47 protein-coding genes and 1 pseudogene (2 of these 48 only partly in view) are annotated in these 57,671 nt (G+C 50.9%); 11 read left to right on the top strand and 37 right to left on the bottom strand.

Features of this window, described 5'->3' with window-relative positions:
* The 5 genes from RB297_RS03110 to RB297_RS03090 all read right to left on the bottom strand — a co-directional run.
* On the bottom strand, positions 1–300 hold the 5' end (the start) of the coding sequence (locus RB297_RS03110; protein WP_375119703.1) for a BNR repeat-containing protein. The gene continues 1,071 nt to the left of window position 1, outside the view; 300 of the gene's 1,371 nt are visible here — the first part of the coding sequence; it begins with the start codon at positions 298–300; its stop codon lies beyond the left edge, outside the window.
* A 53-nt stretch (positions 301–353) separates the two neighbouring features.
* Complete coding sequence (locus tag RB297_RS03105) at positions 354–521, bottom strand: DUF3502 domain-containing protein (RefSeq protein ID WP_369682782.1); 168 nt, start codon at positions 519–521, stop codon at positions 354–356.
* 129 nt (positions 522–650) lie between these two features.
* On the bottom strand, positions 651–977 hold the full coding sequence (locus tag RB297_RS03100; RefSeq protein WP_096773541.1) for a hypothetical protein: 327 nt from the start codon (positions 975–977) through the stop codon (positions 651–653).
* Complete coding sequence (locus RB297_RS03095) at positions 934–1,221, bottom strand: hypothetical protein (RefSeq protein ID WP_375119702.1); 288 nt, start codon at positions 1,219–1,221, stop codon at positions 934–936. Before RB297_RS03095 ends, RB297_RS03100 begins: the two co-directional genes overlap by 44 nt.
* Before the next feature lie 734 nt (positions 1,222–1,955).
* Positions 1,956–3,611, bottom strand: coding sequence for a DUF6138 family protein (locus RB297_RS03090; RefSeq protein WP_375119701.1), 1,656 nt, complete (start codon positions 3,609–3,611; stop codon positions 1,956–1,958).
* A gap of 216 nt (positions 3,612–3,827) precedes the next feature.
* On the opposite strand from RB297_RS03090, the gene RB297_RS03085 reads away from it, so the two are divergent.
* Positions 3,828–4,328: a pentapeptide repeat-containing protein gene (locus tag RB297_RS03085; protein WP_375119700.1), complete on the top strand. Its 501-nt coding sequence runs from the start codon at positions 3,828–3,830 to the stop codon at positions 4,326–4,328.
* A 295-nt stretch (positions 4,329–4,623) separates the two neighbouring features.
* Here the strand turns inward: RB297_RS03085 and RB297_RS03080 are convergent, their stop codons facing one another.
* Entirely contained in the window at positions 4,624–5,133 is a 510-nt protein-coding gene (locus RB297_RS03080) for a helix-turn-helix transcriptional regulator (protein ID WP_375119699.1), read from the bottom strand.
* A gap of 201 nt (positions 5,134–5,334) precedes the next feature.
* Between RB297_RS03080 and RB297_RS03075 the strand changes: the two genes are divergently transcribed.
* Positions 5,335–6,564, top strand: coding sequence for a cytochrome P450 (locus RB297_RS03075; RefSeq protein WP_375119698.1), 1,230 nt, complete (start codon positions 5,335–5,337; stop codon positions 6,562–6,564).
* Between the two features lie 146 nt (positions 6,565–6,710).
* Here RB297_RS03075 and RB297_RS03070 read toward each other — a convergent pair whose 3' ends face one another.
* The 9 genes from RB297_RS03070 to RB297_RS03030 form a co-directional block, all read right to left on the bottom strand.
* A complete protein-coding gene (locus RB297_RS03070; RefSeq protein ID WP_375119697.1) occupies positions 6,711–7,847 on the bottom strand; it encodes a glycoside hydrolase family 88 protein in 1,137 nt (378 codons plus the stop codon).
* Positions 7,848–7,917: 70 nt separating this feature from the next.
* On the bottom strand, positions 7,918–12,138 hold the full coding sequence (locus RB297_RS03065; protein ID WP_375119696.1) for a glycoside hydrolase family 2 protein: 4,221 nt from the start codon (positions 12,136–12,138) through the stop codon (positions 7,918–7,920).
* A complete protein-coding gene (locus RB297_RS03060; RefSeq protein WP_375119695.1) occupies positions 12,131–12,817 on the bottom strand; it encodes a hypothetical protein in 687 nt (228 codons plus the stop codon). The genes RB297_RS03065 and RB297_RS03060 overlap by 8 nt, the downstream gene beginning before the upstream one ends.
* Positions 12,818–12,937: 120 nt before the next feature.
* On the bottom strand, positions 12,938–16,711 hold the full coding sequence (locus tag RB297_RS03055; RefSeq protein ID WP_375119694.1) for an Ig-like domain-containing protein: 3,774 nt from the start codon (positions 16,709–16,711) through the stop codon (positions 12,938–12,940).
* Between the two features lie 132 nt (positions 16,712–16,843).
* The gene (locus RB297_RS03050) at positions 16,844–18,370 is read right to left on the bottom strand and encodes an ABC transporter substrate-binding protein (RefSeq protein WP_375119693.1); all 1,527 of its coding nucleotides are present in this window, start codon (positions 18,368–18,370) and stop codon (positions 16,844–16,846) included.
* A 36-nt stretch (positions 18,371–18,406) separates the two neighbouring features.
* Positions 18,407–19,291 (bottom strand): carbohydrate ABC transporter permease, encoded by an 885-nt coding sequence (locus RB297_RS03045; protein WP_375119692.1) that lies wholly within the window; start codon positions 19,289–19,291, stop codon positions 18,407–18,409.
* 15 nt (positions 19,292–19,306) lie between these two features.
* Complete coding sequence (locus tag RB297_RS03040; RefSeq protein WP_192572081.1) at positions 19,307–20,332, bottom strand: ABC transporter permease; 1,026 nt, start codon at positions 20,330–20,332, stop codon at positions 19,307–19,309.
* A 432-nt stretch (positions 20,333–20,764) separates the two neighbouring features.
* Positions 20,765–23,074 carry a helix-turn-helix domain-containing protein gene (locus tag RB297_RS03035; protein ID WP_375119691.1) on the bottom strand — a complete coding sequence of 770 codons (2,310 nt, stop codon included), beginning with the start codon at positions 23,072–23,074 and terminating at the stop codon, positions 20,765–20,767.
* Positions 23,075–23,214: 140 nt separating this feature from the next.
* Positions 23,215–24,117, bottom strand: coding sequence for a helix-turn-helix domain-containing protein (locus RB297_RS03030; protein WP_375119690.1), 903 nt, complete (start codon positions 24,115–24,117; stop codon positions 23,215–23,217).
* Positions 24,118–24,246: 129 nt separating this feature from the next.
* Between RB297_RS03030 and RB297_RS03025 the strand changes: the two genes are divergently transcribed.
* A complete protein-coding gene (locus tag RB297_RS03025) occupies positions 24,247–26,232 on the top strand; it encodes a beta-galactosidase (protein WP_375119689.1) in 1,986 nt (661 codons plus the stop codon).
* A gap of 293 nt (positions 26,233–26,525) precedes the next feature.
* Here the strand turns inward: RB297_RS03025 and RB297_RS03020 are convergent, their stop codons facing one another.
* The 3 genes from RB297_RS03020 to RB297_RS03010 all read right to left on the bottom strand — a co-directional run bounded on the left by RB297_RS03020 (position 26,526) and on the right by RB297_RS03010 (position 29,291).
* Positions 26,526–27,548: a serine hydrolase domain-containing protein gene (locus RB297_RS03020; protein ID WP_375119688.1), complete on the bottom strand. Its 1,023-nt coding sequence runs from the start codon at positions 27,546–27,548 to the stop codon at positions 26,526–26,528.
* Positions 27,548–28,396, bottom strand: a complete 849-nt coding sequence (locus RB297_RS03015; RefSeq protein ID WP_375119687.1) for a MerR family transcriptional regulator — start codon at positions 28,394–28,396, stop codon at positions 27,548–27,550. The genes RB297_RS03020 and RB297_RS03015 overlap by 1 nt, the downstream gene beginning before the upstream one ends.
* 115 nt (positions 28,397–28,511) lie before the next feature.
* Complete coding sequence (locus RB297_RS03010; RefSeq protein WP_192572087.1) at positions 28,512–29,291, bottom strand: alpha/beta fold hydrolase; 780 nt, start codon at positions 29,289–29,291, stop codon at positions 28,512–28,514.
* 278 nt (positions 29,292–29,569) lie between these two features.
* On the opposite strand from RB297_RS03010, the gene RB297_RS03005 reads away from it, so the two are divergent.
* On the top strand, positions 29,570–31,615 hold the full coding sequence (locus RB297_RS03005; RefSeq protein WP_375119686.1) for a serine hydrolase domain-containing protein: 2,046 nt from the start codon (positions 29,570–29,572) through the stop codon (positions 31,613–31,615).
* A gap of 134 nt (positions 31,616–31,749) precedes the next feature.
* Here the strand turns inward: RB297_RS03005 and RB297_RS03000 are convergent, their stop codons facing one another.
* From RB297_RS03000 to RB297_RS02985, 4 genes are all read right to left on the bottom strand, one after another.
* Positions 31,750–31,962, bottom strand: coding sequence for a phosphotransferase family protein (locus tag RB297_RS03000; RefSeq protein ID WP_347177543.1), 213 nt, complete (start codon positions 31,960–31,962; stop codon positions 31,750–31,752).
* A gap of 19 nt (positions 31,963–31,981) precedes the next feature.
* Positions 31,982–32,284, bottom strand: coding sequence for a hypothetical protein (locus RB297_RS02995; protein ID WP_375119685.1), 303 nt, complete (start codon positions 32,282–32,284; stop codon positions 31,982–31,984).
* A 169-nt stretch (positions 32,285–32,453) separates the two neighbouring features.
* Positions 32,454–33,419 carry a DUF4097 family beta strand repeat-containing protein gene (locus RB297_RS02990; RefSeq protein ID WP_375119684.1) on the bottom strand — a complete coding sequence of 322 codons (966 nt, stop codon included), beginning with the start codon at positions 33,417–33,419 and terminating at the stop codon, positions 32,454–32,456.
* Positions 33,420–33,642: 223 nt separating this feature from the next.
* Entirely contained in the window at positions 33,643–34,458 is an 816-nt protein-coding gene (locus tag RB297_RS02985) for a ZIP family metal transporter (RefSeq protein WP_015735029.1), read from the bottom strand.
* 329 nt (positions 34,459–34,787) lie between these two features.
* Between RB297_RS02985 and RB297_RS02980 the strand changes: the two genes are divergently transcribed.
* The gene (locus RB297_RS02980) at positions 34,788–35,351 is read left to right on the top strand and encodes an NAD(P)H-dependent oxidoreductase (RefSeq protein WP_375119683.1); all 564 of its coding nucleotides are present in this window, start codon (positions 34,788–34,790) and stop codon (positions 35,349–35,351) included.
* 74 nt (positions 35,352–35,425) lie between these two features.
* On the opposite strand, the gene RB297_RS02975 is transcribed toward RB297_RS02980, so the two are convergent.
* The 4 genes from RB297_RS02975 to RB297_RS02960 form a co-directional block, all read right to left on the bottom strand.
* Positions 35,426–35,797, bottom strand: a complete 372-nt coding sequence (locus RB297_RS02975; protein WP_096775632.1) for a winged helix-turn-helix transcriptional regulator — start codon at positions 35,795–35,797, stop codon at positions 35,426–35,428.
* A gap of 103 nt (positions 35,798–35,900) precedes the next feature.
* Complete coding sequence (locus RB297_RS02970; protein WP_375119682.1) at positions 35,901–39,086, bottom strand: bifunctional cytochrome P450/NADPH--P450 reductase; 3,186 nt, start codon at positions 39,084–39,086, stop codon at positions 35,901–35,903.
* A 361-nt stretch (positions 39,087–39,447) separates the two neighbouring features.
* Entirely contained in the window at positions 39,448–40,041 is a 594-nt protein-coding gene (locus tag RB297_RS02965; RefSeq protein ID WP_375119681.1) for a GNAT family N-acetyltransferase, read from the bottom strand.
* Positions 40,042–40,043: 2 nt separating this feature from the next.
* Positions 40,044–40,652 carry a TetR/AcrR family transcriptional regulator gene (locus RB297_RS02960; protein ID WP_375119680.1) on the bottom strand — a complete coding sequence of 203 codons (609 nt, stop codon included), beginning with the start codon at positions 40,650–40,652 and terminating at the stop codon, positions 40,044–40,046.
* Between the two features lie 285 nt (positions 40,653–40,937).
* Here RB297_RS02960 and RB297_RS02955 point away from each other — a divergent pair, with 285 nt between their 5' ends.
* On the top strand, positions 40,938–41,429 hold the full coding sequence (locus RB297_RS02955; RefSeq protein ID WP_096775644.1) for a DUF2798 domain-containing protein: 492 nt from the start codon (positions 40,938–40,940) through the stop codon (positions 41,427–41,429).
* A 126-nt stretch (positions 41,430–41,555) separates the two neighbouring features.
* On the opposite strand, the gene RB297_RS02950 is transcribed toward RB297_RS02955, so the two are convergent.
* The 6 genes from RB297_RS02950 to RB297_RS02925 form a co-directional block, all read right to left on the bottom strand.
* A complete protein-coding gene (locus RB297_RS02950) occupies positions 41,556–42,689 on the bottom strand; it encodes an NAD(P)/FAD-dependent oxidoreductase (protein ID WP_375119679.1) in 1,134 nt (377 codons plus the stop codon).
* 199 nt (positions 42,690–42,888) lie between these two features.
* A complete protein-coding gene (locus RB297_RS02945; RefSeq protein ID WP_375119678.1) occupies positions 42,889–43,263 on the bottom strand; it encodes a VOC family protein in 375 nt (124 codons plus the stop codon).
* A gap of 230 nt (positions 43,264–43,493) precedes the next feature.
* Positions 43,494–44,453, bottom strand: a complete 960-nt coding sequence (locus RB297_RS02940; RefSeq protein WP_375119677.1) for a DUF5643 domain-containing protein — start codon at positions 44,451–44,453, stop codon at positions 43,494–43,496.
* A 43-nt stretch (positions 44,454–44,496) separates the two neighbouring features.
* Positions 44,497–45,444, bottom strand: coding sequence for a DUF5643 domain-containing protein (locus tag RB297_RS02935; protein WP_375119676.1), 948 nt, complete (start codon positions 45,442–45,444; stop codon positions 44,497–44,499).
* A gap of 30 nt (positions 45,445–45,474) precedes the next feature.
* Positions 45,475–46,686 carry a DUF4179 domain-containing protein gene (locus tag RB297_RS02930; protein WP_375119675.1) on the bottom strand — a complete coding sequence of 404 codons (1,212 nt, stop codon included), beginning with the start codon at positions 46,684–46,686 and terminating at the stop codon, positions 45,475–45,477.
* Positions 46,673–47,218 carry a sigma-70 family RNA polymerase sigma factor gene (locus RB297_RS02925; RefSeq protein ID WP_375119674.1) on the bottom strand — a complete coding sequence of 182 codons (546 nt, stop codon included), beginning with the start codon at positions 47,216–47,218 and terminating at the stop codon, positions 46,673–46,675. Before RB297_RS02925 ends, RB297_RS02930 begins: the two co-directional genes overlap by 14 nt.
* A 202-nt stretch (positions 47,219–47,420) precedes the next feature.
* Between RB297_RS02925 and RB297_RS02920 the strand changes: the two genes are divergently transcribed.
* From RB297_RS02920 to RB297_RS02910, 3 genes are all read left to right on the top strand, one after another.
* On the top strand, positions 47,421–48,881 hold the full coding sequence (locus RB297_RS02920) for an MDR family MFS transporter (protein ID WP_375119673.1): 1,461 nt from the start codon (positions 47,421–47,423) through the stop codon (positions 48,879–48,881).
* Positions 48,882–48,931: 50 nt separating this feature from the next.
* The gene (locus tag RB297_RS02915) at positions 48,932–50,383 is read left to right on the top strand and encodes an alpha/beta hydrolase family protein (protein ID WP_375119672.1); all 1,452 of its coding nucleotides are present in this window, start codon (positions 48,932–48,934) and stop codon (positions 50,381–50,383) included.
* Positions 50,384–50,477: 94 nt separating this feature from the next.
* Positions 50,478–51,365, top strand: a complete 888-nt coding sequence (locus tag RB297_RS02910) for a TetR/AcrR family transcriptional regulator (RefSeq protein WP_096775619.1) — start codon at positions 50,478–50,480, stop codon at positions 51,363–51,365.
* Positions 51,366–51,551: 186 nt separating this feature from the next.
* Here RB297_RS02910 and RB297_RS02905 read toward each other — a convergent pair whose 3' ends face one another.
* Entirely contained in the window at positions 51,552–53,048 is a 1,497-nt protein-coding gene (locus RB297_RS02905; protein ID WP_375119671.1) for an Lsa family ABC-F type ribosomal protection protein, read from the bottom strand.
* 491 nt (positions 53,049–53,539) lie between these two features.
* Here RB297_RS02905 and mscL point away from each other — a divergent pair, with 491 nt between their 5' ends.
* On the top strand, positions 53,540–53,938 hold the full coding sequence (gene mscL, locus RB297_RS02900) for a large conductance mechanosensitive channel protein MscL (protein ID WP_015735016.1): 399 nt from the start codon (positions 53,540–53,542) through the stop codon (positions 53,936–53,938).
* A 211-nt stretch (positions 53,939–54,149) separates the two neighbouring features.
* The gene (locus tag RB297_RS02895) at positions 54,150–54,596 is read left to right on the top strand and encodes an OsmC family protein (RefSeq protein WP_375119670.1); all 447 of its coding nucleotides are present in this window, start codon (positions 54,150–54,152) and stop codon (positions 54,594–54,596) included.
* A gap of 105 nt (positions 54,597–54,701) precedes the next feature.
* Here RB297_RS02895 and RB297_RS02890 read toward each other — a convergent pair whose 3' ends face one another.
* The 4 genes and pseudogenes from RB297_RS02890 to RB297_RS02875 all read right to left on the bottom strand — a co-directional run.
* Positions 54,702–55,499, bottom strand: coding sequence for a polysaccharide deacetylase family protein (locus RB297_RS02890; protein WP_277748801.1), 798 nt, complete (start codon positions 55,497–55,499; stop codon positions 54,702–54,704).
* A gap of 85 nt (positions 55,500–55,584) precedes the next feature.
* Positions 55,585–56,130 (bottom strand): DinB family protein, encoded by a 546-nt coding sequence (locus tag RB297_RS02885; protein ID WP_375119669.1) that lies wholly within the window; start codon positions 56,128–56,130, stop codon positions 55,585–55,587.
* 140 nt (positions 56,131–56,270) lie between these two features.
* Positions 56,271–57,440, bottom strand: a pseudogene (locus RB297_RS02880) (NAD(P)/FAD-dependent oxidoreductase); the annotation flags it as partial.
* Positions 57,441–57,481: 41 nt separating this feature from the next.
* Positions 57,482–57,671 carry the 3' end of a methyltransferase domain-containing protein gene (locus RB297_RS02875; protein ID WP_375119668.1) on the bottom strand. Its footprint extends 533 nt past the window's final position, so only the last 190 of its 723 coding nucleotides appear in the window; the start codon falls outside the window, past its right edge; its stop codon occupies positions 57,482–57,484.

Genomic DNA, 57,671 nt, shown 5'->3' with positions numbered 1-57,671 from the left:
CATCAACCGGCCGTCGGGCAGTGCCAAAAACGTCGGATTGTTATGGTCATCCTGCTGGAAACCCGCCCGCACCCGCACTTGCTTGCGTTCTTGGGTCACATGATCATATTGAACCGCCTGGATGCTGCCCTCAACATCGATGTACCCGATGTATGTCTTGTCGCTGCCCGTTGCGGCATTGACATGTCGCAGCGCCCTCGGATCGGCAAACCAGCACCAGGCACCATCACCGGTAAGGGTGGTAGGGATGCGTTCGATGCGTTCAGGTTCAGCATAAAGGTTTATATTGGAATTTGTCATTTGAGACCTCCTCGCTTCCTTGTCGGATCACTTGATTGCTTCATGATTATCCTCTATCGTTTCATGGCAGCGAATGCATCCAGCTGATTCTGCAGCTCCTCCATGAAGCTCGGGAATCCTGCTTCGCTCATCTGCTGCCTCGCAAATGCAAGATCAGCATCGATACCTTCGGACATGCCGACGGACAGCGGTACGATGTAATGCGATCTGACTGCCTCCATGGCTGCGAGCTCCGCCGTTATCGGTACCGTATCGAAGCGGAATCCCGCCAGCGGGCTCTCTCCGTTCTCTACGGCCCGTTTCGCGCCTTCCGAATGCTAATGCTCAACGATGGCCTGCCATTCTCCCGGTTATTTTTCCAATTGGCTCATGCTGCCTTCATACAATCCCGTCCAGCCCGGCTTATTGTTCTCCGACTTGATGCCCGCATAGCTGATGTAATCCCCCTCCAGATTGTAGTTCTCCCCTTCCACGCCATACAGCAGGAGATTGTGGTATGTACGATCCGTGTGGGCCTTCTCGATCAGCTTAAGCGCAATTTCCTTATGTTTGGAGTGCGCGCCGACCGAAATCATCGTAATGTTGTCCGTCGTCATATAAGGCATGTAGTTCGGCACATGGTCGAGATAATAATCAAACCATCCGTACTCGAACCCGGGAAACAACTCCTTGAGCACTCCGATGCAGCCTGCTGCTGACTGCGTCGAAATGGTTGTTGAATTCCAGCGTCTTCTTATCCGTTTTCATCCATTCCAGCGTTTCGCCGGAGGCGTTTCCTTGGGCAGCCAGAATCTCGCGGCTTGATAGAAACGATCCATTCGCTCGCTGGCTCGCGCCCATCGTGATGCCCTTCAATTGTACGACGGGCTGCCCGTTTGGACCGCGAATGATGCCTGGGGTCCCTTCCTCGCGAGGATTCATCGTGGAGTCATTTGCAATTATGGTGCAATAACGGAGCATGTGTCCGCAAGGTCACCATAATAAGCTCATTTCGGTTAAATAGCGTATCCTCTGTCCTCGTGATCTCAATATTCTTCCGATATTACCAAAATAACACCAGGGATTTGCGTCGTATGACCATTTCCCTCATTAGGACCACGGAAATCGATCCAGCTTCGTTTAACTTCATGGATTTGCGATAATAGAGGACCCTGGTTCCGCTATTTCTTTGATTTACCTGTTTTCACAGCCATATGCGGACAAGAGATCCGCTATTGCAGGATTTAGCGTGGAATCATTTGCGATTATGGTGCAATAACGGATCCTGGGTCCGCAAGGTCACCATAATGAGCCCATTTCGGCAAAATAGCGAATCCTCTGTCCTCATGGTCTCAATATAAAGCAACTCCAGCTCGAAGCTCAGCCTCTTCTATTCGCAATGCCCATAACGTGCGGATTCCAAGGCCCCTCCCCTGCATTCATAGGTTCCACAGGAATCTTAAAGACAACGCTTTCAATTTATCGAGCGGCCTTCATATTTCCTGTCTTCTTGTCCGTATTTTATATCAATGCGTCTACCTTTAGCTACTATATTAACGGCTTCGAATCCATCATTTTCGCATCATTTTTTCCTTGAACGGTTAGATAAGGACAAAAAGAGCTGCCTTTCAGCAGCTCATCATTGACTCATTTAAGGTTGGCCTTAGTGAACACGATTACTTCCGACAGGCGGCCTCCGCCAGCTCGGTGAGCCACTGCGCCCTCTCCCCTTCGGCTTTGGCGGCTATCTTCTTCAGCTTGTCCGTACCGCCCCAGATCAAATATACGATATGCTCCACCTGGTAATACGGGAGGCCGCGAACTTGATCGAGCACTAGCCTGACGTTTCGATCGTGTTCCATGTCCGATTGTATCTTCAGTTTCATCGAATCGGTGCAGTGCAGCATGCATTTTATCAAGGTTGGAATGGTTTCCGTATGAACACCATGCCGCTCTTTAAAAGCTACCGTGAAATGGTTTTGAACGGATTGGTGTTCGTCATTGACTTTGCCCATGTATTCCTCCACCAACGGGAAATACGTTTGATCCTTCAATCCGAGGCCAAAGACGGCATAACTTCCCGGCATGCAGTTTTTTTCCCCTTCCGTATCCGCATACCATTCAAACGGCTCCATCGCTGCTTTGGCATACTCCTCCATGAAGGGATACAAATCCGGGTATTCCAAGGCGTTGGCGAAGAACCGATGCGTTCCCGACTTAGCCAATCCTTTGATCGGCAGCCACTGCTTGAGCGAAGATTTCAGTTTGATTTGGCAGCTTTTCGGGAATCCCAAGCTGAAGAGGCGTGTCAGAAACCGGAGCGCGCGAGCGTAACTCTCCCCCGTTTCCTGCTTAATGGCTATGGAGACCTCGGCAAACACATCGTTGGCCGTGCAGTCAATCATTTCGTCACGCAAACAGACGTCTTCCTTGGCGAAGGTCCCGCTTCCTTCCTTAGTCAATCGTTTGGCCCGTTCGCTCCCCAGTTCCTTAGCGCAATTCAACATAGCCAATCCTGTGCTTCTGCTATAAGAGGGCTCGTATTTCAGAATCAGGATGGCGGCGTAGATCAGCAGATCGATTGGACCCTGCTCGGTATTTTCCAAATGAATGTCGATTTTTTTCTTGTATTCTCGCTGCCATTGCGTCCCGATATTATCGAAATAACGCGGCAGCCAACGCTGCTCCGCCCAATCCCGTAAAGCCGTAATCAGATTAGATCGATGCTCTGCGAGATGTTGGTTCGCTTTGTTCAACTGCTGAACCCGCTCAAAAACGGCAATGATCCATGCGGGATCCGCGTCAGGATACAGCCCCTCGTCCAGGATGTGCCTGGACAGGAAAAACGTCTCCAACGGTTTCGTCGGATAGGTTCCCGCTTCTAGCTTATTGGCAATATAGGTTGCGATTCGTTCCCGTAATTGCTTCTTCTTTGCCTCATCTGCATATGTAAGAATGGAAAGGTTCAGGTCGCCTTCACGCACTCGAAACTTGCCGTTAAACGTAAACTGATAATCGATTAACGAGCTCGGCATCTCGTCCAATTTATGCTGCATATAAGTGGATAGCTCAGGAATGATGTGCTCTCGCACATGTTTTTCGGCCAACGGCTCACCAGTTGTCTTCCTGTCTATCGGCATCGATAAGTCCAGGTCATGTTCCGCCATGCTCACCCTACCCTTGTCATATTCGAGCAGCGCATAGTCGTGGATCCCGATCTGCAGCGAAGTACGCTTTACGATGTCCTCCGCGTTTTTATCGCTGATATGGGCCATCCATTTGTCGATCTCCTGTTTCATTTCGTTCAAAAGTGTTTCCAGTGTCTGATCCATGTTCCACTATGCTCCTTTATATCATTTCGTATTGTTCCTTATCTACCCTTACAATCTCCATGATCATGACTTAAACCTCCATTAGCGGCCCCTTCATGGATTTGACCCCATACAAATCTTGGAATCTATTGCTTCATCTATGATACTATAAAACCGACACATTTAAAGATCATTTCTAAGAGCTTACATTCGATTCTGGAAATAGGAGGTTGTTCATTGAGCGCAAAACAATGGAGCGCAAGATGGGATACGGAGCAAACCACCGAAGTGAATCAGGCTGTGGCTGCGGTTACAGGCAAACATAATATGCATAAAAAAGCACGGAGATTCCCTTCCTCTCCCTTTGGATTGACAGATGCAGGGCATGAGGATTTCCGAGGTGTCACTTTGAGCGAGATTATCCAGTACCTGGATGTTCAGCATGTTGATTTATCTTTTGCCAAGTTTATGGACGGAACGGGTCTGAACTCATCCAGGTTTACGCATTGCCGCTTTGATGGAATGAAACTTGGCGGTTCGTTTGTGACGCGTCATTTCAACCATTGTTCGTTTCGAAAAACAATTTTAAAAAAAGCCCGGATTGGAGAAAGGTTTGAGGATTGCGATTTTACCGGAGCCAATTTAAGTCACGCCATCGCACGCGACGCGGCCTTCGTTCGATGCAACTTCTCCAATGTTAATTTTTCGCGGCGCACATCTGATGTACTGCCTCTTTGAAGAATGCAGTTTCAATGAAGCAATCTTTGATAACGGCTCCTTATCCGGAAGCCGGTTTGTAAGTGAAGCGGAAGCTCTACCGGTTTGGGATAATACAATTATGGAGCATGTCAAGATCAACGGAAAACCCTTTGCTTAATTTTCGACCCTGCGAGCCCAACACCCCATCCACTACCCAGTCCCTCAAGATCCACGGGTAAAAAGCCGCGATTTCGCGGCTCTTTTGCTCGCGTTAAAACATCGTCGCGCTGAATGCTGCGATGAATAAAGCTCTGGTCGAAGCCGTATTTACCCATCAGGTTAAGCTGCTGACCAGCCTATCGATCCACGCCAATTCGCCTTGAACCTGGGAGACCGAATACCGTAGAACCTCGTCCCGGAATAACTCGTCCCCTTCTTCATTTAGTCTTCTCTCGATATCTGACAGCAGCGCTTCCAAGTCCTTCTTTCGCCTATGTAAAATCCGATTCCGGTCCTCCTTCGAAATACGATCGAACAGGGACACTCTAACCATGAATTCGATTTGATGTTTTGCATCTTTTTCGGTGAATTCGTTAATGAGGTTTGCGATTTGTTCCCTCCCTGCTTCTGTAATTTCATATACATACTGATTCGGTCTGCCTTCCTGCTCATTTCGATGCTTACGAACAAATCCCTCATCCGTAAATTTTCGCAATGTCGGGTATAACATGTTGTGATTGACGTCCATCAAATAACCGAGATCCTTTTGGATTTCTTTTTTTATTTCGTACCCATGTTTCGGGGATTTATCGATTTGGATCAGAATGAGAAGTTCAAGATACATGATCGTTCAGGCCTTTCGTCGACGGATTTGACAATACCGCTGCATATTTAACAGCACATCTCTAGCGTATATGTTCAATCAAAATCCGACAAGGAAGAATATAAACAGAACTTTGGACATGGGTCATTGGAAACTATGACCAATTAAAATAATATGTTAAATTAACATATGTTATATTACACTAGCATTGGAGGGAATGTAATGAATCATGAGATCATCTCCTTAGAGGAAATCACGCAATTCCGTTCACCGATCGAAGAATTCAATCCTTATGAATGGTACAAACACAAATTGCAGCATGAGCCCATCGTTTATAATCAGGCGACCCAAACCTGGAACGTCTTCCGGTACGATGACGTCAAGAGGGTTCTCAAGGATCATGAATATTTCTCTAGTGTTAGAACGCGGACGATGATCAGCGTTGGCGCCGATAATGACGAAGGCCAGAAAATGAGCAAGATCAACCTGCAATCAGACCCCCCGGAACACCAAAAAAGCCGTGCCTTGATATCGGCGGCTTTCACCCCTCGCAGCTTGAAGCTCTGGGAGCCGCGCATTCAAGAGATTGCAGACCAGCTTCTGCAGGAAATGGGAGACGCCCATGTCATTGACATCGTCCAAAGTTATGCCAGTGCGCTGCCAACCATCGTCATAGCGGATCTGCTCGGAGTCCCTTCCGAAGACCGGTTATTATTCAAGGAGTGGGTAAACCATCTGTTCCTTCCCCTGCCCAAAAACCATTCGGAAGATGTACAAGAACTGAAACGTCATGCTGCCAAGGAATATTACAACTATCTCTATCCTCATATCGTCCAAAAAAGAGCCAATCTCGCGGACGATATCATCTCCGATCTCATTCAAGCCGAGGTGGACGGGGATCGGTTATCGGACGATGAGATCGTCCGAACGACGATGTTCATCCTGGGTGCAGGCATTGAAACGACGACTCATCTGCTAGCTAATACGTTCTATTCGTTCTTATATGACAACAACCAAATTTACGGGGAAATCCAGGTTAACCGCGAGCTCCTTCCCAATGCCATCGAGGAAATGCTCCGCTATCGGTTTAACATTGCAAAAATGGATCGAACCGTCAAACAGGACAATCATGTACTCGGCGTAGATATGAAACAAGGGGATCTCGTCGTCGCATGGATGAGTGCTGCCAATATGGATGAAAAGGTATTTGAGGATCCCTTCACCTTGAACATCCACCGTACCAATAACAAAAAACATTTAACCTTTGGGAATGGCGCTCACTTCTGCCTGGGTGCTCCGCTGGCACGGCTGGAAGCAAATATTGCGATAAGCAGGTTCATGGATTTCTTCCCGCGCATTGAACCCGTTCCTGAATTTAAACTGGAAGATAACCTGAGTCCTTCTGCGGCAGGACAAATGTTGACTCAGCTTCCTATCCGTGTTCATCGATAAGGCCGACCTGTCTCATTTTATTTGGTACATCAAATGGTACATCAAAAAAAAGCCCTCCACAGCAAGGGCTTATAATATCGGGAGACCCTGCCTGCTTCTGAAATGACAGGGTCTCTCGCTTAGTAGGAAATCATTCTATTGTTTTTTTACCTCTTGGGTTCATACCAGTAACCGGGCCGCCCGTTGTTTAAACGCATGAGCGCTTCCAGGAAGAAATAATCGCCCCAGATGACAAAATCGTCCGGCGCAATTCCCCCTCTGACAAAATACGAACCATGCCGCAAAAAGCCTTCTTCGTCCGGATTACCCTTCGTAAAATATCCCTGTACCATGGAATCCATGGAACGCCGAACGGCATCAAGGAGAAGTTCCCTGCGGGGATCATCGCTTGACAGCTGGTCGGCGATTTCCAGCATCCCGCAAGCGGCAATCGCAGAAGCAGAGCTGTCTTTAGGCGTAAGTGCCGTTGGCGGAACGTCGAAATCCCAGTAGGCGACATGATCATCCGGAAGGCGGTCGATGAAATAACGCGCCATTCGAATCGCCGTGTCCAAATATTGCGGTTCTTCGAAATAACGGTAGGCCAGCGCGAATCCATATATGCCCCATGCCTGCCCCCGCGACCACGTCGAACCATCCTGAAATCCTTGATGGGTACCTCCGCGCACGGCTTCCCCCGATTCGGGATCAAAATAAAAGGTATGATAGGATGAGGCATCGCCGCGAACCAGGAACTTCAGGCTTTTGTCAGCATGAATGCGGGCGGCTTCGGCATATGCCGATCTCCCGGTCTGTTCGGTTGCCCAGCACAACAAAGGCAAGTTCATCAAGCAGTCGATGATGATCCGGCCGCCGTTTTTGGGGTCATGTTCAGGGCCCCACGCCTGGATAAGCTGAAGCGTGGGCCTCCATCTTCTCATGAGCGCATCAGCCGCCTGAAGAGCCGTGATCTTGGCCGCTTCGTCCCGTTCAACCATCCATTGCGCCAGGGCGGATAAAGAATACAAGAAACCGATATCGTGATGATCCAGATCTTTATGCTCCGCTAATCTTGCTTGAAATGAATGCGTGCATCGGACTGCGGCTTCACGGATATAGGAATCCTGACCGTACTCGCAGCTCAGCCACAGGATTCCCGGCCAAAATCCTTCCGTCCAATCCGTATGATCCACCCGTTGGTATTTGCCGTTTCCGTTTCCGACATGCGGAAACCGATCTTCAAACCGTGCGATATTCGCTTTGGTCGTGTGCAAGGTTTGTTCAATGATAGCATTCCAGTCCATCTTGCCCTCCGTAAGTTATTCATTAGGTGCGGCGCCATCCAAGCAGAGCTCGCCCTCTCCATTCTCACCGCTATTTCGGCTCGACTTCGTCCAGGGTCATTCGGTATTCCAGATCTTTCATGTACAATCCATCCGCGTGCAGAAAGACCATGCCGAAGTCCATATTCCCGCCGTTTCCATGGAGAATCGCGATCAGCCGGTTAAGGCCGCTCTTCAGGACAAGCTCAAGTTCTGGCTCCGGCACAAACTCGCCGTTCAAATAAATGTCGTACGGTGTTTCCGATCGAATTCTCATGCATCCCTTGCGGTACGACTCGGCGCCTTCAGGGACCTGTACGAAACAGCTCAAGAACCATGGCTCGTTCGTGGCATGGGCGATCCGCATCTTTCCGTCCTCGGACCTCCGCTCTTTTTTCTGCATCCAGCCGTATAAGCCTTCTCCCAAATTATTGAGCGAATATTCGGGATCGGTATAATACGTCTTCATGGCTTCGTAATCGACGTAAGGCGGGCAAGGCAGCGCCATAACCGCTTCCACGGCCCATGCGCCGTCATCCTTCTCGCTTACCAGTAAGCGGTCATCGAAGGCAGCGCCCAGATTGGCGAGCAGACGAGTGTACAATCGCTGCGCTTTGTCACTGTCAAGATCAGTCAGAAGCTGCGAACAGAGAATGGAACCTGCCCCTATCCTCTCTCCAACGAGAAAAGCACCGGGTCGGCGAGCGTTCCTGCGGTTGATTTCAACCAGCGCAAGACGGCTGTATTCGGATGTGTAACCATCCACGAAATAATCCTTCCAGGCAGTTCCCTCGATGCTTACGCACACATCCGCCATGCCCGGCACTTCCAGCTGATCGCTGGCCAGCGGCCGGTTCACGACATCGCGCGGCGAAAGGAACACTTTATCGAAGCCGAACAAATCAACCGGGCTAAAGCCGCGCACGGCGTCGTGGGAGTAATCTGCCGCTAGATGGTAGGCCTCGTGCGGCTCCACGCGTACCGGCCGGCCCAACAAGCGGGCAAGCGTGTCCTGCTGACTGCTGTCCGCCGGCAGGACAAGCACGTGCCCGCCGGCTTCGGCATAGCGCTTGACGGCCTCGGCAGCGCCAGGCGACCCAAGCAGGCGGGCTTCGGCCACGAGCAGGCCGAAGGATTGCTCGGGGAATTCGCGCTCCGCAGCTTCACCTATCACCGCTGCGGCATCCAGCACCTTATAACGCAGCCGAAGTCGGTCGAGGAACGCTGCCGCTGTCCCGCCAGGGCTTACCAGCGCTCCTGCCGTCCGCATGGCGGCGGGGACGACAGCTTCCTCGGCCCGCCCTGCATAAGCCAGCAGGTTGCGCAGCAGCAGACAAGCTTGCGGTACTCGGTCTAGATTGGCCATGATCTCCAGCTGATTGGCCAGAAACATGCCCTTTCCGCTCCGATATTCCAGCAGCGGCGACCAAAGATCCCCCCCGTCGCCGAAATCGCCGGCGCTGCACTCCAGCAGCAAGGTGAAATCGCCATGGACCGGCTTTTCGAACGCGGCGCGTATGATCGGCAACGGCCCTTCTTCGCGCAGCTCCTCGTGCCAGAACATCAGGTCCTTGTCGCTCAAGCCCTTCAGCACCGGATGACGGTAATCCCCGGCATGGGCGCGCAGAAAAGGCCTGCGCGACAGCGTAAGCCGACCGAGCGACAGGCCGGTCTGCTCCAGCAGAAGCAGGCGTCCGCCCCTCGCAACGAAGGCTTTAAGCTCCGCTTCCAGCCTGCCGTCCGAATCCTCCGCATTGCTGCCAATAATCAGCAAATCATCGGACGACAGCAAGGCGATCGCGTCGCGGTTCGCCCGTTGGCAGCCGGGTACAAGCCGGCGGATCCGGATATAATCTTCTTCAGAGCCCCAGTAAGCCGCCGGGCGGCCGACTTCGACAGGATCATGGAGCAAGCTTCCCGGCACAAGCCGGTATTCCTTGCGCAGCTCAAACATCAGACGCTCGCCATGAAACAGCGAGGCCTTCAGCAGCGCCGTCCCTTCCGTATCCACGGGGATGGGAGTCCATGTGATTTCAAAGGCCTTGGACTCGGCCGGCTCTTGACGGAACGTGAAGATTCGATCCAGCACGATCGTCTCCCCTTGCATGACCTCGCATTCAATACGCACGTCTTGTGCGGACAGCGTGTCGTTGAAGACGTCAAAGCTGCGCGAGATGGGCGCGTCGTCGTAGAAGCAGCCGTTGTATTCGGCCGCGAACATCGTAACCGGCTTCATCGCCTCCGCCATGATGGCGAAAGCCGGATTAGGAAGATACATCGGATGATCCGGGAGCATACCGTTGTTGATCGTCAGCGAATAAGCCGGGATCGTCTTGGGGCTTACGCCGGGCAAGCCTGGTTCCAACGGCGGAGCTGCGACGTCGTTCTCCGGCATCGACCGCATAAAATAATGGGCGAAATTAAACGTGGCTATGCCCGAGACGCCTTGCCGCCGCGCATACTCCACGAATAGGCGTTCCTTGTGCGCCAGTCCGGCCGTGCTTTCGTCCGTACCGCGATAGGCCTGCAGCCCTGCGTACATGCTGGCGTTCTGCGGGCATATGTACCACCATCCGCCGTGTTCGCCGAAGGTCAAAGGGACGGTACGATCCCATTGAGCAATGGTGCCGTCGATATTGTAATGACGGCTCTCCACTTCCGTATGCGCTTTGGACAGCAGCCGATTGTCCCCTTCTGCGACGATCGGCCGCGTTGGATCCAGTTCGCGCATTGCCTCCATGAAGCCGGGAATCTGCGACCTGTAGCCGTCCCGGCCGTCTACCCAGCGCATTTCGTTCTGCAAGCTCCACATGATGACCGAAGGATGATTCTTGTCGCGCCGAACGAACCGCTGAACATGCAACCGACAATGGGCCAAGTATTCGGGATGGTCGGCGAGCATGGATTTGCCCGATCCGTATATGGCCGTTTCGTCGATAATCAGCATGCCCTCCTCGTCGGCAATCCGCACATAATCTTCCGGATAGGGTTCGGCATGCAGGCGGATACTGTTGATTCCGACAGACCGGCACATCCGGTACCAATTACGGATATACGTCTCCGTCTGCTGGAGTCCGCCTTGAAAATGCCACGAATCGCCGCGAAGATGGATCGGGATCCCGTTCAGCATAAATTGAGGACCTTCGCACCAAAATTCGCGGAAACCGAATACCTCTTCGCGCCGGTCGAGAACCTGCTCACCTGCTACAAGTTCAAGCACCGCGACATAAAGGAATGGCGTGTCAGGATTCCACAGCTTGGCGTCCTGCCAATCCAGGGTGAAGGAGGCGCGATAAACCGCTCCGCCGCGTTCGTTCTCGCACAACCGAAGCATCCCGGCAGCAGAGAGATCGACCTGTTCAGCGGGCTGCTCCGCCTGGAGGACCGGAACGGCCAGATTGTCTTCGGCTTCCGCTCTCCCTCCTGTCCTTCTATCCACGAGGTGCCTCTCCGTTTCAATTCCACGGCCCTGAGCTTGCTGCGGCTTCGCTTCTTGAACCCCGTATCGATGGGTGCCGCTGCCTGACGAATCGGCATCCCTTGCCTCCGAAAGTTCTCCATCCTGTCGCAATACGCCAAGTTCCCGCACGCTCAGCCTCACATGGATCGGCCCAAGAACCGGAGCCGTTTCGGCCGTCCCGGCGATAACCGCAAGCTCCAAGCACTTCTTCCGCACGGACGTGCAAATGGTTACATCCTCCAGTGAAAGAACCGGGTAGCTTTCCAGATAGACATCCTGCCATATCCCTCTGGCGACATTGCCAAACCATGAACCTGTCAATCCCGTCACTTTCTCCATGCCGGACGGCAGCTTCACTCTGTCGAAGCTCCCGCATAGGACATGGAGATGATGCTCACGGCCCGGCGCTACGCTCGACGTGATATCGAGCCGCAGCGGCAGGTAGCCGTCCTCCCAAACCGCGACTTCCGCCCCGTCGAGAAATAGAACGGCTTTTTGCATAATGCCGTCCAGCCGCAGGACGATCCGCTGACCGGCCATGTGTTCGGGAATCCGGAAGCAGCGGTGCAGAACGCCCGCTTCTGCGGCGTCCCACGCCTTGGGATAGCTGTAGAGATCCATCGGAGCATATCCGTGCTCGTGAATTTCGCCGAACGTTCTGCCGTTTGGCTGCTCATACGACCGTCTCCAGCTGGAAGGAACTCGGACGGGCTCCGGCTCGTAGACGATCTCATCCGGAAGCTGCCGGCGCTGCGGCTGATCGTACAGCGGCATGAAGTCCCACTCTCCGTTCAGGCACCATCGGTTACGCATGCTTTGTACCCTGCCTTTCGTCGGAGATGCGCACTTCCCGTACAAGCTCCAGCTCCCGCCAGATCTCCTGTCCGCTCGGCGCCTCCTCCCACTTGATAAAATGCGGGTCCATCGCCGCCGCCCAATCATCCGGCCGGAGCGAAGTATTCAGCTTCCCTTTGTAGGGCGCTGGCTCAAGCGTAGCGGGAAGCTCGGAGTAGAAGAAGAGCATATTCTCATGCAGGCCGATGATCCCGTACTTGTCACCATCGCCAGGCCGTTCTTCCTGGTACTGGTAATGATAGTACACGTAGCTGGCCGTCTCTTCGGGCTTCAGCCGGGCGATCCTTCCATACGTCACGCTGTCTTTATACCTGCGTTCCCAATGCTGCTCCGAAGCGGGGGCTTGGTAATGAAAAATATCGGTCATGGCCGCCCATCGTCGTTCTAATCCCCCTCCCGGCCAAACGGCCAGCCACGAATTGGCTTCCGGCAGCAGAATTTCCGGAAGGACCTGCTCACCTCGGCATTCATAATAAAGAAACAACCGGCTTCCATCCGCAAACAAACTTAATCGGGGTACACCCTCCCGCTTCATCGCATCTTCAACCGCTTGAATAAACCGTTCCCCGCGAAACCGGGAACGAATATTTCCCCCGATTTCCTCGGCCCTATATAAACATCGTTGCATAAATGGCATGCAGCACCTCCTGCTGTCAATTTTGATGTTACAGGATGTCTCAATTTCAAAAGCTGAAGCTTTCTTTTGCGATAGTAAAAGGCGGCCCCCCCCTGATACCGGGAGGGCACGCCGCATATCTTATGGCACCACCGAGAAGCGGATATCGTCAAACAGCATATAATCGAATCCGCTGACATAGAAGCCCACTTTGCCTGAAGGCTGATGATTCGGGTCCGTAGCGGCAAGTCTTGGCTCGTTGTTCACGTAAACCGCGACGTCCCCATTCTTCACGACGACCTTGACCGCATATTCCGTGTCCGGCAATAAGTCGCGAGTCGGCAAAGGGGTCTCGGCGATCTTCTGCCATGCCGAATCGTAGAGGATCCAGGACGAGGTTCCGTCCGCCCGGGATCGATAGCCGATCCGGGTCGAACCGCTGCCCGCCTGACGGTCGAAAATATAAAAGGTTCCTTCCTCCGGCATCGACGACGGGGTCTTTAGCTTGAATTCGAGTACATACGATTCAAAGACGCGGTCCAGCAGACCCGTGGCACCGTTCAAAATTTTGTATCGGCGATTGCCGCCGAGATCCGCCGCGATGCTGCGGTTCGGGTCTACCGGCCAGCCGTTGCCGCCCGATTCGAAGTCGGTTTCGTGCATGATGCCCGAAACGGTCACCGCGATATCCGCCTTGATAAGCGGATTGACGACGGACACTGCGGTAATGATGGTCTGTCCTTCATATACGGCATGGACGACGCCCGTATCGCTTACCTCCGCCACGGATGGATCGGCGGATTGCCAAGCAATGCCGGTATCCGGGGTATCCACGGGATCGAACGTTACCTGCATCTGATGCTGCTCGCCGGCGGCAAGCCGTATTTCGCGCTCGGACGGTATGATGCCGGCCAGCTCCGTGCTCAGCGCCTTGAACCGGATGTCGTCAAACAGCATGTGGCTGACGTTGTTGACATAGAATCCGACCTTGCCTGCCGCATTATGGCCCGGATCGACTGCCTTGAGACGGAATTGGCCGTCCACGTATACGCTGATATCGCCGTCTTTGACCAGCACCTTGATCTCGTATTCCGTGTTTGGCTGCAGGTCGTGGCCGGGGAGCTTCTCTTCGCGCAGCACGGTCCAGGCTGCATTATACAGCAGCCAGGAGGAGGATCCGTCCGGACGTGTTTTGTAACCGACGCGGGTCGAGCCGCTGCCCGCCTGGCGATCGAACACGTACAGCGTTGCGTTTTCACCGATCAACTCGGGTGTCTTCAGCTTGAAGCTCAGCTCATATTCGGCGAAGGATTTCTCGCTGAGGGCGGTAGCGCCGTTCAGTATCTTATACCAGCGGTTGTCGCCTTCTTTGACGATGCTGCGGTTCGCATCCTGCGGCCAGCCGTTCGCCCCCGACTCGAAATTGGTGAAATCCATGACGCCGTCTCCGGCTTCGACTATGACGTCCACCGCCGCCGTCAGCTGCGGATTCTCCGCCGACGCCACGGTGACGACCGTTTGGCCCACCGCCTGGCCCGTGACGATGCCGTTAGTATCGACCGTGGCGACACCGGGATCGGCCGACGTGAAGACCAGCTTCGGATTATCCGCGTTCCATGGGAGGACCGCCGTGCGCAGCTTCACCGTTTTCCAACGATCTACCGTGATTTGGTTGTCATAGACCACCACGTTTTGCACCGGATAGCTGTCCGGACTGCTCGTGGTACCTGCTCTCCCGTTAATGCCGATCTCGTGAAACGGAATATCCGGGAAGCCGGGGATGGCCTGGAATACTTGCGCATCCGGACGCAGCGACAGATCGCCTCCTGCCAGATTGACGAAACCAGGATCCTCGTTAGTAACCCAGTTATCCGCATATTGGACCAGATTGAATTTGTCGTACGCACCTTCCGCGTTGGTTGTCGAGCTTCGCGGAACTGTCGGATTGTATACGACGTTGCCGTGGAACGTGTTCGTGTCCGGATAATAGCGGTTTTCCGTGAAAAAGTTTGCCAGCTCCGGATATTTGGCCAGATACGGCGTCCCGACGAAGTCGTTGTTGGCCTCGAACAGCGCCTCCCACTTCGGCATGTAATTCAGCGGAACCTGATCGTCAGGCTCGTCGCCGAGAAACAAATCCGCGTAGTCGTACGGAATCTTGCTGTCCACGAATATATTGTTGCGGGTCAGAATATGCGCGCCGCCGTTGTTTTTGATCGCCGAGTTGCCCATTTTATAAAAGATGTTCTCGTCGATCTTCAATCCCATCGTGAAGTTATCTGGATATACCCCTTCCACGCCGGGCTTGGCTTCGCCGATGTTATGAAAGTAATTGCGGCGGATGACGGTGCCCCGTTGCTGCGGCGTTTCGCCCGCGTTCATGTAAATGGCGCCTAGATCCGAGAAGGTTTTGCAAACGTCATAAATGTCGTTGTACTCTACAAGATGATCATTGCCGAAGATCAGCACACCGGGATGAGGAGCATCATGCAGCTCGTTGTGCGACATGCGGTTGCCCACTCCGGACAAGAGGACGCCCGGATTGTAAGCCTTATGATAATAGGCAAAATCATGAATGTGCGAGTTTTCCACGGCGTTGTTGCCCGGCGCGAGCGTTGTCTTGTCGCCTCCGGTGAGCGTGACGGCGGTTCCCCCGATATGGTGGATGTGGGTGTACTCGATCTTGTGGTCTGTTCCGGGAACCCCCGTAAAGTCGTTATAATGAAACCGGCTCTGGGTGTTGACCAGCACGCCGCTGTTGGTGAAGTTGCGAATTTCGCTATGGAGGACGCGCATATGGCTTCCGCCCATGAAGACGACCGCCGAATCGCGCCCGTTCTCCAGGATCAGCTCCGAGAAATCGATATGGGATGCATCCAATGCATTGATCATCGGCGTCTTGAGCATCGTCACTTCAATGGAAGGATTCGCGGTCATGAATTCGGCGTTCGGCAGAAAATAGAGCTTTCCGGCCTGGCGGTCGATGTAATACTCGCCGGGCATGTCGATCTCCTCCAGCAGGTTTTGCGCGAAATGGAAATCCGGGTACCAATTTTTGAAAATGCCGCTCATTTCTCCGTACCGGAGCGTGATGCTTCTGGCATCGGTGTCGATGGAAGCGATTTTGTTGTAGGACCATTCCCAGCTGTAGCCGAAAATGCCATCCAGCCAGATGTCGTCCGCCTGTGTCCAGTATTGCGGTCTGTCATACGTATACGTAAAGGTCCCGCCTCTTGTATGGACCTCCCCGTTCGGATCTTTCCGCGTCGGTCCGGGATCGAGGATTTCGTCCATTTGGACGGTTCCCTCGTTCGGCCAGCGTGCCAGCGTCATCCCTTGCCCGCCCACGTACAACTCCATCGGCGGCACCTTGCTCAAATCGTTGGCCAAGTAATAACCGTGCCGGCTCATCTCGCCGTAATCGGTAATGCCGAGGGCGGCCAGATCGGCGACCAGCACTTCGTTTCTTGCTTCTTCGCTAATAATGCGGTTCAGCACGGCAGGATCGGCTACCGGAACGAATGCGGATTTCTCCAGCTGCTTAGAACCGGACAAGATAACCGTTTCGCCCGGATAGGCCGTATAGGTTACCGGCTTGCCCGCTTCCCCCGAATCCTGCAAACCCAGCTCAAAGCTGGCTGCGCGCTCGTACCGGCCTTCCCGAAGATAGACCGTGACGCCGCCCCGAGGCAGCCCTTTCTTCGCTTTCAACGCCCGAATGGCGTCACGCGCTTTTTCCAACGTTCGAAACGGTTTGTTGATCGTCCCTTTGTTCGAGTCATTTCCGTCCAAGGCTACGTAAAAAGCCGTCCCGTGCGGATTTCCATAAGCCGACGCCGTCTCGGCGGCCGGCAGAAATGGATACAGCGCAAACAACAGGCTTGCCGCCAGTGCCGCAAGCACAAGCTTCTTCATAAATCGCTCCCCTTCCTCCAACGTGGAATCCGGTCAGCTCTGTCTGCGCCGTGCGCGCAGTGTCGTCAAAGCCCACCCGGGCAGCAGGTTTCTCCCGTTTCGTCTCCATCCGTCTATAAGCTTACTGGCCGATTATTTCAAGCCCTTATCTTTCAGGAATTGCTCGAACTGACGCGTCACCTCCTCCACGTATTTATCTTCGCCCGCCTCCTTCAGCTTGCCGTAAAGAACGGGCCAGGTCTCCTCGAAATCGAGCGTGCCGGTCACGAGTCCCCGTTTGTACTCGCCCCATACGGCATTCAGGTTCGCGATTTCCGTGCTGACCGGCTCGGAATTGAACTTGAAGGCGCCGACCGGATTGATTTCAGAGCTTTCGTTGATTTTTTTCGTTTCCTCCCATATGTTCTCCGGTTGGCCTTCCTTCAGGTAGGAATTGAAGACGCTGCCGAAGACCCAATCCATGTTCGGACGATACCTGGAATCCGGCATCGCTTTGATATACTCCCCGCTCAGCTTCTCGTAATGCACTCCCTCTAAGCCGTTGATCATCAGGTTATAGAGCTCCTTATCGGTGTTGATCAGATTGAGCAGCATCATGGCCCGTTCCGGATTCGGCGAAGTGCGGCTGATCGACTGGTTGGTCGTTGCCGAATAACCGTTGGAGAACCAATCGCTGAGCGGGATGATGATGACATCGTTTCCGCCGTTCTTCGGCTTGACCTCTGCCTCGACCCCAGGCTTCAATGTGACGTCGAACTCGACCGCGATCTGGCCCTTGGATTGGTAGTCGGTCATTTTTTCCGTGGCCGCGTCCTTGTGGATGTACCCGGCTTTATACCATTTGCTGGCCAGGCGGAAATTGTCCAGCTCCTCCTCCGGATAGCGATGCAACGTGTAGGACGGGTCATCGGTCTTGATGTAGAAATGATCGTCAAGCCCCGGAACGACCCAATATTGATCGTCATGCGCCTGCGGGTTGACAAACGAGCCGCCGAACAGGCCGATCGGAATGATGCCCGGCTCGTTCTGCTTGATTTGCTCAAGGAACGGCTCAATATCCGCTATCGTTTTGATCGTGGATGGATCCAAGCCGTATTTGTCGGCAAACCGCTTCTGCACGATAAAGCCGTATCTCGACCCGTTGATTTGCTGATTCGGGATGCCGTAAATTTCCCCGTCCACCGAGAGGCCATCCCACATCACCTGAGGGACGTCCATCTTCAGCTGCGGCGCGTACTCATCCAGGAGCCCGTTCAGCGGTTGAATAGCCCCTTTCCGTACAAGCTCTTCCGGTTTCAGCATGTAACCGGTCCAGAGAATGTCGAACTTCTCGCCTGCCGCCAGTACGGTATTCATCTTCTGCACGTAATCCCCGATTGCGACCGGCATCAGCTTGACGGTGGCGTTCAGCTTCTCCTTCACGATTTTGTTGATCTCCTCTTCGACCTTCTTCTGGTCCGGCTGCAGCTGCAGCAGCGGATAATACCAAGTCAGCTCTGCGGGCTCAAGCCCGCTAGCGCCGCTCGCCTCCGGTGTCGATCCTTGCGTGCCGGTCGTTCCGCTGCCCGTACCGCTCTTCCCGCCGCTGCCTCCGCAGCCGGCAAGCGCGGACATGGCGATCATGATGACCGCGAGCAATCCGAATAATCTTTTTTTCATGACATGACCTCCTGAATGTTTATTGGTTGATGTATGTTAACCCTTAAGGGAGCCAACCGTAAGCCCTTTCACGAAGAACCGTTGGAAGAACGGGAAGATGATCAGCATCGGCCCGCCGGCCAGCACCGCGATCGCCATTCTTGCCGAGTTGTTCGGGAAGCTGGATAAATCGATGCCCAGCTGCTGCGAAAATTCCGAATTGGAGGTTATGAACTCGATGCTGCCCAGCGTTCGCACAAGCAGCAGCTGCAGCGGCACCTTGTCGGGATCGTCGAGATACAGCATGGCGTTGAACCATTCGTTCCAGTACGTGAACGAGATAAGCAAACCCAGCGTGGCCAAGGCCGGCGTGGATAGCGGCAATATGATCCGGAAAAAGATGCGCAGCTCCCTTGCCCCGTCGATTTTGGCGGATTCCACGATTTCAAGCGGAATTTTGGACATGAATCCCTTCATGACCATGATGTTGAAGGGCGAGAGCAGAACCGGCAGGATTAGGGCAAGCAAGCTGTCCTTTAAATGCAGGTATTGGGTGATGAGAATATAGGAAGGGACGAGCCCGCCGCTGAACAGCATCGTGAAAAACACGTAAAACGTCGTTACCCTGTTGTAGCGGTAATCCGGTCTCGAGATGACGTATGCGGTCATCGCGGTGAGCAGAAGGCCTGCCAGCGCTCCAATGACGGTCACCGTGATCGTGACCCCGTAGGCCCGCAGCAAAATGTCGGGTGCGTCGAGAAGATAGCGATAAGCCTCCAGGCTGAACGTTTCTGGAAAAAACTGATAGCCCTTGTCGGTAAGCGACGCTTCGTCCGTCAGCGAGACCGCGACAACGAGCAGAAACGGCAGGACGATGGCCAGCGATAGCAGGATGAACAGCAGATGGATCAACATTTTGGATAGTTCGAACTTCTTCGGCATCGGATATCCTCCTTCTTACCACAGGGAATGCTCTGGATTGATTTTGCGCACGATCCCGTTCGCCGCCAGCACGAGCACGAAACCGACAACCGACTGATAGAAGCCCGTGGCGGCCGACATGCTGACATTACCGATCTCTCGGAGTGCGCGGTATACGTACGTATCGATAATATCCGTGGATCCGTACAGGAAGCCGGAGTTGTTCGGAATGAAATAATGCAGTCCGAAGTCGCCGCGGAACATGTTGCCGATGGACAAAATCAGCAGAATGATGACCAGCGGAGCCAGCAGCGGGACCGTAATTCTCATGGCCATCTGCCATTTCGTCGCACCATCGATCCGGGCTGCCTCGTAATACTCGCTGTTAATGCCGATAATGCCCGCAAAATAAATAAGCGTGTTGAAGCCGACTGCCTTCCATAAATGAACAAGAATGAGAATGGCCGGCCATGCCTCGGCCGTCTGGTACCAACTGATCGGATCCATGCCGAACATTTGCAAGGTGCGGTTAATGAAACCGTCGGAATGGTTCAGGAAGGCATATGCCACGTATCCGACCAGCACCCAGGATAGAAAGTGGGGCAGAAACAGCGCGGTCTGATAAAATTTGCTCCATTTCGCCCTGAGCTCGTTCATCAGAATGGCCAACAACAGCGCAGCGGCCGTGGTAACTGCAATGTAAGCGGCATTATACAGCACCGTATTGCGCGTGATCCGCCAAGCCGTATCGGTCGAGAACAAATAACGGAAGTTTTCCAGACCTACCCATTCGCTGCCGAATATGCCGAGATCGTAGCGATAATGCTTGAAGGCGATGATCAATCCCACCAATGGAATATAGGCAAAAATCAGCTTGTACAGAATCCCCGGCAGGGATAAGAGAAACAGCTCGCGGTTGTTTCGAAAGTGGCGAAGCTCCCTGCGAAGCGCCGATTTTTTTGGGCGAGTGCCGGCTGGTTCTGAATCCGGGTCGGGCCCGGTTCCCGATCGGTTCGCCGGTTCCGCGCCCATAGAGCCCGATCGTGTAATCTTCTTCAACATAGCGAAAGCCCCTTCCTTTCCTTGTGCACTTCTTGCCTGCGTTCCAGGCTTTGCACGTTTAACGATAGCTCAAACGCGGTACTTTCCGTTACTGTACAATTTCAGGATTGCTGTACAGGCGGACTGTAGGGATTTCGGAATGCTGTACAGCCGGCTGTATAGATCCAAGATTGCTGCACTTGCAAAATTTCAGGGCCTCTGCCGACACTAAGGGGCTACCATTCTCCCATCATCGATGCGATGCCCAAGGTGCAGGAGCAATGGAGACAGTACTTTTCAGTTAAGCGTTGATCCAACTGGTCGACGGGGCTCTCAGATTGTATCGAATCTGCCGGTTCGCCCGCATTCGAATGGATATCATTGTCGGAGCACGGATGGCAAAAACCCGCAAACGGCAACACTCGCCTGCGGGTCTGATGGAACCTGTGCGATTTAAGTACTGCGCTCGATGGCGCACTTCAGGCGGTACTCTTTCGGGGTCGTTCCATACCGGCGCTTGAACAGCCGATAGAAATAGCTTTCATTGCCGAAGCCTACCTTCTCCATGATTTCGGCCACGGTCAATTGCTGCTGCTCCAGATACTGCTGGGCACGGGCAAGCCGAGTCGCGTTGATCTGGTCGACTACCGTCGCACCTTCATGCGCCTTGAACACTTGCCCCAAATAGACGGAACTCATCTTCAGCATATCGGCGATCTTCTGTACGTTGAGGTCCGGATCGGCATAATGCTTATCGATCATTTCCTTGACGGTATCCGCAAGCAGCCGGTTTTTATCCTCGCGTCCGCTCCTGCGCTGCTCGAACACTTCCCGCACGACGTCCAGGAGCACGCACTCGATCTCGTCCAGCGTCTCTTTTTCGAGAATGCGGCGGTTAATTGCCTGCAGATTGACCGACACCGGGTTCAAGTTGTTATTATTCATTTCACCAAGCGTATGGCTCAGCGTCATGGTCAAATGCAGCAGCGCCGAAAACATGCCGTCAAAGCTAAACTCGGCAAGATGCTCCCTCCAGCTCCGAATCGCTTGCTCCGTCTCGTCCGGATTGCCGCCCTTTAAGCCCTCCGTCAGCCGGCGTTCCACTTCCTTCGGAATGGTAAGCGATTCGTTTCGCTCGTTCCTGCGGATCATCTCCGGCCGGATCACGGCGCCCTTACCGAATATCATGCGATAGTTGGAATGCCGCAGCGCCAGATTGTAATGTTTCGTAAGCTGGCGATAATCCTCGAAGGTATCGCTTAGCGTTACGGTGAACGTAATCCGATAGAAGCGGAGAATGGTTTGCTGAAGTTCACGGAAGCGTTCGTGCAAGGACTCGAGGTGACCGGAATCGCCCCCGACAACAAAAACGAGATGGCCGCTCTTCATATCCGCCGCTTCGCAGGAGCCGCCATGGCGCAGAAGTTCCTGGCCGATATTCGCGATGGCGAAGGAATAAAGCTCTTCCGCCCGGGGAACCGGCTGCAGGACCTGGCTTTGCAGGTCGTCGAGCTGCACAAGCGCAAGTCGAAGCGGCGAAGGATGCACGATATCGATCCCGTACTGCTCCTTCATCCGCATAAACGCTGCTTCGTCCATGCTGTCGCTTGTGCCGATCAGGCTCCGCAGATGATATAACTTGGCGATATTCCATTGCGTGGCCCGCTCCTGTTCCAATCCTCTGAGCTTGCCGATCATTTCCGTTACGTTCTCCGTGATCAGGGACAGCTCATCCTTGGCTTTGGCGTCTCCACGTCCATCGTAGGGCACCAGCGTAAGCAGGCGTCCTACCGGTTTGTATAGCCGGAGCGAAATCAGTACGGACAGCAGCAAAGCCAGCACGGCCACGGACAAAGTCACGGCCATCTCCGTCCACCGCATCTGGCGGACGCTGCCCAGCACGTCGTCATAGTCTTGAAGGCTGATGATCTGCCAGTCGTTTAAACCTTTGCTTAAATAGGTGACCTTATATTTCTTATCGCCTTGTTGATGGATGAAGGAGTCCGGTGCATGGTTTGCCGAGCCCATCCGTCCGAGTAAATCTCTCTTGATGTCCAGCCCGGGCGGTAGCTTGCGGTCGCCCGCCATCAGTACTTGACCATTGCCGTCCGTAACGAACAGGACGTCGTTTTCCCGTTCGGCGACCCGATTAAGCGCTTTCACATTGTCCAGCATCCACCCCGGCTTCACGGTCAAGATCAGCGCGTTCCGATTGACGGAACCGAGGCTCGGCCCATCATATATGAAAAATGCGAACACGTCGATGCCTTCGTTCTCCCCGTCGAGATCGAGCGGAATGAGCTGCAGCTTCGGCAGGTCCGCACGAGCGTCCATGTAATCTTCCAATGCGCCGTAAAGGACGCGCGTATCCATATCATGGCTCAGCGACGAGAAAAAACGGCCCTGTTTGCCGTTATAAAACACGGCGGCGTGCAAGTACGGGGAAGCAGCAACCGTGCGGTTCAAACGCTCGATCTTCAGGATGCTCTGCTTATAATCCGCCCCGGATTTCAGTGCGATGAGCTCTTCGTCGTTATACAGCGATACCGCCAAATCCTTCACGATCCCGTTCATGTTCTCGATGTTGTAGTTAATTTGGGTGAGCAGCTTGACGTCGGCCTCATGCTGGAGGCTCAACACTTTGTCACGGGCGGCGGCGTTCAGAAAGAGGGAGGCGATGGCGAGCATGGCGACGACGAGCATAAAGCTCAGGATAATCCGCTGCAAATATTTGCGAGAGCGGAGGGTTTGCAGCAAGTTCATGGGACCACTCTCCTGCAAGTTTAGGTGGCTTTACTATAAGCCGCCGGGATTTTCATTGTCAATCTGCATTTTCGAAATATTACCCTGTACGGGATACGCACTGACCGTATCTCTGGGTATTGTCGTATGATCAGGGCTGCTCAGGTGACCCGCCCCTCGCCATCCCTCTTCTGCCGAAGCATTTGCCGATAAGCACCTGGCGTCATGCCAACCTTGGCGGTAAACAGGCGCGTCATGTAGTTCGAATCGCGGATTCCCACGCGTTCCGCGATCTCGGAAATGCCAAGCACCGTGCCGCCAAGCAGTTTCTTGGCCTCCTCTAGGCGCAGGTGCAGCACGTACTGCAGTGGCGTTTTGCCGATATGCCTCTTCATGCATCTTGCGACATAACTCGCTTGGAAGTGGAGCTTTTCCTCCAGCGCGGCCCGTTCAAACGGCTCCTTCCAATGTTCGTTCAAATAGGCTGCGGCGGCCTGGGCCAGCCGGACGGAAGGCTCCGGCTCGGATGTCCGGGCGCAGCCAGCCTGCAGCGCGGCAAACAGCTCGGTCAGCAAAAGGTGGAGCTGGAGCGCATTTTCCCCGTTCAGTCTGTTGTGGGTATCGTTCAATCCGCGCAGCATCGGCTCCAAGGTTTGCACCTCGAAGGGCGCAAACTTCGGCAAGTACATGCGCTGCTGCGGAGAAGGCTCAACGTCTTCTACCGTGCCTTTGGACAGCAGGTTCGACCAGGGAATATCTTCCCGACGGATGTGCTCGGCCGGATGACCATGAATGAAATGCACCCAATAAATCTCCGTATGCTCCGAGCAGGCTCGGTGTCCGACATGCGGCAGTCCCGCTTCCAGCACCAGCAGCTTTCCCGCGCCGACCTCATACTCCGTCTGTTCTTCCGTCATATAGAGCGTTCCTTTCGTGACCAGAAGCAGGTCATAAACGCCGAAGGTGCGGGCGAAATGCCTGTCTCCCGGCTTCCATACGGCATGTCCGGCCGTAACGAATTGCGGCAGCGGCGGTATGGCGAATTCTAAGCACAGCACAGCCATCCCCTCCTTTTCGCAAGTTCATTTTGTGCTAATCAAAGTCTATATTATCACTGGTTGCCCGCATGAAAAAGAGGTACATTTGATCACGAGAAACCGCTCTCATATAGCGACTAAGGAGGCTGTTTACGCATGCGTTTTCGTCAGGTTCATCTCGACTTCCATACATCCGAGGCCATTCCCGGCATCGGTAGCCGGTTTTCAAAACCCCAGTTTCAGAACATGCTGCGCGCTGGGCATGTCGATTCCATCACCGTGTTTTCTAAATGCCATCACGGCTGGGCTTACCATCCGAGCGAAGCCAATGAAACGCACCCGCATCTCTCATTCGATCTGCTGGGCGAAATGATCTCGGCTGCCCATGAAATCGGCGTCAAGACGCCGGTGTACTTATCCGCGGGGCTGGACGAAAAGCTGGCGCGGCGCCATCCCGAATGGCTGATCCGCGACGCGAAAGACCGTACGCGCTGGGCAGAAGATTTCATGACGCCAGGTTACCATGAATTTTGCTTCAACACGCCTTACCTGGACATCTTGCTGGCGCAAATCCGCGAGGTAGTTTCCAGGTATGATGCGGACGGCATTTTCCTTGACATCGTCGGAATCCGTCAATGCCGGTGCCAGCATTGCGTGACCGCGCTGCAATCAGCGGGTCATGACCCTCGCGATGAAGCTGCCGTTGCCGCGTTAGGCGAATCCACCTACCTGAACTATGCCCGCCGGGTAAGAGAAACGATCGATGAGATTAAACCCGGTCTGCCGGTATTCCATAACAGCGGCCATCAACGTCGCGGCCGCCGCGACCTTGCTCAAGTCAACAGCCATTTGGAACTCGAATCGCTTCCTACCGGAGGCTGGGGTTACGATCACTTTCCGCTGTCCGCACGCTATGCACAGACGCTAGGCATGGACTATCTCGGCATGACGGGCAAATTCCATACCTCCTGGGGCGAATTCGGCGGTTACAAGCATCCGAACGCACTGCGCTTCGAAACGGCGCTCAGTCTCGCCCATGGCGCCAAGTGCTCGATCGGCGACCAGCTTCATCCTTCGGGTCTCATGGATGAAGCAACCTACGCCTTGATCGGCACAGCCTATGCGGAGGTGGAAGCGAAAGAGCCTTGGTGCAGCGCAACCTCTTCCGTGGCGGACATCGCCGTCCTGTCGCTGGAGGCTGCTTGGGAGGCTTGCCCGGAAGCACGGAAGTCGAATGACCGGAACAACCTGGCGGATGCCGGTGCGGTACGCATCCTGACCGAAGGGCATTACCTTTACGACATCGTGGATGCAAGTGCTGATTTTAGCCTCTACAACGTGCTGATTCTGCCGGACGAGGTACCGATATGGCCCGGATTGGAAGAGGACATCCGTGCATTCACAGCGGGCGGAGGAAAAGTTCTAGCCTCGGGTCGTTCGGGTTTGAATGCGGCAGGCGACGCGTTTGCGCTGGATCTCGGATTGAACTGGCAGGGCCAGAGCCCATACCGTCCGTCTTATTTCCGCCCGGACTTTGTTCCAGGACCTCTCATGCCTGCATCGTACGTAATGTACGGTGAAGGTCAGCTGGTTGAATTGAACGGCGGCCGAACGCTTGGCAGCCGGGAGAACCCGTACTTCAACCGCGATGTGTTCACGTTCTGCTCACATCAGCACACGCCAAGCGCCGGAGAAGACGGCGGCCCGGGGATGATTGAGAGCACAAACGGCATCTACATCGCATGGAATGTGTTCGGCGACTATGCGGACAACGGCCATCTCATTCTGAAGGAGATGGTATTGCATGCGATCGACCGGCTCCTGCCAAAGCCTACTCTACGCTGCGATTTGCCGGCACGGGGCATCGCGACGCTGCAGTATCAGCAGGAGGAGAATCGTTATATCAATCACCTTCTCTATGCTTCTCCTGTCCTGAAGGGGCGCATTGAAGTCATCGAGGACATCGTACCGCTGCGGGATGTTTCCGTCCGCTTGCGCCTCCCTGCGGCGCCTTCGATCCGGCGGATCTATCTGGCCCCCTCGATGGAAGAGCTTTCTTATACCATTGGGAGTCAGGGGGAGATCAACTATACGGTTCCCAATCTGGATAATCATCAAATGGTTGTGCTGGAACTGGCGTAAACTACATGCTTGCCTTCATGATGAGGGAACAGTTCTTCCATATGATACAAGCAGCCGCAGTCTGGAGACTGCGGCTGTTCGCATCATATCGGTTCATTTGCAGGTCTTTCATGTTGCCTGCTCACCTTTCTTTCGTCATGTGGCGAACGAATGTCAGCTGCTCAGCCGTTCTGAAGCTGGGTGCATTTGCTTAGTAATCGGATTATACATCTTCTAGCAGAACGGAATTGCGATGAGAACCAGGTACGTAACAAGGAAAGAAGATAGCGCGAATGGCGTTTACGTTCCTCGATTTATTCTATGACAGCGGAAAGCACGCCTTCCTTTATCAAGGTCCATCGATCCCGCGGATTGGCGATAAAGGACGATGCAATCGCTACAACCATATCTTTTTCCGGAATGCAGCAGATGATATTGCCTCCATCGCCTACGGCCGAATATGTATAAATTCCGTCCTCATCCCTCAGCCACCACAAATAACCGTATTGGTTAGCGTTCATCGCCGTTGATTGGTCTATCCAATCTCCCGGTATAATCGGTTGTCTGTCCCATAGGCCGCGGTTCAGGTACAGAAAACCGAAACGCGCCATATCGCGCGGGCTTAACGTAAGGCCCCATCCACCCGTGGTGTTGCCGCCGGGGTCTTTGACCCATCCCCTGACGTCTTTACCGAATAAATGATCAAATCCGAATGATCCCATGTCATGATCCGGGATTTCGGTCATGCCAATCGGTTTAAACAAGTGTTCGTTCGCAAAGGCGCGTGCGCTTTTTCCGGTGGTGCGGGTGATAATGGCTGACAGCAGGTGCACTCCTGCGGTGGAATATTTGAACGCTCCCAGGGTTCCGCCTTCCCCCAGCATATCAAGCGTATATGCTACCCAATCAGGCTGCATGCACATTTTGTCCAATGGCTCGCGCCAGTCCTCAAAGGGATACGGAGCCGTCATCGTAAGAAGATGGCGAAGCGTAATGTCTTGTATTTGCCGATCAGCGGACTTGTGTTCATATTCGGGAAAGAAATCCAGCACCTTTTGATCCGAATTGTCAATATAACCGGCACCGATGGCAATGCCTATGAGGGCGGATAAAACGCTCTTGGTGACCGATGCCACATGGTGGGTATCCTCCGGGCCGCAACCATGATCGTATTTTTCATATGCGATATATCCGTTTCTCACCACGACCATACCGTTGATGTTGCCGTATTCGGATGGGATCAAAGCATCAAGGTCCGAAAGCTTGCCGGCATCCAAACTCAAGGCTTCAGGGGCAGCGGCTTGCCATGCCTTCGTTGGCCAATACTCTCTCTTCATTAGAGATACCTCGCATTTTTTATTTGTTTTTTCGACACGGGAAAATAGACCTCAGTAACCAAGTGCTCGGCAGCCGTGGCTTGATTCGGATCGGTTACATAGATTTCATACGGGGATTGGCGCAATGCGTATCCCTCTTCTTCTATCCATTCCCTGAGCCTGGCATATACCGATGTCAAATCCGAATAGGAACCCTTCCAAACAGACTTGGCACATCGTCCTCCCTCCAGGTCCCTCGTTCCAATAACCCTCTCCTTGACCGGGAGGGCAAACTCGGTGTCATTGCCTGCGGGATTGTATTCGGAGCTGTGATAAATCGTCATGGGCGTACCAACCAATGTAAGCTTCTCCTTGGCAATCTGTTCATATAACCCGCTAAAATACCTGCCATAACCCAGAGCATAATCCTCCCTGCTCATCATCCGGCGAATGAAAAGAAGATGCATTGGCGCCCGATCCACAAGCTGCACTTCAATTCGATTCAGGTACGACATCACGTCGATGCCCTTTTCCAGACTCAGGATATCCTGGTCCATTCGGTTCAGGGCATGATGATACATATCTAATTTGTGCTGGACTTCCCGACGCTTGCGGTGAAGGGCCGTGTAAAGCTTCTCATCCGAGTGATCCGGTTCCCCCGCTAAGATTTCTTTGATTTCGTCCAGTGAAAAATGGTAAGACTTCAACCGGTTAATATAGAGCATTCTCTTTAGCTGAGCGATGGAATAATACCTATACCCGTTTTCCGGATTGATCTGATCCGGATGAATTAATCCGATTTCATCGTAATACCGAAGCGTCTTCGTCGATACTTCGCATAGTTTGGAGAATTCCCCAATCGGCAGCAAGGATCCACCTCTTTCCGTCTAGACTCTTGGTTCAAGATCACTTTACACCTTGCCCTTAGGGCAAAGTCCACTGCTAATTTGTAAAATGGAATCCCTGATCTTCCTCGCCTCCGTACTACACCTGAGGAAGATCTTCCGGCAGTTCCCCGGTGTTCAGCCACTTCCCCGTTACGCGGTTGAATAATGCCGGATCGGCAAGCGGTATGCCGTGCCCGATACCGGGAAACACGATCCCCTCCGCAAGGTTGGATAGCTGCACGAGGTCCCTGGCTGATTTTTTAACGCTGGCTCTTTCCTTCTCCCCGACCGTAACCAATACCTTCGTCGAAGATTCTTTGATGCTTGGAGAGATTGCATAGGACATGTTTTCCTTGAGCACCGAAACCAGCAGCTCCGAAGGCATATGCAGGGATTCCGAATAATACTGTTCAAAATCATCCCGATTCACGTACAGCGTGCTTGCCTGCCATCTGGAGAACCATCGGTATTTGGTCAGCGGAAAGGTCATTCGTACAGAAGGTTCGATCAGCTTCAGCGCAGCCGGCATCGGCCTAAGCAAAGCGCTGTTTACGATTGCGTAATCGATGAGTTGAGGTCGTTGGCACATCATTTCCACGAGAATCTGAGCCCCCAAGGAAAAACCGAATACAATAATTTCCCTTCCGTCCGCCTTATTCGAGATGACCTCATTGATCTGGGCTGCAGTGCGTTTTATAGAAAAGGGCCCGTTGGCGGAGCTGCCGCCGTGTCCGGGTAAATCGGGAACCAGGCAGTAATCGTCTTTAAAAAAGGGAAGCTGCTTGTTCCACATCCAGCCGCTTACCCCGCCCCCATGCAAAAATACGATCATCCTTGACGCATGAATGTTTCCGCTCTCCTTCATGAATAAGTTCATTGTATCATCCCCAATATATAACATTTACTTTTAATACAATTATAGTATATGAATCTGAAGATTTAACAGAATTTTTAGCATTTTATTATACTTTTAAAAGATTCATGGTATAAATTATGCATTGCACGGCTTGCCAATACAATTCCCTGGACCAAAGTCGAGTCTGGTTTCCTGCCGCGGATCCAGTTCAAACTCCTTCTTGGGACTGTTCTTCCTCCTCTCTGCATGGTCTACCATTAAGTGGAAATCCAATGCATATGTGATAAGGAGAGGAACACATGAAGCCGAAGAGACAAAGCAAGTCAAGAACCATTCGTGTATTGGCAGCCTCCGTGCTGTCCGCCAGTCTGCTGGCTTTCCCCGTCGATATTCATGCGGCAGCGGCCAAATCCGCAGAAGTCGCAGTCGAATCCCGGCATGCGGGGGCACCGGTACTAAGCTCCAACGAAGTCAAGGCTTTCGCTGACGCTTATTTTGCCGATCCCCAGGTTTCGGACATGCTGGCAGGCGCACTAGTAGTGGTCGTACAAGACGACAAGGTGCTGTTGAATACGGGCTACGGTTACGCCGATCTTGAATCCAAGAAGAAGATTGATCCGGATCGTACATTGTTCCGCATGGCATCGATATCGAAATCGGTTACCGCAACGGCGGTCATGCAGCTGGTCGAGAACGGGAAAATCGACCTGAAGCAAAACATAACCGAATACATGCCGGATGTGAAGATCCCTAACCTTACCGGCGCCCCCGTCACCGTTGAGCATTTGCTGACGCATACGACGGGCTTCGATTTTACGGACAGCTACTCGGTTCCGCCTCAAATCATTCAGAAGGGCGAGATTCCGCTCGCCGATTTTATCCGGGTGAATGCTCCGGCTGTGGTTCGTACGCCTGGTGAAGTTTACCGGTATGACAATCTGGCATCCTCCATGCAGGGATATATTGTCCAGAGCGTATCTGGAGAGCCGTTTGAGAATTATATCAAAAAGCAAATATTCGACCCGCTGAACATGAAGCGTGCCGCATTTCGAATGAACGACGATATCATCGCGAATCTTGCCACGGGGTACAATGTCGATCAACAACCGATAAAGCCTTACGAGAACGTGCCTACCATCGCACCTGAAGGCGGCATGTTCGCCAGCGGTACCGATATGGCCAATTTCATTACTGCCCATCTGAACGAGGGCCGATTCGGATCGGCCCGCATCCTGAAGGAGGAAACGACGCGATTGATGCACAAGACGCATTATGATGCCGCTGGCATTCCGTTGACGTCTTACGGCTTCGAGTCGTTCATGCACAACAGCCATAACGGCCAAACGGTGATTGGCAAAGGCGGCGATTTGGAGGGCTACCATTCCTGGCTTTGGCTGCTTCCCGACCAGAATGTCGGTGGTCTGATCGTTGTTAACAGCGACAAGAGCTCTTCGATCCGCAGCGAATTTTTCGTCGCGTTCATGGATCATTTCTATCCGAAAAAGCAGGGCTCAGAGAATTCATTCCCACTCCATCAGGAGCAGCTGCAGAAATTCGAGGGCCTATACAGAAGCCTGAGGACTCCGATTATCGCCACCCAGGTGACTGCCGGACAAGGCGAGCTGCTGGTTAACGATGCCATGGGCGAGCATAAACTCAAACCGGTCGGACCGCTGCGGTTTGTGGATGAGAACGGCGTACCCGCCGCGTTTAAGGAAGATGATAACGGTGATGTTGCGTACATGTATTACACGGCCATCGACAGTATGTCCGAGAAGCTCCCGAATCCTGCTCCTTACAACGACGTCCCTGAAGAAAATCCTTATGCCAAGGACATTTACTTCGCTCAGTCTCTCCAGGCTTTCGGGGATAAAGGACAATCCAGCTTCCGGCCGGATGAACCGATTACCCGGGCCGAGTTTGTCAGCGTCATCAGCAGGCTGGCCGGCATGAAGCCTAGCGAAAGCGTAAGCATATTCAAAGATATGCAAGGGCACCCGCTTGCTGGTTATGTGCAGAATGCTGCGGATATGGGCGCCGTGATCGGCAAGACGAACCAGAATTTCGAACCCGATCAGCCGATCACGCGCCAAGAGGCTGCAGTTATCATATGGCGGACTGCACATCATGCGCTTGGCGCGAAGGCCGTCCCGTCCAAACTCCGTACGAAACCGGCCGCGTGGGCGGATGAAGCGGTGCAGTTTATGGTCGGAACCGGCATGCATGGTCCCGAAGTGACCAAGGATGCAAACGGTGCGGCCGATTACCGGCCAACGGACAATCTTCTGCGGAAGGAAGCAGCGGCCATCTACGCGAAACTGATTCAGCAGGCTTTTGGTTTTTAATTTGGTCCGCTGCTTACTAGTGGAAGCTTGGCACTCATAGCTTAATATGAATAAGAACAGCTGACGGTTTCGAATCGTCAGCTGTTCTAGTACGAATCATAATCAGGTGATGGTGATTAGCCCCCCGATCCTATCTAGAAAAATGCATATAATCCTTCTTCAAAGTACTTGTACTCCGACTCGCTAATCCTTCCTCTCCCATATCCTTCAAAGAAAACGTCGATTTCCGATTCGGTTTCAATCGCGTTCGGTTTAGGGCGTATCGCCAAAGACACATCATACCTTGGATCACCAAGCGCTCCACCGCTCCAATCTATGATGCCCGTAATGTTTCCGTCGCGAACCAAAACATTATCAATCGTGAAATCACCATGTATTAAGGTGTTTGTTAAGCGCCCACGATTGATTGTTTTCTTTATCTTCCACGAACCTGTAAACCGAAGGGACCAGCAACGATGTCTTTTGCAGAGAATGCAGAACGCGGATTTCTTGTGCCAGCCACGAGTTGTACTGCTCTCCCTTCGTTCGCTTTAGAATAAATCGCCCCTGCTCGTTTTCCAGTATTCCTACATCCGATGTATGACCCTGTCTTGGAAATTCCAGCTTGGATACCGTACCTACTTCATCTATAATCGACTCGGGTATTTCATGCAATTGAATCGGAAGCATATCATGTCTCCTCACCTATAAATTGGAAGCAAATATTCTTCCTCATTATACACACTGCATTCGCCTTCAATCGATAATTTTCACCTTGGCTTTTGTACCTTGTTGACTTCATGCACAACAAAAAAGACATCCCCGTTAGGATGTCTTCTCGTCTCTTTTATGCACAGAATTATTCCAGCTTGAAGTTTCCGGAGCCCGTGCGAACCTTCAACAGCACGTCGCCGCTGCCAAGCGTTCCCTTCAGTCTTCCTTTGTCTTCGTCCTTCACCTCGTAACGCATTCCATCCAACCGAATATTTCCCTCACCGGAACTTCCCTGGTAATCGACTTCCAACGAAGTAGGTTCTTGAGCCAGATCAATGCTCACGTTGCCGCTGCCGGTTCGCAGATCGGCATCATGAACCAATCGTTCCGTATCTACGCGGATATTGCCGGATCCCGTCTTGCCTTGCAAAGCCGCTTCTCCATCACTCAGCTCAACGTTGCCGCTGCCGTTTTGAAAGCTCAGCTGTTCGGCATGATAGCCGTCTGCCGAGATTTCGCCGGACCCCGATTGCAGCGCCACCGATTCGGCTTCAATCTCCTCAACTTCGATATTGCCGCTGCCGGTATGCACCGCCAGCTCGCCGGCGTTCACCTGCTGGACATTGACATTGCCGCTGCCTGCCTTGACGGTAACCTCGTCTCCCAGTAAGCTCTCTACTTCGATATTACCGCTCCCGCTTTCGATCTTGGCCGTTTCCCAGTTCTTTTCCGGTAACTCCACCGTTAACTGTAGATCCATAATGCTTATACCCAGATTAATGCCATGATCTTCTTCGACGCCAACCGTCATCGAATCGCCGTTCGGCTCAACCTGCAGTTTCACCTGGTCGGCATATTTCGAACTTGCCTTTCCACTCAGCCGCACCTTGATCTGATCCGCGGCTCCTTGGACGACATGAATGTCGATGCTTCCGGTCTTCACCGTCAAGTCCCGGTAATCATCCGCATCAAACGTTTGCTCTTCATTTATCTTCTTGGTGTCAAAGGAAAAGCCGAATTGAATATCCGAAAAAATGTTCCTTGGGTTCATCGTAAAGATCAGCAGCAGCACGCCGATTGCCACGATCAAGAATCCTGTTCTCTTCTTCATAACGTGTTCCTCATTCCTTCCATATCATCCCTGTATGAGTTCTCTTTTTTTGCCAATTACTGAAGTCCTGTTCAGTATAACATCCCTACGGGAAATGAGCATTGACCCCGCGAATGAGATTGGAACCCCGACCTAAGTCTAGTAAAGCTTGGGAATACACTGCAGACTATGCATTTAAACAAAAAAAAGCCGCAAAGATTGCGACTTTTTCTTTAATCAAGTACTATCCCAATGCCACATCCAGAATCATCATCAGTACGAAACCGAACATCAAACTCATCGAAGCCAAATCCTTGTTGCCTTTTTCCTGTGAGCTTGGAATCACCTCTTCGGCTACGACAAAGATCATCGCTCCGGCCGCAAAGCTCAAGGCATAAGGCAGCATGGGTTCAATGAAGGCTACGGCGACCGCGCCTATCACCGCGGCGATAGGTTCGACCATTCCTGAAAACTGTCCATAAAAAAAGCTTCTTTTCCGCGACATTCCGTCACCGCGGAGCGGCATCGAGACCGCTACGCCCTCCGGGAAGTTCTGAATGCCGATACCTAGGGCCAGCGTCAAAGCTCCCACCAGAGATGCCTCCGTTCCCCCGTTCGCAAGAGCCCCAAATGCGATCCCCACCGCTAATCCTTCCGGAATGTTGTGCAGCGTGATGGCCAGAACCAGCAAGGTGCTTCTTTTCCTCACTCTCGGATTATATCCCTCCGCTCCTCCCATCGGAGAATTGGGGTGAAGATGGGGTAGAATCTTATCGATTCCCCATATGAATACTCCGCCTAATAAAAATCCGAACGCAGCCGGAAACCAGTTCCCGATCGGATTGCCTTCCGACAGTTCGATGGCCGGTGCCAATAATGACCAGTAGCTGGCCGCAATCATGACGCCACCGGCAAACCCCAACATACTATCCAGCAAGCGCTGGTTCAATGTTTTCGTAACAAAAACAAGAGCCGCACCTAACGCCGTCATCCCCCAGGTAAACAAGGTGGCCAGCAATGCTTGGATGATGGGATTGAAATTCATAAAAAAGTCTACCATGGAACAAAGAACTCCTTCGATGAAATTAATATGATACTGATACTATTTCCTAATGCGAGCCCTACATGCATTTGTCGGTGATCCGATAAATCGATCTAGAGAATATGTACCCGCACGTTTCCATTCCGATGCATTTCAATGCAAATAATTATATATCATAAATTTCATAAAGTTGATAGATTGTTTTTCCGTGGCACCGGATCGGACCTGCCGTTTCCCCAGAACGCTCACCTTTAGGTAAGTACCTGTAAGAAAAGTGCATACTTACATCAAACCGGCGAGCCCTTTATACTCTAGAACATACATCATATCCAAGGAGGAATCATCTTTTGAAAACTCTCGTTATCGTAACGCATCCGAACATAGAAACTTCGATCATCAATAAGCGCTGGGTAGAAGAACTCCGGCAATACCCGGATAAGTATACCGTTCACGAATTGCACAAAGCGTATCCGAACGGAATCATAGACGTGGAAAAAGAGCAGCAGCTCATAGAATCGCATCAAATTTTAGTTTTGCAATTCCCCGTTTATTGGTTTAGCTGCCCGCCGCTCCTAAAAAAATGGCTGGATGATGTTTTGACTTATGGTTGGGCTTATGGTTCGAATGGAGGCGATAAACTAAAGAAACGCAAGGTCGCATTAGCCGTATCCGCCGGCATTAAAGAGGAAGATTATCGGGAAAACGGAAGGTACCGCCACACCCTGGGGCAGCTGCTGGCTCCATTGGAGACAACGTTCTTATACTGCGATGCCGATTATCGTTCGTTCTATGCTTTCTATGGGCAGGAGAAGGAACCTGGCGGAAACGCGCCCGACATGGAGCCGTGGCCGCCCCAAAGCACATTGGATATAAGCGCCCGGCAGTATTTGAAGTTCTTAGACAACCTATGATGAGTTGCTGCAACAAAGTAAAAAAGAAGTATTTCCTGCTGTAGGAAATACTTCTTTAGTTACATCGGCCGTCGTCAAGCTTCACGCTGTACACCTTCCGGAGCGCTCAAACTGTTCTTCTCTCCCCATTCGCACATCATGTGTAATACAGGTATGAGAGAAAGTCCGCGTTCGGATAAAGTGTATTCCACTTTCGGGGGAACCTGGGGATATTCCGTCCGAACGATAAGATCATCCGTTTCCAGCTCCTTTAACATGATGCTAAGCGTTTTAAAGGATATGGAGCCGATGCTTCGTTTCAGCTCGTTATGCCGCATGATCTTTTTTTCTGACAGCCAGTACAGGATGATCATTTTATACTTGCCGCCGATTAAGGACAGTGTATATCCAAAGCCGGTGTCTTGGGGTTTCACGCCGGTCGGTACACAGGTTTCGCTTTCCCGCATAAGCCACACTCTCCTTCCGATCTGTTTCCAAAGCTCGATATTAGGATCATTTTATCACAAATACGATCCTGGAAACTCAGGAGAATCCCTTCCGGCATGAGAATCAACCAGCCCAGACGTCTTTTACATATTGTCCTGTCGATTCCAAACCCGACAGCCAGGCAGCAGCATCTTCAGCATTCACGCCATGGCGCTCCTGATAGGATTGAATCAGCGTTTGTTCCACCTCCGGAGCCATCCGGGAGCCGTCGCCGCAAATGTACATTTGCGCTCCGCCCTCAAGCAGCGACAGCAATAACATTCCGTCTTGTTTCATCAAATGCTGAACATAGCATTTCTCCGCTCCTCTTACCCTCGAGAAAGCCGTATGCAACGTGACCAGCCCCTCCTGCTCTGCCCGCTCAAACTCCTCGCGATACAGGAAGTCCTGCTCCGGATTCCGGCAGCCGAAGTACAGATGCGCGGCGCCCAGCTCTTTACCTGCCTCCCGAAGCGCTTGTCTCGCTTGGATAAATCCCCTGAACGGTGCAACGCCCGTGCCTGGTCCGATCATGATCATAGGCGTCGCTGGATCCTCCGGCAGCGCAAAACCCGACTCGGGAGACCGTATAAACATCAAGACCTCCGCGCCCGTTTCCAATTCGGCCAAATAGTTCGAAGCAATGCCCCGGTATTCTCCCTTGCCGCTCCATGCCCGGTCCCGAACGACGCTAACCGTGACGCTTGCCGTATTCCGGCTAACTTTCGGTGAGCTGGAAATCGAATAATATCTCGGCTTCAATGGCGGCAGAAGCTCAAGAAACCGTTCAAACGGCAGTTCGCAGGCTTCATACCGCTCCAGCAGGTCGAGCATGGTGATCCGTTTGGTCCGAACTTCGGCCTGATAGCTCGCTTCCTCTATCAGTTCTTGGAGCTCTTTGGCATGCGGCGGACATACCGTGCTAGCGGCCATTTCCCGTATCTGCGCCCTTGTAGCCGGTTCCTGCAGTTCCACGCTGCGGGACAGCAGATCGTCAAGGCGGACAGGTATGCCGGTCGGCAAATGCGCGCCGCTTCTTCCTTCTGCAGACAAAATAAGATGGGAGCCCGCGTTCAGTTTGAATCTTCGAAGTACTCGCTGAACCAATGTCTTTGGATTGACCGGAAGGACCCCCAGATGATCGCCTTCACGGTATTCCGTTCCCGGCGGGAGCGAGATTTCGATATGCTGCGTGATCCTTCCGCTGCCCTCATGCTGCAGATTGCGGCTAAATACGATACGCCCTGTCACGGCGCGATAGGTTTCCGTCAACGGAACGGCGGCCGCACCCTGGACGAACTGAACGGACAAGGCGCTGCGTTTCTGTCCATGGACCGCCGTAACCGGAAATCCGAGCGCTTGCATCAAATCCGGCCATAAATGCTCCGTCCACTCATCGACTTCCCGCTCAAAATCGCCGCTTGCATCACTTTCGCCGCGCTGGATCAAACGCTGGCCCCCTTTGAGTGCAAGCTGCTCGTCGATGAAGCGGGGAATGCGCTGATACGTGCTTGCCCAGTTATGGTCTCCGCACCCGAATACCGCGTAACGAACGCCCTCAATTTCGGATTCGTTCGCGTTCTCGAGCCATTCCGTGAAAGCCTTGGCATTGGAAGGCGGTTGTCCGTTGTACGATGCAGTAACGATGACTACAACGCCTTCCTTCGGAAGTTTTCCTGCATATTCGTCCAGTGTGCCCACCTGGCTGTCGAACCCTTGATGCTTCGCAGCATCCGCCACCTCTCTGGCAATTCCCTCAGCCGTGCCCAGATTGGAACCGTACAATGCAAGCAGCGGCGTATGATGGGCAAATGCCGCCGAAGGATCGGACTTGGCATCATCCCGCTTCTTCGATTCGAGCGAAGCAACTTGACCGCCACCCGGTACCAGAAGAGCCGTCCCGCCTTGACGGCTTCGAACCTGAATACGGAACCCTTCCGGCTTCAGAGTGAGTGTTTCCTTTACTTTCAGCTCATACGGCTGGTTATCGATCAGTTCGAAATATTTGAGAACCAAACCAAGGACCAGGGTTGCTTCCTGCAGCGCAAACTGCTGACCGATGCAGGCGCGTTGGCCGTTACCAAACGGTTTGTATGCGTCATGCGGCACCTGGCTCGGATCCTCGAAACGTTCGGGTCTGAACGTTTCCGCATCGTCCCCCCAAACCCGCGAGTCCCGATGGAGCCCTGGGATCAGGACGGTCACGCTGTCCCCTTTCTTCATGGGATAGGTTCCCCCGATCGCCGTATCTTCCTTTGCATACAAGGAGAAAGCAGGCGCCGTTGGCCATAAGCGCAGCGACTCGTTGAGTACCATGCGGACGTATTTGAGTTCCCTCACCTGGTTATAGGTCGGAACGGGATCTTTCAGTACGCGGTCCACTTCGCTGACCGCCTTAAACAAGGCTTCCGGATTTTTCATCAAATAATAAATGGCAAAGGACAACAAGCCGCTTGTCGTCTCATGTCCGGCGATCAGAAAGGTGATGATCTGGTAACGGATGTTCTCATGATCGAGAGACTCGCCTGTATCGGGATCGACGCCTTCCAGCATATGCGCGAGCAAATCCCCTTCTTCACCGCCGTGCTTTCTGCGATCTTGGATGAGCTCATCCACGAGGGAGAACATGAACTGGATATCCTCCTGAAACTGCCGTTTCTTTTTAATCATAAACATGTCCTGGATGCCCAGACGATGAAGCTGGTTCATGCCCTCATCCAGCGCCCGCACCATACTGTCGATAAATGGATGGTTGTCTTCGCGGTAGAAGCTGTTAAACCGGTAATTAAATCCGCAGAGGCCGATCGTATCCAGCGTCAAGCGCGTCATGTCGGCAGGAACGTCCACGGTTTCGTCCGGATTGAGCCGAGCCCATTTCTGGACCAGCTGCATGGCGATATCGACCATTTTCGTGTGGTAGCCTTGCATCGCGCGCTGGCTGAAGCTGGAGAGCAGAATGTTATGGGCTTTTTTCCAGTTTGGCTCCTGCGTGGCGCTCGTAAACAATCCATCCCCCGCGAATGGGCGGACATTCTGCAGCGGTGCCCAGATTCGTTTATCAAACCGCTTCTCGTCACAAGCATCCTTGACATATTCATGTCCCGAAACGTACAGTTCCTTGCGTCCGCCTGGATATTGAAATTGAAAGATCGGTCCGAGCTCGGAGGCAACTTTCACAAGCGATTGGACCGGTGCGGCGGAATCCAGCAGCGGCAGATTGCCGAGCGGACCGTAGGTTTTAGGCTGAGGCACTTCCTTGGTTTGTGTCATGCGATCTCCCTCCATCATCCCTGTCATCTCTTTGTATTTGCCCATTTTCGGGCAGAATAATTCTCGTTACAGAACCAATTGACCATTTTCGTAATATGGTCATTTTCATGTAAAAAAGGAGGATTCGACGCGGCATCGTTTGTTTTCACTTACAATGGCTGCCTGATCCTGCCTTTACCCTATCATGATATGGATATCCGCACATCTGCCGGAGGTCCGTAATATCGTATAGGTCCGCTGTTATTCGTTTATTACTTTTCAACCAGGAAGTGACCCGTTATTACAACTTTTGGACTATGGCCATAACCCTACATGTAAGCTGACATTCACGGATCTATGTTAGTGGATTAATCCGTGTTCCTCATTTTACTTGCTTTAGAGATACGATATGATTAATGCCTATTTTTCCTGCTCTCTTTGGGGGAATCGTGGTCCGTTTGTATTCCTTAAAACCCATCTTTTCGTAGAGTCTCATCGCTGGTACATTCGTATCGGCTACCTCTTCTATTAAAAACTCACGGTATGGAGCAGCTTCAAGAATATGGCCTATGATCAGCGAGCCTACCCCTTGTCCTCGATATTCCGCGGCCGTCCCCACAAACTCAATCGAACACTTCATCGGAGACGGATTCGCAAGTGGCGATTCAAATTCCTTTTTCAAAAACATGTGCGCAAGGCTGCCCTTATATAATCCCAAATGCTTCCGCAGCTCTTTTTTGTTGAGTTTCACGGATAAAGAGGTGCCGTCCGAACATGCAGCCATTCCAGCCACTTTGTCGCCGGCAACGGCAATAAAAAATTGGTCCAGGTTAAACATGTGCGCAAAGGCCCTGGCGATTTGCTCCTTATCTTTAGAGAAATACCCAAGCCATTGCGAGAACCCATCTGCAAAAATACGGGACATTTGAACTCTTGCATCCATTTCTAATTGATCGGCTTTCCTAACTGTAAACATAGTCACTCTCCCTCCTTGAACAGGAATAATGTGAGTACGCTCGGTGATGGCATAACGAAGTTTTTTTTCATTATCACTTTCATATCAGCCAGGCCCTGCAATGCCGAATAAAACAACACAGCCATTTCATGGGCATCTCCAGGACGGAAATCGCCTGACTCCTGTCCCTTCTTAATAAGTGCGGCGGTAGAACGCAACAGCCGACCATTTACCTCTAAAACCTCAGCTTGTTTCCGATTGGCTCCATCACCGGAGAAAAACAGCTGATTCATGAGAATCAGCAAATTGGCAAGCTCTTCCCCATCCTGCATATCGTGATAAATTTCGTCAACAAACTTCGTCATGAGTTTTTTCGGCGAATCAGCGTCTTCGAAGGTTTGGATGATTTGGGTCAAGCCGTCAAGCGCAAATTCAACAAGTTCATTAAACAAGCTGTCTTTTGTTTTGTAATGCCGGTATAAAAGCCCGATGCTGATACCGGCTGCATCCGCTATGTCCTGCACATTCGTGGAGCCGAACCCTTTTTGAACAAAAAGCCGCATTCCGGCGGATTGTATTTTTTGTCTGGTTGCGTTACGCATTTCTTCGTATTGTTCCTTTGTACGTGGCAAGTTGCCCCTCCTTTTTATTGAGTGAGTTTTTACTCATTATAAAATGCTGATCTTGGATAATCAAGCCATAAACGATGAATTAGCAAATTGGCCCCCAAGAGCAGTAAATCAAACCGCATGATTTCAAGATGATAATCGAAACTAGCGTTTGCAGATTCGCAATATAATTAGTCGCAGTTTTTCATAGCATTAGAAACTTTTCTGTAAATGTTCACAGAATTTTCACTTACGAGGAGCTTTTCCCCGTCCCTATAATTACAAAGGTAACTAGAAAGGATGATGAAAGTGCCAACAACTAAGAAAGAAAATTTCTATTTCGGTATGATGATGTGTGTGGGGATGGTCATCATGATGACCACCTACAATCTGATCACGAACGGATTGATCGGAAACATATCGCTTGCAGCCGTACTCACGCAGTTTGTTCTGGGCTTTATGATTGCCTTCCTGCTGGAGCTGTTTGTTGTCGGCCCTGCAGCCAAAAAAATCGTATTTTCCATAACGCGCAACAAATCCAGCAAAATTATCATGATCGTGGCAATGGCCTTTTTTATGGTGATTGGGATGGTGACTTTTATGTCCATGTACGGTCTGGCGTCCTCTTACTTTGCCGACGGCCTGCCTGGTGAATCGCTGCTTGGAAGCTACTTCTCCATTTTCATTAAAAATTTTGTGTTTGCGCTGCCGCTTCAACTTCTCATTGTAGGCCCCATCGTACGGTTCCTGTTTGGCAAGCTGAAAGCCAACCGCATGAACGAATCCCTCACGACCGTCTAGAATGTCGGAGTCTTCGCCATACTCATCAATAAAAGCCGCGATATGATCGCGGCTTTTTGAAATCCAGTATTCATCTGCATGGAGGATATTTCTGCGATCCATTCCCGGCTCTGTTCAGCCGAAGCTTCAAACTTGAGCTTCTTCCATGGCTTTACGAACATCATAATCGCGGATATCGATATCCAGCGGCATGCGGAGCGCCAGCTTTGCCAGCTGATACCCTAGAAATGGCCCCATCGTTAGTCCGGACGCTCCCAGCCCGTTTGCCGTAATCAGCCCTTCCCACTCAGGAACTGGGCCGATGACGGGAAGAAAGCCGGGCGTAAATGGACGAAAACCGACTCGCACTTCCTGAAACGTGCTGTCCGCTAAATCAGGCGCCAATGCCAATCCTTTATTCAGGATTTCCTGCATGCCGCCAGGGGTCACCCTCGTATCGTAGTCCTTGATTTCATTTTCGTGAGTCGCCCCGATTACGATCCTTTGGTTATCGAAAGCGAGCAAATATTGATCCGAAGGCGGCATGATCACCGGCCAGTCTCCTGTATCTGGATGATCGGACACCTCTACATGCATGATTTGCGCTTTCTGATAGTGAACCCCAAAATGAATGCCTAAAGGCTGCAGCAGTTGTTTTGCCCAGGCGCCGGCACAGACGATGACTTCATCAGCCGAGTAGCGCTTGGATCCGACTTGGGCTCCAGTTACGCGGGTCGCCTGATACTGCAGCTCGGCATTCCCGTTTATTAGCTCGGCTCCGTGCCTTTGCGCTGATCGGATCAACGCATCTCGCAGCGCCCGACCATCGACACGGGCTGCACCGCTGATATGAACGGAATGATAGCCTTCCTGGAGCAAAGGAAACCGTTCACGGGTTTCTTCCTGATTCAGCCGTGTGATCTCGCCGATTTCCGGAGCATCCGCTTTTCTCGTATGCGCCCGCTCCTCCATCTTACTGATTTTGTTCACATCTTCATGAATGCTAAGAGCGCCGACTTGAGCGTAACCCGTGTCTGTCTCGCCCTCGCTGATAAGCTCGTTTATTAATTCAGGATAAAAGCGTGCGCCGGCTTTGGCCAATCGGTACCATGCCTGATTCCGCCTTTGCGACAGCCAGGGACATATAATTCCTGCCGCGGCATCGGTAGCCTGCCCTTGATCTTTACGGTCTATAACGAGGACTTCCGCTCCCATTTTGGCTAACTGATAAGCGGTCGATGCCCCCAGAATTCCAGACCCTATGACGATGACTTTCCTCATGTATGACATTCCCTTCCTCAAAGCACTGTATCCATTATAGCGAATATAGGGAGAAAGTATAACGCGCCGGCCATCTAGCCGTTTAGATCAGGCCGCTAATGCATAGTTCAGCAGGGATATTTCTTTCATACAAAAAAGCCGCCAAATAGGCGACTTTACATCCATATGATCTATGGTTGATCTGATGGAACGGTTCATCTTATTTTTCCATGACAGCAAAATAGTTGTCTTCCACATCCGCAAAATTGAAAACTCTGCCAGAAGGCAAATGTACCACTTCGCCGACCGTGATATTGTGGCTGGTTAAATGACGATGCAGCGCATCGAAATTTTCCGTGAACAACATTAAAGACGGTGTGCCCAAATGTAATTCTGGCGACATTTTGGCTACGAGTTCCTTATCATGCAGAATGATGCTTGTTTCTGCTTCCTTCGTTGGAGCGATTTCAATCCATCTCATTTCACCGTTGTTCTCTTCAGCGATTACTTCAAATCCCAGCATCTCAGTCCAAAACTTCACGGCTTGATCCTGATTGTATACATACACCATAATTTGACCAACTTTGCTAATCATCGATTCTACACTCCCTCGTATAAGTAAATTAAATGTTAAAACCAGCTTGCTTCTATGACTTCCTTGTCTCTTCAGATCATAACATGCCAGATGTAAGTATATTTCTTATCAATTGCGAATTCAGGTTAATTATTGGTTGAATTTCGTAATTTAGAAAATATAAAAAGAAGTGCCCGCAGAAGTTTTGACGGGCACTTCTTCACTTGCTCCAAAATTGGTAATCTAGTGAATTATTTAATAGGGATACTCACCTCAAGATCTTTCAAGTAATTTTTGACGGTCTCTCCATTCTTATCCAGTTTGAATTCGCCTGAAGCTGCATTGGGATCTTTGAATTCAGGTGTGAACGGCTTCATGAAAATAGATTTTGCGCTCGCATCCGGAGCCTCCAGAATGAAGTCGTAATAGAAATCACCGTTCTTGTTGTTCTCATCGGTGCCTCTTCCCGATATTCGCTCCAGTTCATTACCTTGATCATCAAAGAAATCATACAGGATCGTTGAATCATGTCCGCCCTTCAGAACGAACTGAATTCGGGTGGAGTGAGCTGTTGAATGAACCTGCTTTAGCGTCAAGCGGAGATCATCCATTTTTTTAATTATGTTAGGCAGAAGAACAACCGGTTTGTTCACCATTTTTTGAATAGGAATCTCCAATGTGAATGGTTTTTGAACACCTTCCAGATGTATTTTAGCCGTTAACTTGAACTCGTCAGGAAAAGCTTCAAGATTACCTCCAAGCAGGGAAGCATCGCTCATTATCATAATCGCATGATTCGCATCTGTACCCGGTGATGTGCTTACGCTTGGTCTTTTCGACAAATCCCCTCCCGCAAATTCGTGTATGGATTTACCGTCAATGAAGACGTCCATTTGGCGGATAGAACCTTTATCATGGATATATTCACCCATCTGCTCATCCCAATGGCCACCGGTTAAACTGCCGGAAAGTCCTTTACCGCTTCGCTGCAGTTCAACTTTAACATGGTTGCCGTCGTATAAAGATTTGGACACTCCAAGGGTAATCCCTTGTTGGGTATCGCTAACTACCTTGGATTCGTCTTGGACCATGCTGGACGCTTGAGGCTTTGTTGCCGTTATACTCGCCGCTTGAGCAGTTCCCCATACTGCTCCACCCAGAATCATACCTGTCAGTGCCACGGTACTCATTACTTTAAACATTGTTTTCATGTTTTTTTCTCTCCATTCGATTTCAATTTTTTATGTTCGTTCGCTATTTAACCAAAAGGCGAATCTCAATATCTTTCATGTATTGTTTGATGATGTTGCCTTTGCTGTCCAACTTATATTGACCGGAGGTGTCATCTTTCAGCTCAGGCTTAAAGGGCTTTATGGTCAATGAGTTCACATTTTTGCCCAGCCCATCAAGGAGGATATCATAATAGTAATCACCTTTTTTATTATTCTCGTCGGTCCCCCTGCCACTGATCATGTTAAGCTGTCTACCTTGATCATCCACAACATCAAAGGAAATCGAATTCTTGCCAGGACCTTTTAGGATGAGCTGTAATCTTGTCGAAGTAGTCGTAAGGGCAGCCTTGTTCAATGTCATGCTTAGACCATTCGATTTCTTGGTGACATTTGGCTTTAGAACGATCGGCTTACTTGAACCTTTTTTTATCGGAATATCCAACTTAAAGGGTTTGCTTACACCTTCAAGGGAAATTGTGGCATTGAGCTTAAATTTATCGGGAAAAGCCTTGATGTTTCCTCCAAGCTGTGAAGCGTCCGTCAAGGTAATGATCGCTGTGTTCGGATCAGCGCCTGATTGCCAGCTTAAACTTGGTTTTTGCGCCAGACTTCCGGTCTCATGGATTGATTTTCCTTCGATCAGGATGTTCATATTGCTGATGGAACCTTTCTCCATAATATATTCACCGGTCTTGCTATCCCGCTTCCCTTCCGTAATTCCACCAGTAAATCCTTTGCCACTCCGATTGATCGTAATGCTGACATGGTTCCCGTCGTATACTGCCTTGGTTACCCGAAGAGTGATTCCGGATTGTGTAACAGTTATGGCTGAAGCAGCAGCCATTATCTGCGCAGAATTGCCGCTGACACTAGCCTTGTCGGCGGCTGCGTCAGCATGACCCAAGACTGTTCCCCCAAGAAGCATCGCAGCGAGTGCTGCCGTAGACATGACTTTACATATTTTTTTCATAGGATCTCCTTGATATGTCTTTTTATATTTTTACCATTGAACGTCATAGAGCTTCTCCAAACCGAGATGATCCACTGGAATGGTAATCTCCAATTCCTTCAGGTACGTCTTGACTATTTCTCCGGTACTATCGACTTTGTACAAGCCGCTGTTAGCTACGGGATCTTGAAAGACGGGCAGGAATGGCTTGATCGTTATGGATTCTGGCGCATCCTCAAACCGATCAAACATCAACTCCAGCCGCTGTTGTTGTTGTCGATCATCCCGGTAAACTCCCTTCCCGGAAATCCGGCCGAGCTCTATCCCCCGATCATCCCAAACCTCGAACAGCAGATTATGCTCACCAAGCCCAAGCTCCCCTGACTTGTCCGTGCGTTCCAGATTCAAGATGAGATCTGTGGTGATTGGAGTGAACTTCAGCTGCTCCAGCGTAATTTGAAACCCGTTCCATTCTCTTGTTTCTCCAGACGAGACCGTAATTTGATCTGCATTTTTCCGAACAGGTACATTAAAGATATAAGAGGTATCAATTCCTTCAAGCGTAATTTTGGCCGTCAACTGGAATTGATCCGGCAAGGATTGATTATGATTTTCTGAATGTGAAAAGCCTATGAGTTCGTACAGTACGACGTTGGGATCCGAAGTCGGCTTGCCAATCAAACCCGGTTTATCGCTTAGGCCGGGGTCATGGATGGAGGTGCCGTCTATGAGCATCTCCACATCGGTTATGGCTCCTCTTTGAAATCTAAGCGTTGTATCCATGTCCTCCTGGATAACTTCAACATCCGATATCCCCCCGGTAAATCCTTCACCCTCCCGCTTCACCGCCAGGGACAAACGAGTCCCGTCATATACAACCTGCGGTATTCGAAGGGTCACACCTTGGTGCGTTACGCTAGCGTTCAGTTCAGCTGCCAAACCTCGCTCCCCCGCTGTTTGAAGCCCCAAATCATCGGCTAACCTGAAAATACTGCTGATCAGCGGAATTTTTTTAAGCGATTCTGCCATTACCGGTGATACGTAAGCACTGGTTATCAACGCAATCATGATCGCCGCGGCCGTAGTTGCTACCATTCTGCGTATCTTAGTGGAACGATGTTGCTGATTCGATCTCGTTGACATCGGAAGATCTGTCAGAGAAGCGTAAACCTCATCCTGATGGCGGCGAATCATATCCGGAACCTCGCTCCGTGGCCCCTTCCCTATCTCCCGCAGTTCTTTATCCAAGTCAAAAGGATTCATAGGCCAGCTCCCCCTTCCGATTTTGTTTTACCTGGTCAAACAATATTCCCCGCGCTCTGTGAAGACGCGCCCTTACAGCACCATCCGTAATATCAAGCACACTTGCGATTTCCTTAATGGGCAAATCCTGAAAATAGAACAAGTGTATAACGATTCGAAGCGATTCATCTAAGCGTTCTACCGCTTCACGAAGATCCAGCTTGTGGCTGTCTTCATAATAATCGGATGTTCGTATGCGCTCAGGCACTTCTGCCATGACTACGGTACGCTCTCTGCTTCGAAGCAGCTGATTGCATTCATTGATCAGAATCCGAATCACCCAGGTTTTAAAGTACTTTGGTTTTTGTAATGTAGATAAAGATTTATATGCTTTAAGTGTTGTCTCCTGAAAAGCATCCGCACAATCTTCATCGCGTTTTAGAATGGAATTCGCCAAGCCGTACAGTTCGGGTTCCAGCCTCCGGAAGAGCCGGATAAACGCTTCACGATCTCCTCGCTGCGCTCTCTTGACTTCATGTTCCGATTCTCGCACGATATTCATCTCCTTTTGAGGGCCCTCTATAAGATTAGATGGACGAGCATACCAAAATGTTATATTTATCGATAAAAAATTTGATGGATACCCGTTTGACACAAATTACGTTCATCGTTACTATTATAAATGACTTTTTGGTTTTCTTAAAAACCAATAAGTTCAAATCGTAAAATTTTTAAAAGAAAGTGGGTTCACCAACATGTCAGATCCATCTGCAATTGTCCGTAACACCTCAGAAGAAAGAGCTTTTGCTATTAAAGACATCCTTGCGCCATTGCTTGCCGTCATCATCGGCACCTTCATGGTCCTTTTGGACAGCACGGTCGTCAATGTCGCCGTACCTACGCTGGTTCAATATTTTGATAGCTCTCTGCATACCATTCAATGGTCGATCGCCGCATACACGCTTGCATTGTCCGCGGTCATCCCTCTCGCGGGATGGCTATCGGATAAATTTCAGCCCAAACGGGTGTTTCTCATATCGATCGGATTGTTTACGATAGGATCCGTGTTATGTGCTTTTGCCCAGACAGCCGAGCAGCTTATCGCCTTTCGTGTTATTCAAGGCATGGGTGGCGGCATGGTGTCGCCGATCGGAATGGCGATGGTATACCGTTTGGCACCTCCTGACAAAAGAGGTTCTATTATAGGGATGTTTGGAATTCCTTTACTGCTTGCCCCAGCGCTCGGTCCCGTATTATCCGGATGGCTGATTGAGTTTGTCAGCTGGCAATGGATATTTCTGATCAATCTCCCCATTGGCATGATCGGACTATTCGTGGGCATCAAACATCTGCCTTCCTTTTCAGAAAAAGAGGCTCCGTCTCTGGACATTGTCGGCATGCTTCTTGGGCCTGTAGCTTTTGCAATGATTACTTATGGAGTCAGTGAGGGAGGGGTAAGCTGGACTTCCGCCAAGACTTTATCCGGTCTGATCATTGGTGTGTTAGCACTTGTTCTTTTCATATGGTCTTGTTTGAGACAAGAACAGCCTTTGCTTGAGCTGCGTGCGTTCAGATCGACTGATTTTACACGTGGTATCATCATCTCCTGGATCATGCAGGCAGCGATGTTCGGTTCCGTGCTTCTATTCCCGCTGCTTCTTCAGCAGATTAGAGGTTTCACTCCGTTGACGACCGGGCTCATCCTGCTGCCGCAGGCAGTCGGTTCCATGATTTTTATGCCTATGGCCGGAAGGCTTTTTGATAAGGTGGGCGCACGTCCTCCGCTTGTGGCCGGAATGACGCTGATGACAGCGGCGTTGTTCACGATGTCTTTTGTTCGAACCGATACCCCTTTACTGCTGATCATGATCGTATTGTTCTTCATGGGCTCCGGCATGGGGTTATCGATGATGTCCCTGAATACGCATGTATTAAATGCAATCCCTAAGAACCTTGTAAGCCGGGTTACTCCGCTCACAAGTGCATCGCAGCAGGTCATCGCTTCGTTTGCCGTAGCCGGCTTCACGGGATATTTATCTTCCCGGATGACATCAAGCCTGCCGAATAACCCTGTTGGAACCAACCCTATGGATTCCCATGCTGCATCCTTTGCGGACACCTTTTTCCTGGCTGCCTGCATTGCTTGCACGGGACTGGTTCTCAGCTTATTTCTTAGAAAATCCAAACAAATAACCGATGTATCTTCGTTCCATTGAACAGCAGACATAGTAAGCCACAATAACCGTTACACATAGGAGGAACTTACTTGAGAATCGGAGAAATGGTTATCATACTATTCATTATCGCGCTGGCTATAATTACGATTTGGGGCCAAAAATCGAAGAAAAGCCCGCTGATTTACTCGTTAATCGCGCTATATATCGTTACGGTTGTGCAGATCATCGTTGAGGATTGCCGGTGGCAAATGATTCCTTGTTATGCGGCTTCCGTTATCCTAACGGTTTGCATCATTTTTAGAAAACCCAAAAAGAAACCGCGCAGTAAAAGCAGGAGAAGATGGATAGCCGGGTTGTGGACCACGGTATTGCTCCTATACGCTTCGGTCATGGTCGCACTGCCTCTCCTGCTCCCTGTATTCGCATTTAATCAACCTCAGGGAACCTATAGTGTGGGAACTGCGGTATACCACTTTATTGACAATCACCGGCCCGATGAGTATTCTGCCGAACCGACGGATCACCGCGAGCTGATGGTACAGTTATGGTATCCCTCCGAGCCCGAAACGGGGGAAGAAGCCGCACCCTATATCCGTAATGTAACAGCGATTACACAAGGTCTCGAACAGGCCTTGTCCTTCCCTGCCTGGACGTTAAGCCATTTGGGTCTCGTGGAGACCCATGCCTACAGCAATGCCCCGCTGTCTACCACGGAGCAGGAATATCCGATCTTGATCTTTTCACATGGCATGACAGGTTTCCGCAACCAGAATACCTTCCAGATTGAAGAGCTGGCCAGCCATGGATATATCGTGGTTGGAATCGACCATGTCTATGATGCGGCTGCAACCGTATACCCGGACGGCCGGGAGATTTTGATCAACAAGCACCAGCTTTCTGGTTTTGAAGCGCTTGACGAGCACATGACATTATGGACTCAGGATGTATCCTTTATTTTGAATCGGCTGGAACAAATGAATAGACAGGATGAACAGGAACGTTTTACCGGCCGTCTTGATCTGGAGCGAATCGGCATGTTCGGGCATTCTTACGGCGGTGCCGCTGCAGCCCAGATGCTGCTGAAGGATTCTCGTATCAAGGCTGCGATCAATATGGATGGAACCTTATATGGAGACCCCATGCCGAGCACGGGACTGAATAAGCCATACCTACAGATGAATGGAGAGAAAAGTATCGATAAGTCGATATTCGATAACTCGCTGGATCAAGCCATGGCGCAAAGCGGCCATACACGGGAGTATTACGAAGATTTTTGGGAGGAGACGGTAAGGCGTCGCATGAATGCTCTGCAGGGGGGCGGATACACGATGACGATACCGCATACTTCCCATATGAGTTATACGGATTTTCACCTGTTCTCTCCCCTGCTGCCTAACCCGGGAGAGGATCCAGAATCGGTTCATCGCATCATAAACGAGGTAAGCGTTGCTTTCTTTGACCAGCATCTCAAGGAAATACGGGAGAACGCAATGAATGAATTATCGAAGAAATATCCGGTTATTGAGCTCGTTCAAGATTGAGGCGCTGTTCTTGTGCCTGTGGATTAGCTCTGCAAAAAACGATATGATAGTGATCGAATCCGGTTTGTTTGTACATCGTTAAGGGGGCCGCGCTATGAGTTTGTTAAAAGAAAAAATATTGCAATCGGCTATTCGTTCCTTTGCCGAAAAAGGATACCAAGCGACTTCGATTCAAGATATCGCGGATGATTGCAGCATTGCTAAAGGCTCAATCTATAAATACTATGGTTCCAAAGAAGAGCTGTACATCCGTATTCTGGAGAAACGACAGCAAGATATGATTGATGCCGTAGAACAGATCCGCAAAAAAGGTTTATCCCGCAGGGAAACTTTTCTTGAGGAGATCGCTTATCAGTTCGATTTTTTCATCGAGCATGGATATTATATATCGCGTGATCATAACGAGCTCCCACCGGCGAACAGTGACAAGATCGGTACCGTCATCCATCAGCTTCAATTGAATATGTTTCGTTATTACCAAGATATTTTGCTCCGTCATTACGGGGATTTGATAGCGGAATGGAAATGGGATGCTACAGCCGTCTTTAACGGATTGATCCGCGAGTATACCTTTCATGTCTTGTTTGGATTCAAACCGCTCATCCAAAAGGAATTAGCTGTTTTCATTGCTGAGCGAATGGATGATCTTGTACTGGGATTGGAAAAACGTGATCCTCGTCCCCTGCTCACCGACGAACTCATGAAGGAATATTCGATGATTGATCTAGAAGCACTTACCCATACGCAAGAAATTCGAAGAACGGCGTTGATGGATACGATCGAGTCGATTATCCCCGATATGTCCACTACGAATTCTAGAAAAAATGACTTGTCTGAGGTAACGGCAATGCTGCGGGAAGAGTTCTCCGCAGAACGTCCTCGACCCTTTTTGATCCAAGCGCTGCTAAAGGATCTGTCTTCGGAGAACGAGCTGACTTTTTACACGAATCAGCTGCTCCAGTTGATTCGAGAAGGCAATTAAGGTAGAGTTCAATTGAAATCAAGCGAGACTGGGTTTTCTGTAAGATTACCTAGATGATATAACAATAAAATGTTAAAAAAGCTGCCGCTAATGAGCGGACAGCTTTTTTTGAAATTCACTATAAAAAAACATGGGCTAGCTAATCCATACTCCCGCTTCTTCCCGGGATAACCGCCTTGTTCTTTCTTATGCTTCTTGATTGCCTTCTAGCTCAACGATTTTCGTTGCGACATTTTCGCAAAATGCACGATCATGCTCCACGAACAGAATGGTCGGTGCATATTCCAGCAATAGCTCTTCAATTTGCATACGGGAAATAACGTCAATAAAATTTAGCGGTTCATCCCAAATATGCAAATGAGCCTGCTCACTAAGACTTTTGGCGATCAGGACCTTTTTCTTCTGTCCCCCGCTATAAGTCGAAATATCCTTTTCGAATTGGAGCCTCGAGAAATCGAGCTTCCGCAATATGGATTTAAACAGGCTCTCGTCAATTCCGCTGCTGGTGGCATAATCCGACAAACTGCCCCGAAGATGGGACGTGTCCTGGGATACGTAGGATATTTTCAGCTGACGATCCCTGCTGAGATGTCCCGTGTACTGCAGATCTTCTCCGCATATTAATTTCAGGATGCTGGATTTTCCTGATCCGTTTTTACCCGAAAGGGCAATTCGCTCCCCTTGTTCGATCGTGAAACTTACGTTCTCACACACCGTCTTGGAGCCATACGAGATGGATACATTCTCCAGCTCGGCCAGCTGCTTTTTGTGGTACTCGAGCTGGGAAATCGCAAGACTCTCGGAGCTCTCGATGTTTTTAAGGAGCTTCGATTTTTCTTCAATAGCGGATTGTTGCCGCTGCTCCAGGTTTTTGGAGCGTTTCATCATTTTGGCTGCCTTGTGGCCAATATAGCCTTTATCGACTTTGGAGCCGGAATTTCTGGTGCCGTTTTTCGTTTTTTCTACTTCATGCGACCAATTTCCCGTTCTTTTGGCAGAATCGGTTAACCGTTTAATGTCTTTCCTGAGTTTCTCGTCACTGGCGAGCTCAAATTGATCCTGTCGCTTTTTATTTTCCCACCATGCGGAGAAATTGCCCTTTTGAATCTCGATATTGGTTTTATTGATGGACAGGATGTGGTCGACACAGTCATCCAGGAATGCTCGATCGTGAGATACCAGAATGTACCCGCTTTTTTTGTTGAGATAGTCGCTGACCGATTTTCTCGCATGCATGTCAAGATGATTGGTCGGCTCGTCAATCAACAGGAAGCGGTTCTCTTTGGTAAAGAGCGCCGCCAACATCACTTTGGTTTGTTCTCCGTTCGACAATGATGCATAAGGCCGATACAGAACATCTTCCGATACCTTCAGCAAGCTAAGCTCGCGCACGATTTGCCAATGAACATACTCCGGATAAATCTCTTCGATTACATCCTGGGTAAGATATTCCTTGTGCTCGACATGGTAAGGAAAATAGTCGAAGCTCACGGCGGACGAAATATTCCCGCTGTATTCATACTTGCCCTGCAGCAGGTTCAAGAACGTGGTTTTCCCTCTGCCGTTTCTTCCGGTAAATCCCAATTTCCAATCGGTATCGATTTGAAAGCTCACATTCTCAAATATAGGATCATAACTGCTTTCATAAGCAAAGGTTAGGTTCGTTACATTAATTAATGACATTTTACTCATTCCTCTATGGCGATATTTCAGAACGAAAAAAGCGCGAATAACACCAGATCCCCGGTGCTATCCACGCTAACGTTAACCTAACTATACCATAAAGAAACCAAGCGATTGATCAAGTCATCGCTAAGCATGCCTGTATATGAATATAGAAGGATAAAGTTCCGGTATCTGATTGGTTATGATGTGAACCTTGTCTAGTGTTCCCCGTTTCGACAGGTTCACATAAACATCTACAACCTCTAATTCAGTCATCGCTTTATCCCTCCTCTGTATAATCACTCATTATAGTCCGAATATAAAAAAATTTAACATGAAAACCTCCCATTGGTCAACCTGCTCGGGAGTCTCACCATATCTAAATTCTGAACGAAGGCCATGGATCATATCCGACTTTCCGATCTTGCGCAAATAGCGGGTTGCTGTTAGGATAATTCGAGTGGCAGCTAGCTGCCTAATCATATGGATCGAAAAGCAGGTGACCGATTATGAATTTGTTAAAAGAATTTAAAACCTTCGCACTCAAGGGTAATGTGCTGGATTTGGCCATTGGGGTGATCATAGGGGCAGCCTTCGGCAAGATTGTATCCTCGCTCGTGAGCGATATCATTATGCCGGTGATTGGCTTGCTTCTTGGCGGTGTGGATTTGTCAGGGCTGAAGGCTACCATCGGGGACGCAACGCTGACTTACGGAGTCTTCCTTCAAACCGTCGTGGACTTCCTGATCGTCTCCTTCTCGATATTCATGTTCATCCGCACGCTCAACCGCTTCAAACGCAAAGAAGAGACCAAAGCCGAAGAACCGCCGGCTCCGTCGAAGGAAGAAGTTTTGTTGGCTGAGATTCGCGATTTGCTGAAACAGCAAAACCAGGCCTCCGAAAAATAAAACAGGATTCCACTAGAACGTGTTTTCAAGATGAAAACACGTTCTTTTTTTTGATCCACTACGGATAACATGGCGATCCCGACCTTATATGATATTGACAGATCCGAAGCGCTAGAATTATAATTCATACTAACCCTACTAATATAGTATGTTTTAAAAAACGGCAATTAACCGTCCAACCTTGGGCTGCCCGGAAAAGGAGAGATTCCACATGCCAAATGTTCAAACGTTTAAAGCTACCGCTCAATTGCAAGAAGGGGTAAAAGTCATAACGAAAGCAAGACAATTCGAGCTGGTCATCGATGAGCCTCAAAGTCTCGGCGGTTCGGATACCGGAATGAATCCCGTCGAAGCCTTGCTTGCTTCCTTGGGTGCATGCCAATCGATCGTGGCCCGCGTTTATGCGCCGAAATTCGATGTAGTGCTCGAGGATTTCAGGGTAGACGTCGAAGGCGACTTGGATCTGGACGGATTTTTTAACCGCTCCGAGGTACGCCCCGGATACTCCGACATTCGATATACGTTTTACATCAAGACACCATCGTCCGCCGATAAGGTGGAGTCGTTCGTGGCATTCCTGGAGAGTAAGTGCCCTGTGGGCGATACGATTGCTGCGCCGGTGAATCTTAAGCTGAATCGCATCGTCATCGAAAACTGAACTCATGTACATAGAGGGATGCAAGACTTGCACACAGCAGTCCTGCATCCCTCTTTTATCTTATGCTTAAGAACTTGAGTCTATGCTGGGCTCTACCTTCCAAATCTACAATCGCGCCATCTGACCACCTTTGATCTCAAAAGGCTCGCCTTCTACGCTAATCCACACGTTTAAGGCACTGGGGTTATGGATCATTCGGCTATCTGCCGAGAAACGAAGTTGGTCCAAGGCACTGCAGTATGCATAGATCTCGGCATTCGTGGCATACCAGATATCATTCCGCCCGCCGATCATGTCCCCGAATCGATCCACGAGATCCCAATTCCGGTCGTTCTCGAACTCGTAACTGTGGCCCCACACGTACAGTATAGCCATCCTGGAGAAAATCTGCTGCATATCCACGAACTTCTCCGCGTATTCCACCATTTCTTTATGATGACAAGTCGGATGCCAACGAAGCCAATCATCGGGCTTATGAAACGAGCCATGGCTGTTTACCGTGCGAGCGTATTCCATGCCGACATATCTTAAAAGGCCGATCACTTGTTCACTGTAAGTGCCGAACGGATAACTCATTCCCTTAATGGGGTAATGAACCAAAGCTTCTAACGCTTTCCGGTCCTCTACGACCTGCTCCACCACTTGTTCGGTAGGTATTTGCTCCAGGAAGGGATGATCCACGGTATGCGCGGATACCTCATGCCCCCGGTACAAGGATGCCACCTCCGAAGGGTCGATGTATCCGTCTTTGCCAAGCGTTCCGCTGTTCAAATGAAACGTGCCCCGTATTCCGTACTCATTCAGCTTCTTGACCAATTTCCGATCATATTCGCGGCCATCATCAAAGCTAAGCGTCAGTGCCTTCTTGGTTCCATTCGGAAAACGGTCATATTGTATGCGCATTCAATTTCCTCCCATTTAAGATATTGACTCGCATCATATCCTATTAAGTTTCATTATACGATGATTGTCACCTGGGATACATCTATTATTTCCTGTTTACGGCATATAGGAAGCGAACATAGCCGATCTCTGCCGCATTTTTCATCAGCTCGACATTAAGCCAGGCCGCCAGCTTATGAAAGGGTTGATCCGTGAAAGGCCACCGGGTTCGTTCCGTCGAAAGAAAAGCATCGTCCGTCAACGCCGCCGCTTCACGTTCCCACCGCAGTCTCAAATCGTTAATCCGCTCTCTGGCCTCTTGAACGCTCCCAGCAGAATGGATATCGTTGCGGGTCATCGTCCCGTTGCCAAACGAATGGTTCAGCACCATCGTCCACCAGTAGGTGATATGCCATGTCAGCCAGGTTATGCTGGGCGGGCCGATGTCGTACTCCTCGGATTCCGGCCATTCCGCGCGCCAGATTCCGGATTCGCGATAAACATGAAGCCCCTTCGAGGCAGGCCGCCAAAAAAACTCCTCGTCTTCAAGGCCCGTGAGATGCAAATCAAGCATCTGCCAAGCGATTTGGAACTGGAAATCAAGGGTGTTTCGAAGGATACAAGGCGGGTTAGCCGTATTTTTGTCCTGCATATTACATTCCTCCGTTATCGTTTAAAAAAATAGACGTTATTAATATTCGTCTATCAATTTAAGGATATAATAAGCGATTGTTTATCACCAGTCAATCCATAGATGAACATCAGCAAACAAAAAAGCCGCAAGGATGCGGCTTATCTGGTGCCCATGCCCGATTCGGATAAACGGGTGGCTTTGACGATATAGGAAGCCAGTCCGGGGATCATTCGGACGATGCCGGGATAGAAGCGATTGCTTTTGGCAAAAGCCAGATTCTGAATTCTTCTCGCCCTTCGAAGCAGCTGCGCAAAGGTGCGATGGGCGTCGTGCGTGTACTGATTTTGCCATTGAGCGAAGTTGATTTCTCCGTTTAAATATTTGTCGGTCCAGCCGGAGCACAGCAGTGATGAACGCAGGGCAACCGACATTCCGTCTCCGCAAAGCGGCGGAAGCATCAGCATGGCATCGCCGATGTGCGGATATTGCGACCACGGTTCAGGTCTGTCGGATAAACGAAGCGGGGCAATCGATACCTGAGTGCCTTCTAACGGCTCTCCTTCAGCCAACCGTTCAGTTAACCTGTTGTTCGAGCGCGATGCGGCTTTGAGAATTTCGGGTACCGATTTGCCGCTTCCTTGTACCGATTTCAAGGTCAGCAATGCAGCCACGTTGACCTTCCCATTCTCGACCGGCGATATCCCGACATAACCGCCCTCGCAAAAATACAACTCCACCCTGGAAGGCACTGTGATGCCGGCAAAATGCGATTTTACGCCGACATATACGGTATCATCGCGATATGTTTCGGCTGAAGCAACACCGCGCGGCTTCTTAGTGCCGTAGGCTCCAATGACGGCTCTTGCCTCATACCGAATCTGCTCGTTCCCTTGCCTCGTTTCGACTTCATATCGATGATCGCCCCGCTTCCGGATCTCGGTCACGGTAGACCCCGTTACGATTTCCGCACCAGCGCTTACGGCACTCTCATGCAATAGGCGATCCAGCTCGTAACGGCTGATGCCGGTGGCCTTACCCGGTAACGGAGCGGTGATGACGCCGCCATGAGGCATCACGATAGAGGCATGCTCCATCGCAGCGGGGTTCACCTCTTGGACTTGAAGATGGACACCCAGATATTCCAGCATCTCTCGGGTCTCTGGGGACATGAATTCACCGCAGGTTTTGTGGCGCGGAAAGGATTGGCGATCCAACAGGATCGTACGATGCCCCTGCTTGGCAAGCTGCAGGGCACAGCTCGTACCGGCAACTCCCGCGCCGATGACCATCACATCGGCTTGCTTTGACATATGTGAACACCCGCCTTTTTGCTTGCATGAAGAATTTAATCATCGGTTTCGGCAACCGATTATGTCTTCCTATCGTTCGGGATAACAACGGAATAGCGGAACAATGGCTTCCATCGATAGGTCAAAGTGGCGTGATTAAGCTGCTCTTTCAGCTCTCTCCAATCTCTCCCTTTAAACCCCTTGGCAACCGATAACGGCCCATCGTGACGAATATAACGATTGCGTGAGATGAGACGCGTTGTGATCCAG

The organism is Paenibacillus sp. CR_12 (assembly GCF_041953985.1).
Taxonomy (GTDB): Bacteria; Bacillota; Bacilli; order Paenibacillales; family Paenibacillaceae; genus Paenibacillus_AQ; species Paenibacillus_AQ lautus_A.
Note: the sequence above shows the minus strand (reverse complement) of the source record. Positions and strands in the feature narration are given on the sequence as shown.

Coding starts and splice junctions, on each gene's coding strand:
- RB297_RS02985 (WP_015735029.1), bottom strand. CDS start 34,458: ATGGTAGACTTTTTTATGAATTTCAATCCCATCATCCAAGCATTGCTG.
- RB297_RS03095 (WP_375119702.1), bottom strand. CDS start 1,221: ATGAATCCTCGCGAGGAAGGGACCCCAGGCATCATTCGCGGTCCAAAC.
- RB297_RS03065 (WP_375119696.1), bottom strand. CDS start 12,138: ATGCGTAACCGATGGTGCCTGAACGGAGAGTGGGACTTCATGCCGCTG.
- RB297_RS03020 (WP_375119688.1), bottom strand. CDS start 27,548: ATGAAGAGAGAGTATTGGCCAACGAAGGCATGGCAAGCCGCTGCCCCT.
- RB297_RS03045 (WP_375119692.1), bottom strand. CDS start 19,291: ATGCCGAAGAAGTTCGAACTATCCAAAATGTTGATCCATCTGCTGTTC.
- RB297_RS03090 (WP_375119701.1), bottom strand. CDS start 3,611: ATGGATCAGACACTGGAAACACTTTTGAACGAAATGAAACAGGAGATC.
- RB297_RS03030 (WP_375119690.1), bottom strand. CDS start 24,117: ATGGCTGTGCTGTGCTTAGAATTCGCCATACCGCCGCTGCCGCAATTC.
- RB297_RS02930 (WP_375119675.1), bottom strand. CDS start 46,686: ATGAATCCTTTTGACTTGGATAAAGAACTGCGGGAGATAGGGAAGGGG.
- RB297_RS03035 (WP_375119691.1), bottom strand. CDS start 23,074: ATGAACTTGCTGCAAACCCTCCGCTCTCGCAAATATTTGCAGCGGATT.
- RB297_RS02990 (WP_375119684.1), bottom strand. CDS start 33,419: ATGAAGAAGAGAACAGGATTCTTGATCGTGGCAATCGGCGTGCTGCTG.
- RB297_RS03060 (WP_375119695.1), bottom strand. CDS start 12,817: ATGCCATTTATGCAACGATGTTTATATAGGGCCGAGGAAATCGGGGGA.
- RB297_RS02970 (WP_375119682.1), bottom strand. CDS start 39,086: ATGACACAAACCAAGGAAGTGCCTCAGCCTAAAACCTACGGTCCGCTC.
- RB297_RS02890 (WP_277748801.1), bottom strand. CDS start 55,499: ATGCGCATACAATATGACCGTTTTCCGAATGGAACCAAGAAGGCACTG.
- mscL (WP_015735016.1), top strand. CDS start 53,540: ATGAATTTGTTAAAAGAATTTAAAACCTTCGCACTCAAGGGTAATGTG.
- RB297_RS03050 (WP_375119693.1), bottom strand. CDS start 18,370: ATGAAAAAAAGATTATTCGGATTGCTCGCGGTCATCATGATCGCCATG.
- RB297_RS03080 (WP_375119699.1), bottom strand. CDS start 5,133: ATGTATCTTGAACTTCTCATTCTGATCCAAATCGATAAATCCCCGAAA.
- RB297_RS02920 (WP_375119673.1), top strand. CDS start 47,421: ATGTCAGATCCATCTGCAATTGTCCGTAACACCTCAGAAGAAAGAGCT.
- RB297_RS02950 (WP_375119679.1), bottom strand. CDS start 42,689: ATGAGGAAAGTCATCGTCATAGGGTCTGGAATTCTGGGGGCATCGACC.
- RB297_RS02935 (WP_375119676.1), bottom strand. CDS start 45,444: ATGAAAAAAATATGTAAAGTCATGTCTACGGCAGCACTCGCTGCGATG.
- RB297_RS03105 (WP_369682782.1), bottom strand. CDS start 521: ATGGAGGCAGTCAGATCGCATTACATCGTACCGCTGTCCGTCGGCATG.
- RB297_RS02945 (WP_375119678.1), bottom strand. CDS start 43,263: ATGATTAGCAAAGTTGGTCAAATTATGGTGTATGTATACAATCAGGAT.
- RB297_RS03025 (WP_375119689.1), top strand. CDS start 24,247: ATGCGTTTTCGTCAGGTTCATCTCGACTTCCATACATCCGAGGCCATT.
- RB297_RS02975 (WP_096775632.1), bottom strand. CDS start 35,797: ATGCGGGAAAGCGAAACCTGTGTACCGACCGGCGTGAAACCCCAAGAC.
- RB297_RS03040 (WP_192572081.1), bottom strand. CDS start 20,332: ATGTTGAAGAAGATTACACGATCGGGCTCTATGGGCGCGGAACCGGCG.
- RB297_RS02995 (WP_375119685.1), bottom strand. CDS start 32,284: ATGCTTCCGATTCAATTGCATGAAATACCCGAGTCGATTATAGATGAA.
- RB297_RS02965 (WP_375119681.1), bottom strand. CDS start 40,041: ATGTTTACAGTTAGGAAAGCCGATCAATTAGAAATGGATGCAAGAGTT.
- RB297_RS03075 (WP_375119698.1), top strand. CDS start 5,335: ATGAATCATGAGATCATCTCCTTAGAGGAAATCACGCAATTCCGTTCA.
- RB297_RS03005 (WP_375119686.1), top strand. CDS start 29,570: ATGAAGCCGAAGAGACAAAGCAAGTCAAGAACCATTCGTGTATTGGCA.
- RB297_RS03010 (WP_192572087.1), bottom strand. CDS start 29,291: ATGAACTTATTCATGAAGGAGAGCGGAAACATTCATGCGTCAAGGATG.
- RB297_RS02885 (WP_375119669.1), bottom strand. CDS start 56,130: ATGCAGGACAAAAATACGGCTAACCCGCCTTGTATCCTTCGAAACACC.
- RB297_RS03055 (WP_375119694.1), bottom strand. CDS start 16,711: ATGAAGAAGCTTGTGCTTGCGGCACTGGCGGCAAGCCTGTTGTTTGCG.
- RB297_RS02910 (WP_096775619.1), top strand. CDS start 50,478: ATGAGTTTGTTAAAAGAAAAAATATTGCAATCGGCTATTCGTTCCTTT.
- RB297_RS02895 (WP_375119670.1), top strand. CDS start 54,150: ATGCCAAATGTTCAAACGTTTAAAGCTACCGCTCAATTGCAAGAAGGG.
- RB297_RS02905 (WP_375119671.1), bottom strand. CDS start 53,048: ATGTCATTAATTAATGTAACGAACCTAACCTTTGCTTATGAAAGCAGT.
- RB297_RS02940 (WP_375119677.1), bottom strand. CDS start 44,453: ATGAAAACAATGTTTAAAGTAATGAGTACCGTGGCACTGACAGGTATG.
- RB297_RS03070 (WP_375119697.1), bottom strand. CDS start 7,847: ATGGACTGGAATGCTATCATTGAACAAACCTTGCACACGACCAAAGCG.